The 57,671-nt window shown below is 32.3% G+C and carries 56 protein-coding genes, 2 tRNA genes and 2 rRNA genes (1 of these 60 running past the window's edge); 30 read left to right on the top strand and 30 right to left on the bottom strand.

Annotated elements, in window-relative coordinates; all coding sequences use genetic code 11:
- Nucleotides 1-74: the beginning of a cytochrome c biogenesis protein gene (gene ccsA / locus BM289_RS24415; RefSeq protein ID WP_091498948.1), read on the bottom strand. 3,142 nt of this gene lie to the left of the window's left edge; only the first 74 of its 3,216 coding nucleotides appear in the window; the start codon lies at nucleotides 72-74; its stop codon lies off the left edge, out of view.
- A 334-nt stretch (nucleotides 75-408) separates the two neighbouring features.
- On the opposite strand from ccsA, the gene BM289_RS24410 reads away from it, so the two are divergent.
- From BM289_RS24410 to BM289_RS24345, 14 genes are all read left to right on the top strand, one after another.
- Nucleotides 409-1,170 (top strand): Rossmann-like and DUF2520 domain-containing protein, encoded by a 762-nt coding sequence (locus BM289_RS24410; protein ID WP_091498945.1) that lies wholly within the window; start codon nucleotides 409-411, stop codon nucleotides 1,168-1,170.
- Nucleotides 1,154-1,681 (top strand): KdsC family phosphatase, encoded by a 528-nt coding sequence (locus BM289_RS24405; protein WP_091498944.1) that lies wholly within the window; start codon nucleotides 1,154-1,156, stop codon nucleotides 1,679-1,681. Before BM289_RS24410 ends, BM289_RS24405 begins: the two co-directional genes overlap by 17 nt.
- A 103-nt stretch (nucleotides 1,682-1,784) precedes the next feature.
- Nucleotides 1,785-2,711: a geranylgeranylglycerol-phosphate geranylgeranyltransferase gene (locus tag BM289_RS24400; protein WP_091498942.1), complete on the top strand. Its 927-nt coding sequence runs from the start codon at nucleotides 1,785-1,787 to the stop codon at nucleotides 2,709-2,711.
- Nucleotides 2,704-3,288: a Maf-like protein gene (locus BM289_RS24395; protein WP_091498934.1), complete on the top strand. Its 585-nt coding sequence runs from the start codon at nucleotides 2,704-2,706 to the stop codon at nucleotides 3,286-3,288. The genes BM289_RS24400 and BM289_RS24395 overlap by 8 nt, the downstream gene beginning before the upstream one ends.
- Before the next feature lie 11 nt (nucleotides 3,289-3,299).
- A complete protein-coding gene (locus BM289_RS24390; protein ID WP_091498933.1) occupies nucleotides 3,300-3,830 on the top strand; it encodes a mechanosensitive ion channel domain-containing protein in 531 nt (176 codons plus the stop codon).
- A gap of 104 nt (nucleotides 3,831-3,934) precedes the next feature.
- A complete protein-coding gene (locus BM289_RS24385; RefSeq protein ID WP_091498931.1) occupies nucleotides 3,935-5,035 on the top strand; it encodes an AI-2E family transporter in 1,101 nt (366 codons plus the stop codon).
- A gap of 79 nt (nucleotides 5,036-5,114) precedes the next feature.
- Nucleotides 5,115-6,947 (top strand): BamA/TamA family outer membrane protein, encoded by a 1,833-nt coding sequence (locus BM289_RS24380; protein WP_091498930.1) that lies wholly within the window; start codon nucleotides 5,115-5,117, stop codon nucleotides 6,945-6,947.
- A 187-nt stretch (nucleotides 6,948-7,134) separates the two neighbouring features.
- Nucleotides 7,135-7,647 carry a hypothetical protein gene (locus BM289_RS24375; RefSeq protein WP_091498914.1) on the top strand — a complete coding sequence of 171 codons (513 nt, stop codon included), beginning with the start codon at nucleotides 7,135-7,137 and terminating at the stop codon, nucleotides 7,645-7,647.
- A 217-nt stretch (nucleotides 7,648-7,864) separates the two neighbouring features.
- Entirely contained in the window at nucleotides 7,865-9,490 is a 1,626-nt protein-coding gene (locus BM289_RS24370; RefSeq protein WP_091498912.1) for an LVIVD repeat-containing protein, read from the top strand.
- A 178-nt stretch (nucleotides 9,491-9,668) separates the two neighbouring features.
- Complete coding sequence (locus BM289_RS24365) at nucleotides 9,669-12,200, top strand: PIG-L family deacetylase (protein ID WP_091498911.1); 2,532 nt, start codon at nucleotides 9,669-9,671, stop codon at nucleotides 12,198-12,200.
- A gap of 114 nt (nucleotides 12,201-12,314) precedes the next feature.
- Nucleotides 12,315-14,039, top strand: a complete 1,725-nt coding sequence (locus BM289_RS24360) for a sodium:solute symporter family protein (protein ID WP_091498907.1) — start codon at nucleotides 12,315-12,317, stop codon at nucleotides 14,037-14,039.
- A gap of 3 nt (nucleotides 14,040-14,042) precedes the next feature.
- Nucleotides 14,043-14,537 (top strand): hypothetical protein, encoded by a 495-nt coding sequence (locus tag BM289_RS24355; protein WP_091498903.1) that lies wholly within the window; start codon nucleotides 14,043-14,045, stop codon nucleotides 14,535-14,537.
- A 220-nt stretch (nucleotides 14,538-14,757) separates the two neighbouring features.
- Nucleotides 14,758-15,360: a hypothetical protein gene (locus BM289_RS24350; RefSeq protein WP_143102126.1), complete on the top strand. Its 603-nt coding sequence runs from the start codon at nucleotides 14,758-14,760 to the stop codon at nucleotides 15,358-15,360.
- Nucleotides 15,361-15,409: 49 nt separating this feature from the next.
- Nucleotides 15,410-16,039, top strand: coding sequence for an MCP four helix bundle domain-containing protein (locus tag BM289_RS24345; RefSeq protein WP_091498897.1), 630 nt, complete (start codon nucleotides 15,410-15,412; stop codon nucleotides 16,037-16,039).
- Nucleotides 16,040-16,043: 4 nt separating this feature from the next.
- On the opposite strand, the gene BM289_RS24340 is transcribed toward BM289_RS24345, so the two are convergent.
- From BM289_RS24340 to BM289_RS24310, 7 genes are all read right to left on the bottom strand, one after another.
- Complete coding sequence (locus BM289_RS24340; RefSeq protein ID WP_091498896.1) at nucleotides 16,044-16,454, bottom strand: nuclear transport factor 2 family protein; 411 nt, start codon at nucleotides 16,452-16,454, stop codon at nucleotides 16,044-16,046.
- A 2-nt stretch (nucleotides 16,455-16,456) separates the two neighbouring features.
- Entirely contained in the window at nucleotides 16,457-16,981 is a 525-nt protein-coding gene (locus BM289_RS24335; RefSeq protein WP_091498893.1) for a TetR/AcrR family transcriptional regulator, read from the bottom strand.
- Nucleotides 16,982-17,116: 135 nt separating this feature from the next.
- Nucleotides 17,117-17,959, bottom strand: a complete 843-nt coding sequence (locus BM289_RS24330; protein WP_091498890.1) for a DUF2911 domain-containing protein — start codon at nucleotides 17,957-17,959, stop codon at nucleotides 17,117-17,119.
- Nucleotides 17,960-18,029: 70 nt separating this feature from the next.
- Nucleotides 18,030-18,692, bottom strand: coding sequence for an HAD family hydrolase (locus tag BM289_RS24325; protein ID WP_091498888.1), 663 nt, complete (start codon nucleotides 18,690-18,692; stop codon nucleotides 18,030-18,032).
- Between the two features lie 126 nt (nucleotides 18,693-18,818).
- Nucleotides 18,819-19,532, bottom strand: a complete 714-nt coding sequence (locus tag BM289_RS24320; RefSeq protein ID WP_091498886.1) for a tRNA threonylcarbamoyladenosine dehydratase — start codon at nucleotides 19,530-19,532, stop codon at nucleotides 18,819-18,821.
- Between the two features lie 130 nt (nucleotides 19,533-19,662).
- The gene (locus BM289_RS24315; protein ID WP_091498884.1) at nucleotides 19,663-20,322 is read right to left on the bottom strand and encodes a TatD family hydrolase; all 660 of its coding nucleotides are present in this window, start codon (nucleotides 20,320-20,322) and stop codon (nucleotides 19,663-19,665) included.
- The gene (locus BM289_RS24310) at nucleotides 20,322-20,921 is read right to left on the bottom strand and encodes a DUF1684 domain-containing protein (RefSeq protein ID WP_091498882.1); all 600 of its coding nucleotides are present in this window, start codon (nucleotides 20,919-20,921) and stop codon (nucleotides 20,322-20,324) included. Before BM289_RS24310 ends, BM289_RS24315 begins: the two co-directional genes overlap by 1 nt.
- A 99-nt stretch (nucleotides 20,922-21,020) precedes the next feature.
- Between BM289_RS24310 and BM289_RS24305 the strand changes: the two genes are divergently transcribed.
- From BM289_RS24305 to BM289_RS24270, 8 genes are all read left to right on the top strand, one after another.
- Nucleotides 21,021-22,238, top strand: a complete 1,218-nt coding sequence (locus tag BM289_RS24305; protein WP_091498880.1) for an MDR family MFS transporter — start codon at nucleotides 21,021-21,023, stop codon at nucleotides 22,236-22,238.
- 165 nt (nucleotides 22,239-22,403) lie between these two features.
- Nucleotides 22,404-22,772: a BlaI/MecI/CopY family transcriptional regulator gene (locus BM289_RS24300; protein ID WP_091498878.1), complete on the top strand. Its 369-nt coding sequence runs from the start codon at nucleotides 22,404-22,406 to the stop codon at nucleotides 22,770-22,772.
- A gap of 6 nt (nucleotides 22,773-22,778) precedes the next feature.
- A complete protein-coding gene (locus tag BM289_RS24295) occupies nucleotides 22,779-24,431 on the top strand; it encodes a M56 family metallopeptidase (protein ID WP_091498876.1) in 1,653 nt (550 codons plus the stop codon).
- Nucleotides 24,432-24,459: 28 nt separating this feature from the next.
- A complete protein-coding gene (locus tag BM289_RS24290; protein WP_008468912.1) occupies nucleotides 24,460-24,828 on the top strand; it encodes a BlaI/MecI/CopY family transcriptional regulator in 369 nt (122 codons plus the stop codon).
- A 10-nt stretch (nucleotides 24,829-24,838) separates the two neighbouring features.
- Entirely contained in the window at nucleotides 24,839-26,704 is a 1,866-nt protein-coding gene (locus BM289_RS24285) for a M56 family metallopeptidase (RefSeq protein ID WP_091498873.1), read from the top strand.
- 88 nt (nucleotides 26,705-26,792) lie between these two features.
- Nucleotides 26,793-28,226 (top strand): serine hydrolase, encoded by a 1,434-nt coding sequence (locus BM289_RS24280; RefSeq protein ID WP_091498871.1) that lies wholly within the window; start codon nucleotides 26,793-26,795, stop codon nucleotides 28,224-28,226.
- Between the two features lie 82 nt (nucleotides 28,227-28,308).
- Nucleotides 28,309-28,452: an SsrA-binding protein gene (locus BM289_RS24275; RefSeq protein WP_091498870.1), complete on the top strand. Its 144-nt coding sequence runs from the start codon at nucleotides 28,309-28,311 to the stop codon at nucleotides 28,450-28,452.
- A gap of 54 nt (nucleotides 28,453-28,506) precedes the next feature.
- Nucleotides 28,507-29,352 carry an EamA family transporter gene (locus BM289_RS24270; RefSeq protein WP_091498868.1) on the top strand — a complete coding sequence of 282 codons (846 nt, stop codon included), beginning with the start codon at nucleotides 28,507-28,509 and terminating at the stop codon, nucleotides 29,350-29,352.
- 429 nt (nucleotides 29,353-29,781) lie between these two features.
- On the opposite strand, the gene BM289_RS24260 is transcribed toward BM289_RS24270, so the two are convergent.
- Entirely contained in the window at nucleotides 29,782-30,336 is a 555-nt protein-coding gene (locus tag BM289_RS24260; RefSeq protein ID WP_091498864.1) for a fasciclin domain-containing protein, read from the bottom strand.
- A 211-nt stretch (nucleotides 30,337-30,547) separates the two neighbouring features.
- Here BM289_RS24260 and BM289_RS24255 point away from each other — a divergent pair, with 211 nt between their 5' ends.
- Both BM289_RS24255 and BM289_RS24250 read left to right on the top strand, forming a co-directional pair.
- Nucleotides 30,548-31,081 carry an ExbD/TolR family protein gene (locus BM289_RS24255; protein WP_091498861.1) on the top strand — a complete coding sequence of 178 codons (534 nt, stop codon included), beginning with the start codon at nucleotides 30,548-30,550 and terminating at the stop codon, nucleotides 31,079-31,081.
- A gap of 30 nt (nucleotides 31,082-31,111) precedes the next feature.
- The gene (locus BM289_RS24250; protein WP_091498859.1) at nucleotides 31,112-31,633 is read left to right on the top strand and encodes an ExbD/TolR family protein; all 522 of its coding nucleotides are present in this window, start codon (nucleotides 31,112-31,114) and stop codon (nucleotides 31,631-31,633) included.
- Nucleotides 31,634-31,728: 95 nt separating this feature from the next.
- Here the strand turns inward: BM289_RS24250 and rpsA are convergent, their stop codons facing one another.
- From rpsA to lon, 8 genes are all read right to left on the bottom strand, one after another.
- Nucleotides 31,729-33,504 carry a 30S ribosomal protein S1 gene (gene rpsA / locus BM289_RS24245; RefSeq protein ID WP_012024823.1) on the bottom strand — a complete coding sequence of 592 codons (1,776 nt, stop codon included), beginning with the start codon at nucleotides 33,502-33,504 and terminating at the stop codon, nucleotides 31,729-31,731.
- A gap of 405 nt (nucleotides 33,505-33,909) precedes the next feature.
- On the bottom strand, nucleotides 33,910-34,236 hold the full coding sequence (locus BM289_RS24240) for a helix-turn-helix domain-containing protein (protein ID WP_091498856.1): 327 nt from the start codon (nucleotides 34,234-34,236) through the stop codon (nucleotides 33,910-33,912).
- A gap of 2 nt (nucleotides 34,237-34,238) precedes the next feature.
- Nucleotides 34,239-34,577, bottom strand: coding sequence for a type II toxin-antitoxin system RelE/ParE family toxin (locus BM289_RS24235; protein ID WP_091498853.1), 339 nt, complete (start codon nucleotides 34,575-34,577; stop codon nucleotides 34,239-34,241).
- Between the two features lie 122 nt (nucleotides 34,578-34,699).
- Nucleotides 34,700-36,076, bottom strand: a complete 1,377-nt coding sequence (locus tag BM289_RS24230) for a nucleoside permease (protein WP_091498850.1) — start codon at nucleotides 36,074-36,076, stop codon at nucleotides 34,700-34,702.
- A gap of 68 nt (nucleotides 36,077-36,144) precedes the next feature.
- Nucleotides 36,145-36,837, bottom strand: a complete 693-nt coding sequence (gene cmk / locus BM289_RS24225; protein WP_091498847.1) for a (d)CMP kinase — start codon at nucleotides 36,835-36,837, stop codon at nucleotides 36,145-36,147.
- Between the two features lie 42 nt (nucleotides 36,838-36,879).
- A complete protein-coding gene (locus BM289_RS24220; RefSeq protein ID WP_091498843.1) occupies nucleotides 36,880-37,488 on the bottom strand; it encodes a murein L,D-transpeptidase catalytic domain-containing protein in 609 nt (202 codons plus the stop codon).
- A gap of 63 nt (nucleotides 37,489-37,551) precedes the next feature.
- Entirely contained in the window at nucleotides 37,552-38,571 is a 1,020-nt protein-coding gene (gene porQ / locus BM289_RS24215; protein WP_091498840.1) for a type IX secretion system protein PorQ, read from the bottom strand.
- A 162-nt stretch (nucleotides 38,572-38,733) separates the two neighbouring features.
- Nucleotides 38,734-41,187, bottom strand: a complete 2,454-nt coding sequence (gene lon, locus BM289_RS24210) for an endopeptidase La (RefSeq protein ID WP_091498837.1) — start codon at nucleotides 41,185-41,187, stop codon at nucleotides 38,734-38,736.
- Nucleotides 41,188-41,463: 276 nt separating this feature from the next.
- Between lon and BM289_RS24205 the strand changes: the two genes are divergently transcribed.
- The 4 genes from BM289_RS24205 to BM289_RS24190 are packed head-to-tail and all read left to right on the top strand — an operon-like array spanning nucleotide 41,464 to nucleotide 44,362.
- On the top strand, nucleotides 41,464-42,018 hold the full coding sequence (locus tag BM289_RS24205) for an RNA polymerase sigma factor (protein ID WP_091498834.1): 555 nt from the start codon (nucleotides 41,464-41,466) through the stop codon (nucleotides 42,016-42,018).
- A 14-nt stretch (nucleotides 42,019-42,032) separates the two neighbouring features.
- Nucleotides 42,033-42,566 (top strand): anti-sigma factor, encoded by a 534-nt coding sequence (locus BM289_RS24200; RefSeq protein WP_091498831.1) that lies wholly within the window; start codon nucleotides 42,033-42,035, stop codon nucleotides 42,564-42,566.
- The gene (locus BM289_RS24195) at nucleotides 42,550-43,608 is read left to right on the top strand and encodes a DUF4097 family beta strand repeat-containing protein (protein ID WP_091498829.1); all 1,059 of its coding nucleotides are present in this window, start codon (nucleotides 42,550-42,552) and stop codon (nucleotides 43,606-43,608) included. Before BM289_RS24200 ends, BM289_RS24195 begins: the two co-directional genes overlap by 17 nt.
- A 19-nt stretch (nucleotides 43,609-43,627) precedes the next feature.
- Nucleotides 43,628-44,362, top strand: a complete 735-nt coding sequence (locus tag BM289_RS24190) for a head GIN domain-containing protein (protein WP_091498825.1) — start codon at nucleotides 43,628-43,630, stop codon at nucleotides 44,360-44,362.
- A gap of 91 nt (nucleotides 44,363-44,453) precedes the next feature.
- On the opposite strand, the gene BM289_RS24185 is transcribed toward BM289_RS24190, so the two are convergent.
- The 7 genes from BM289_RS24185 to BM289_RS25690 form a co-directional block, all read right to left on the bottom strand.
- The gene (locus BM289_RS24185) at nucleotides 44,454-45,779 is read right to left on the bottom strand and encodes an MFS transporter (RefSeq protein WP_091498822.1); all 1,326 of its coding nucleotides are present in this window, start codon (nucleotides 45,777-45,779) and stop codon (nucleotides 44,454-44,456) included.
- A gap of 162 nt (nucleotides 45,780-45,941) precedes the next feature.
- Complete coding sequence (locus BM289_RS24180) at nucleotides 45,942-46,751, bottom strand: M48 family metallopeptidase (protein WP_091498819.1); 810 nt, start codon at nucleotides 46,749-46,751, stop codon at nucleotides 45,942-45,944.
- 83 nt (nucleotides 46,752-46,834) lie between these two features.
- Nucleotides 46,835-49,234: a glycoside hydrolase family 31 protein gene (locus BM289_RS24175; RefSeq protein ID WP_091498816.1), complete on the bottom strand. Its 2,400-nt coding sequence runs from the start codon at nucleotides 49,232-49,234 to the stop codon at nucleotides 46,835-46,837.
- A gap of 202 nt (nucleotides 49,235-49,436) precedes the next feature.
- On the bottom strand, nucleotides 49,437-51,341 hold the full coding sequence (gene glgB, locus BM289_RS24170) for a 1,4-alpha-glucan branching protein GlgB (RefSeq protein WP_091498814.1): 1,905 nt from the start codon (nucleotides 51,339-51,341) through the stop codon (nucleotides 49,437-49,439).
- A gap of 43 nt (nucleotides 51,342-51,384) precedes the next feature.
- Nucleotides 51,385-52,665 (bottom strand): glucose-1-phosphate adenylyltransferase, encoded by a 1,281-nt coding sequence (locus BM289_RS24165; RefSeq protein WP_091499067.1) that lies wholly within the window; start codon nucleotides 52,663-52,665, stop codon nucleotides 51,385-51,387.
- Nucleotides 52,655-54,082 (bottom strand): glycogen synthase, encoded by a 1,428-nt coding sequence (locus BM289_RS24160; RefSeq protein ID WP_091498811.1) that lies wholly within the window; start codon nucleotides 54,080-54,082, stop codon nucleotides 52,655-52,657. The genes BM289_RS24165 and BM289_RS24160 overlap by 11 nt, the downstream gene beginning before the upstream one ends.
- A gap of 101 nt (nucleotides 54,083-54,183) precedes the next feature.
- Nucleotides 54,184-54,354 carry a hypothetical protein gene (locus BM289_RS25690; protein WP_244165450.1) on the bottom strand — a complete coding sequence of 57 codons (171 nt, stop codon included), beginning with the start codon at nucleotides 54,352-54,354 and terminating at the stop codon, nucleotides 54,184-54,186.
- 13 nt (nucleotides 54,355-54,367) lie between these two features.
- On the opposite strand from BM289_RS25690, the gene BM289_RS24155 reads away from it, so the two are divergent.
- Together BM289_RS24155 and BM289_RS24150 are read left to right on the top strand one after the other, a co-directional pair.
- The gene (locus BM289_RS24155; protein WP_244165449.1) at nucleotides 54,368-55,069 is read left to right on the top strand and encodes an alpha/beta fold hydrolase; all 702 of its coding nucleotides are present in this window, start codon (nucleotides 54,368-54,370) and stop codon (nucleotides 55,067-55,069) included.
- A 51-nt stretch (nucleotides 55,070-55,120) separates the two neighbouring features.
- On the top strand, nucleotides 55,121-55,771 hold the full coding sequence (locus tag BM289_RS24150) for an endonuclease III domain-containing protein (protein WP_091498805.1): 651 nt from the start codon (nucleotides 55,121-55,123) through the stop codon (nucleotides 55,769-55,771).
- Nucleotides 55,772-55,774: 3 nt separating this feature from the next.
- Here BM289_RS24150 and BM289_RS24145 read toward each other — a convergent pair whose 3' ends face one another.
- From BM289_RS24145 to BM289_RS24115, 6 genes are all read right to left on the bottom strand, one after another.
- Nucleotides 55,775-56,209, bottom strand: a complete 435-nt coding sequence (locus BM289_RS24145) for a nuclear transport factor 2 family protein (protein ID WP_091498803.1) — start codon at nucleotides 56,207-56,209, stop codon at nucleotides 55,775-55,777.
- Nucleotides 56,210-56,227: 18 nt separating this feature from the next.
- Nucleotides 56,228-56,680: a DUF1569 domain-containing protein gene (locus BM289_RS24140; protein ID WP_091498800.1), complete on the bottom strand. Its 453-nt coding sequence runs from the start codon at nucleotides 56,678-56,680 to the stop codon at nucleotides 56,228-56,230.
- 276 nt (nucleotides 56,681-56,956) lie between these two features.
- Nucleotides 56,957-57,042 (bottom strand) — tRNA-Leu (locus BM289_RS24130).
- 6 nt (nucleotides 57,043-57,048) lie between these two features.
- Nucleotides 57,049-57,121, bottom strand: a tRNA-Phe gene (locus tag BM289_RS24125).
- A gap of 67 nt (nucleotides 57,122-57,188) precedes the next feature.
- Nucleotides 57,189-57,298: ribosomal RNA gene (gene rrf, locus BM289_RS24120) — 5S ribosomal RNA — on the bottom strand.
- Nucleotides 57,299-57,479: 181 nt separating this feature from the next.
- A 23S ribosomal RNA gene (locus tag BM289_RS24115) occupies nucleotides 57,480-57,671 on the bottom strand; the annotation flags it as partial.

Genomic DNA, 57,671 nt, shown 5'->3' with positions numbered 1-57,671 from the left:
GCCGCTGCGAATGCTATAAAAAGAACGGCCATTAAACGTGTAGAAAACAAAAAAGAGAATATTTTTTTATCCATTTTTAAGGAATTACATTGTATATAAAGTGGCACAAAAGTACTTAAAAATGTTTATTTGAGGCGTGCGATATTTGTTAATAAAAACCAAATATATAGCGGTAAATTTCATCAAATCCCTAAAAATGTACGCTAATTTTTACAAAACAATATCTCAAAAAATTTAAGTTATTCTTTTCTCGCACTATAGTCAAAACAAAATAAATACGCTTTTCTGTTTTCATTTTGATAATTACAAAAAGAATTTCAGAAGCAAAAAAATTATAATCTCTACAATGTGAATCAAAACTTTTCGTTACAAATTATCTTTATAAAAAATAATACTAATTTTGCTTTTATGATTCAGATAACAATTATTGGTTCCGGAAATGTTGCACAGCATTTGATAAAAGCTTTTGATGGAAGTAAAACCGTTGAAATTAAACAGGTTTTCTCCCGAAAGAAGGAAACATTGCTAAATTTAGTTGACTATGAAAAAATTGTTACGGATTATAATGATATCCAGCCTGCAGATTTACACATAATTGCTGTTTCAGACAATGCCATTTCTGAAGTTTCAGAACAGCTTCCTTTTAATAATCAATTTGTGGTTCATACTTCAGGAACCTCTTCAATTGAGCTTTTAAATCCTAAGAATCGACGTGGTGTTTTTTATCCGCTTCAAACATTTTCAAAAAATAAAGCTATTGATTATTCGATTATTCCATTTTGTCTGGAAGCCGAAAACACAGCCGATTTTAAGTTATTGGAATCCATTGCTAAAAGCATTTCCACAACAGTACATTCTGTAAATTCCGAACAACGTAAAGCGCTTCATGTTGCGGCTGTTTTTGTCAGCAACTTTACGAATCATTTGTATTATTTGGGACAAGAAGTTTGTGAAGAAAATCAGTTGCCATTTGCAATTCTAAGGCCACTTATTCAAGAAACTGCTGACAAAATCAATACATTAAATCCGATTGATGCTCAGACTGGTCCTGCGATACGTCATGATTCGAACACCATAGAAGTTCATATGGCTTTTTTACAAGACGAAAACAAAAAAAATATCTATAAAATCCTAACACAATCTATACAGCATAATGGCAAAAAGTTATAAAGAAATAATGAATGACATCACAACATTTGTTTTTGATGTAGACGGCGTATTAACAGACAGTTCTGTTTTTGTAACCAACGAAGGCGAAATGTTACGAACAATGAATATTCGTGATGGCTTTGCTTTAAAAGCGGCAATCGAAAGTGGTTATAACGTATGTATTATTTCTGGCGGAAGCAACGAAGGTGTTCGTATTCGTCTTCAAAATTTGGGTGTAAAAGACATTCATTTAGGAACTCCTGACAAAGTAAAAACATTTAACGATTATACTGAAATCAATAATATAAAGCACGAAAATGTGCTATATATGGGAGATGATATTCCTGATTTTCATGTTATGAAATTAGTAGGTCTTCCAACGTGTCCACAGGATTCTACTCCGGAAATCAAAAATATCTGCCGTTACATTTCTCATGTAAAAGGAGGACGTGGCGCGGCAAGAGACGTTATCGAACAAGTGATGAAAGTACAAGGAAAATGGATGGAGTATTTTAATGGAAAACATGATTAAAGTTTTCAGTCACAGTGACAGTTTTCAGTTAATAAAAAACTCAGTATTTTAATCTCGATAGCTATTTGGATAGCCACTCAGAACCTTTGCAACTTAAAAGAAAATGAAATTCCTAAAACTTATTCGCTATAAAAATTTATTAATGCTGGCTTTTATGCAGCTTCTTTTCCGTTATGCTTTTCTAAAACAGCAAAATATTCCGCTTGCTTTATCAGATTGGCAATACGGATTATTAGTTTTAAGCACAGTTTTATTGGCTGCTGCAGGTTATGTTATTAATAATATTTATGATGTGGCAACAGACAGTATCAACAAACCAAATGATGTTGTTGTTGGAAAAGGAATAACCGAAACTGCTGCTTATAACATTTATATTGGCTTAAATATTTCGGGAGTTGCTATTGGTTTTATTTTATCTAATATTATTCTGAAACCCTCTTTTGCATCACTTTTTATTCTCATTGCAACTTTACTGTATTTTTATGCTACTACCTTAAAACAAATCATGATTTTAGGAAATTTTGTTGTGGCGTTGCTTCTTGCAATTAGTGTACTGATTATTGGAGTTTTCGACATTTTTCCTGCGACAACAGCTGAGAATCAGGCGCAAATGGCTAGCCTTTTTTCAATTTTAATTGATTATGCTTTGTTTGCTTTTATGATTAATTTTATTCGAGAAATAGTTAAAGATATTGAAGATGTAAATGGAGATTACAATCAAGGAATGAATACTTTACCAATTGCCATTGGTGTTAGCAGAGCTGCAAAAATTGCTTTGGGATTTGCTATAATTCCGTTTGTTTTATCGGCTCTTTATGTCAATACTTATTTCATGGAAAACAAACTTTACATAGCTGTTTTTTATGCTTTTGCCACAGTTTTGGCGCCTTTATTATATTTTATAGTAAAAATCTTTGATGCCAAATCCCAAAAGGATTTTCATCATCTGAGCACTATCTTGAAATTAATTTTATTCTTCGGAATTTTATCAATCTTGGTTATTGCCTTAAACATCAAATACAATGCTTAAAGAAAAATTAAAGAAATATAAAATCATTTTAGCTTCGGGATCACCTAGAAGACAGCAGTTTTTTAAAGATTTAGATCTTGATTTTGAAATTCGTTTAAAAGATGTTGAAGAGATTTATCCGCCAGAATTAGAAGCGGCTGAAATTACCGATTATCTTGCAGAACTGAAAGCCAAAGCGTTTGAAGGAGAATTAAAGGAAAATGAAATTCTAGTTACGAGTGATACAATCGTATGGCATCAGAACAAAGCTTTAGGAAAGCCTAAAAATGCTGAAGAAGCTTTCAAGATGATAAAATCAATGTCTAATACGACTCATGAAGTGATTACTTCGGTTTGTTTTAAAACGAACCACTCTTCTACTCTACTGCATGATATTACCAAAGTAACTTTTAATGATTTGTCTGACGAAGCTATTTCATATTATATAGAAAATTATAAACCTTATGATAAAGCGGGTGCTTATGGAATTCAGGAATGGTTTGGTTTTATGGCAGTTGCAAAAGTTGAAGGCTCTTATACCAATGTTATGGGACTTCCGACAGCAAAAGTCTACGAATTTTTGACTACATTAGTGTAAAAATTTTATTTATGTTTTCCTTTAAAGAATATAGCCGCGAAATATTTGCCACGATAATTCTCATTTTAGTATTTATAATTCTTAGAATGGTAATTGCAAAACTAGTCAAAAATTTTGCTGCTTCGAGTCAGTTATTTGAACATCGTACCAATCTAGTTATCAAATACATCAATATTTTGATGAATATATTGATGACCATTAGTTTAATTGTAATTTGGGGAGTGCAGACTGATGACATTTTTGTTACCATTTCTTCTATAGCAACCGTAATTGGTGTTGCTATGTTTGCACAATGGTCTATCTTGAGCAATATTACTTCTGGAATGGTCTTATTTTTTTCTTTTCCATTTAGGATTGGAGATACTATCAAGATACACGATAAAGATTTTCCAATCGAAGCAGAAATTGAAGATATCAATACTTTTCATGTAAGTTTAAAAACTAAAGAAGGAGAAAAAATTGTTTTCCCAAACAATTTATTGCTTCAAAAAGGAATTTCAATAATACCTGCCAAATATGAGGAAAGAGAATTTTTCGACTAAAATTTGAATGGGAATTTTATAACACCAAGTCAAAAAGCTGGAACGAAAACGGACAAATAAAGTATAATATTTGTTTTACAAATTCAGCTTAATTCTAAAACATAATGACTCGGCCAATAACTTTACCTTTTTACGCAAAACTCGCTTTTATACTAATTACTTTAATTTGTTTTGCCTTTATATTTTGCACTGGAAAAAATATTATTACACCCGTTTTACTTGCTTTTCTATTTGCTGTTTTATTACTTCCTATTTTCTCTTTCTTTAATAAAAAGCTAAAATTTCCAAGACATCTCGCGGCAATAGTTTGTCTTCTTATTTTTCTTTCTTTTATAGTCGGAATTTTGGTTTTCATTTCCTATCAGGTCACTTACATTGCCAATGATTTTGATACCATAAAGAAAAATGCCAATTCATTTATTCTTGAAATTCATAAGTTTATAAGAGAAAATTTCGAAGTAAGTATTGGTGATCAGAAAAAATATCTGGATTCGGTTACGCAGGATTCTGTAAAAAACGGACAGGCAAAACTGGGTTCCTTTATAATATCAATGAGTGATGTTCTCTTAGATAGTACTATTATAATTATTTATACGTTTCTATTCTTAATTTATAAAGAGCATTTTAAATTGTTTTTAGCCAAATTAATCCGTCAGGAGAATCATGCGGTTTTAAAAGATATACTTTCTCAAATCAAAGTTTCGATTAACAATTATATCGTCAGTTTAATAATAGAAATGATTGTTGTTTCGGTTTTAACTAGTATCGGATTGTGGATTATTGGTATTAAATATTTTATTTTATTGGGATTAATTACAGGAATCTTAAACCTGATTCCATATATCGGAATTTTGGTTGCCGGAATTATCACTGTTTTAGCTTCGTTAACCGGTTCGGCTGAATTTTCAATCATCTTAGGAATTCTCATCGTAAATATAATTGTCCAGTTTATAGACAATAATCTTTTAGTACCATTGATTATCAATTCTAAAGTAGAAATCAATGCTTTTGTATCTATTATGGGAATTATTGTCGGCGGTGCGGCAGCAGGAATTTCAGGAATGTTTTTGGCAATTCCGCTTTTGGCAATTTTAAAAATTATTTTCGATCGAATAGATCCTCTTGCTCCTTGGGGTTATCTTATGGGAAATCATGTGCCACGAAAATTTACATGGCGTAAACAAAAAATTGCAACAGAAAATTAAAAAGGACGTTATACTATAAAAACCTCCCATTTATTCCTTACATTCATAAATAATAAAACTATTAGAAGAAAACTACCGAATGTCTTTAGATAAAAAAATACTATTTTTTATTTTGCTTTGCTTTTGTTTACAAAGTGGATATGCTCAGGTAGATAAAACGAAAAAAGAACCTAGAACCCAGAAAGACACTACTGAAATCTATACCAAAATTCGAAATTATTCTAAGAAAAATAAATTTACGCAGATGATGCATAAATTGTTTTTTAAATCTAAAAAGCCAAAGAAAAAGCAAGAGTTACTTGTACCAATAGATTCTACTCATTACGATGGCAAAATTATTCGTAATATAAACATTATCACTTTAGATCCTTTTGGGCATTCTGTGGCAGATACTACACAAATGCCCAAAAATTGGGGTGAGCGAATGGGAAACAGACTTCACTTAAAAACAAAAAAAATAGCAATAAAGAACTTATTACTATTTAAGAAAAACACACCGTATAATACGTATAAAGTTCTGGAAAGTGAGCGTTTAATACGTGCGCAACGTTATGTAACGGCAGTTCGAATTTCCAATCAATCTGTTGGTCAAGCTTCAGATTCTGTTGATGTCACTATACGTGTTTTAGATTCCTGGAGTACTATTCCAAGATTTTCAATTTCTAGCAGTCAAATGTCGATTGGGTTTAAAGAAAAAGATTTCTTTGGTTCTGGACAGCAGTTAGAATATCGTTACACCAATCGCTTTGATGATGGTCGTAATGCCAATGAAGCGACTTATACTGTTCCAAACATCAAAAACACGTATATAGGAACCGTTCTTCATTATAAAATGGACTTAGACAATAACTATATTAAAAGTATAGATGTGGAGAGAGACTTTTACTCTCCTCTGACAAAATGGGCTGGTGGCGTGTATGTTGATGAATTTTACCGAAGAGATACACTTCAGGCACCAGATCTTTCTTATGCATATCAATCTGTAAAGTATAAATCACAGGATGTTTGGGCTGGACATGCTTTTAAAGTTTTTGAAGACGAAAAAAAAGCCATAACTAATCTTATTACTACTGCTAGATTTTTAAATAAAAATTTCACTGAAACACCAACTGAAGTGTATGACCCAGATCATTTTTATTCTGATGAAAAACTAATTCTCAGCGGGATCGGATTGAATACGCGAAAATTTATCAAAGACAGTTATATTTTTCGAAACGGCCAGACAGAAGACGTTCCGATTGGAAGAATATATGGTGTAACCTTTGGCTATCAATATAAAAATACTTTTTGGAGACCTTATGTTGGTGCACAGTTTTCGTTTGGAAATTATTATCGGTTAGGTTTTCTGAGTATGAATTTTGAGGCTGGAACTTATTTTCATCAATCCAAAACGTATCAAACTGCTTTCTTGTTCGAATCTAACTATTTTACAAAATTATATAGTATTGGAAAATGGAAATTAAGACAATTCGTAAATCCAAGAGTTGTAATTGGAGTTAATCGTGATAATATTATTGGGGATGAGTTAAATATTAATGAGATAAATGGCTTAGCCGGTTTTAATACAGCATTGTATGGGACCAGTAAAGCTTTATTATCACTTCAAACACAAACGTATTCGCCTCATGCATTATGGGGATTTCGTTTAAATCCTTTCTTTAATTATTCGGTTGCTGTTTTAGGTAGTCCAGAAGTTGCCATGACAAAAAGCAAACCATATTCTAAAATAACTTTAGGTTTACTGGTAAGTAATGACTACTTGGTTTTTAGTTCATTTCAGCTTTCTATTTCTTATTATCCAAGTATTCCTTTGCAAGGTGATAATGTATTTAAAACAAATACTTTTGAAACTACAGATTATGGTCTTCAAAGTTTTGAACTTGCTAAACCACGAGTTGTCGATTACAGATAATTTTTATCTTTTTTTTGAAAAAATACTAGCCAACAAAAACCAGCTTAAAATCAGCTTCTTACACGTTAAACAAATCCAAAAAAAATTCGACGAAATACATTTTTTACTCGACAAAATACATATTCATTTTTTTTGGCACAGTATATGAATATCCCTAAATAAGATTAACATTAAAAAAATAAAAAAGATGAAAACGATAAAATTAGCAATCGCCGGATTATTTCTAATGGTTGCAAATGCCACGCAAGCCCAAGTATCGATAAACGTTAATATAGGAACTCCTCCAGCTTGGGGGCCTGCAGGATATACCGAAATGGAATATTATTACCTTCCAGATATTCAAGCTTACTACGATGTACGTGCAGCACAATTTATATATTATGGAAGAGGAAAATGGGTAAGAACAACTTACTTGCCAAGACAATATAGAAATTATGATTTGTATGGAGGCTATAAAGTAGTTTTGACAGATTACCACGGTAGAACCCCTTATGTTTACTTTGATCGTCATAAAGTAAAATACTACAAAGGATACCACGGAGCGCCTCAAAGACCTTACAAACCAAGACCTGTATATGGCTATAATGACCGTAGAGATTACAAACGTTATGACAAACATGACAAACACGACAAACACCATGATAGACACGATGATCACCATCACCACGATGACCGAGATCACGGACGTGGTAGAAGATAATTGCTAAACCACGAATTTTCAACATAAGAGAGTATCACAAAAATGATACTCTCTTTTTTTGCTTTTTTTGTTTTGATATTTTTTCAAAAGATTGTAAATTTAATATAAATCACTATTAAACAAGCGTTTAAATTAGCTTGTTTTAAAAATTAACCTTTGTTTAATGTGATTATAATATATATTTGCACCAAATTTCTAAAACTCAAATCGCATCATTATGAAAAAGAATGTTTATTTGCTTTCATTTTTAGCAATGTCCCTATTAATAGGCTGTGACAGTAACGATGACAACAAAAACAACAATCAATCGTTGGACAACATTACGATTAATTCTGATCAAAATACCTTAAGCCAGAGACTTGACTACACCAATTCTGGAGTAATTTCAATCGAAAATAGTTCTCTAGTAGGAAAATCTGCAGAGAATACTGTGACCAATTTTCCACTTGTGCAGATTGCCGAGGTAAAACCTCCAGTTGACGCCAATGGAAGAACTTTACAAGCCAGTCATGTTACAGTAAATGGAAACTACGCTTATGTTTCTTATATCACCCGTGGTGATGTTTATTCTGGAGCAATTGACGTTATTGATGTTACAGATCCTTACAAACCTAAATTGGTTACCTCTGCTTTGATTCCAAATACTGATATTACTTCTCTTACTTATACAAATGGAAACTTAATTATTGGAGCGGCAAAAGATATTGATAAAGATCCTTTGCTTAAAAATAATCCAGCGGTTGTTTACAATATGCCTTTAAGTGCTGGACTTCTTACTGATAAAACTACTGCTAATTACTTAGAAAGCAGAGTTACTACAGATGTAGCTGCTAATACTAATGATTATTTTGCAGTTACTGGAGATAATGGTAGTTTATTCAAAATGAGCGCTTCAACAAAAGCCATAACAGGCAAAGTTGCTGTAGCTGATTTACGTTCTATCGCTTTAACTTCTGATAAAGTGGTTACTTTAAGCGGTACTAAAGGAGTGAATGTTTACAATCAATCTACGCTTGCTTTGCAAAAAAGCTTTACAACTTCTACAGATGTAAGCGGTGCAAAAAGAACAATTGATATTGACGGAACAAAACTTTTAGTTTCTGAAGGACCAAATGGTCTTGGTGTTTATGATATTAACAGTGGTTCAAAATTGCAGACTGTTGCAATACCAACTGCAGCTGAAGATAATGTCACTAATGCAGTTTCTGTAAACGACGGCTATGCATTCCTTGCCAATGGAGCATTAGGATTAAATGTTTATCAGTCTGGAACACAACTTAGTTTATTGGGTTCTTTAGGAATTGCTGGTTCATCAAACTATGTAAAATCTAGCGGTAATTATATTTATGTTGCCAGCGGAACAGGCGGTTTAAAAATCATTAAGATGGAAAAACCAAATACTACATTTGCAAGCTGTTCTTCATATCCGGTTTACAATCAAGGAAAAGATTTAATTTTAAATTCAAACGATATTAAATCGTACCAAGGTTCAACAGCTATTAATTCGGCTATAATAAATTCTAATGCAATATTAACACACTGTGGTTCTATCTCAATTCAAAATGGTTTAACCTTAAACAGCGGTGGAACATTTAACATGAAAGGAAGTTTAGCACAAGGTAAATATCAACAATCAAACCCAACGCAACTAATTATTAACAGTAATGCAACACTACAAGTAGAAGGTTCTGTTATAATCTGGGGAGATTTGCTATTAAACAGTGGCGCTAAAATCAACTTTATTGGTAACGATTCTTCAATTACAATATACGGTAAAGTAACCAAAAATAGTGGCGTTACGATTACTGGAACTTACAAGGACACTGAGAATAAATTAAAATAACATTTCGTTTATTTCAAAATCGAAATACAAAAGAGCCGTCAGAACACATCTGACGGTTTTTTTATTTATTTCATTCCATTTAAGGTACAATTATTGTTCGTTAACATTTCATTTAAATAATCTTCCATAAAATAATTAGTATTTTTGGGACAATTCTAAAAACACCTAACTTTTAATCATGCGAAAAATACAGGTTCAAATCTTTCTTTTATTTTTTCTAGGTTTTCAGATTTCGTTTGCACAGCAGCCACAAAAACCAAATTCAGTTGAAATTTATAATCAAATCAAAAAACTAAACTTTTTAGGTTCAGTATTATATCTTGCTGCACATCCTGATGATGAAAATACTAGAATGATTTCGTATTTGGCCAATGATATGAATGCTAGAACAGGTTATTTGTCTTTAACTCGTGGGGATGGTGGTCAGAATTTAATTGGATCGCAATTACGTGAATTGCTTGGAGTAATTAGAACTCAAGAATTAATTGAAGCTAGAAAAATAGATGGCGGAGAGCAGTTTTTCTCTCGTGCCAATGATTTTGGTTTTTCGAAAAACCCAAATGAAACCTTAGACATTTGGGACAAAGATAAAGTACTGGCCGATGTGGTTTGGACCATCAGAAAATTCCAGCCGGATATTATTATTAATAGATTTGATCATCGTTCACCGGGCACAACGCACGGACACCACACCTCTTCTGCAATGCTGAGTGTTGAAAGTTTTAAATTAACAAACGATCCAAAAGTTTATCCGGAACAATTGAAATACGTAACACCTTGGCAGGTAAAAAGACAATTTTTTAATCCGTCTTGGTGGTTTTATGGCAGCCAGGAAAAATTTGATGCTGCCAATAAATCAAAATTCACCAAATTAGAAACGGGTGTTTATTACACTGGAATTGGAAAATCGAATCAGGAAATCGCCGCTTTAAGCCGAAGTCGTCATCAATCACAAGGTTTTGGAAGTACAGGAGTTCGTGGCGATGAAACAGAATATTTAGAGTTGATTAATGGAGAAACACCAAAAGACCGTGATAATTTGTTTGACGGAATTGATACCAGCTGGAATCGTGTCAAAAACGGAAAACCAATTGGTGATTTAATTTCCTCTATCATTTCAAACTATAACTTCAGTAATCCATCTGCAAGTATTCCGGATTTAGTTAAAGCCTATTCGATGATAGAGGCTTTAGAAGATACCCATTGGAGAACAATCAAATCCGAAGCAATCAAAAGCATCATTGCGTCATGTTCTGGTTTATATCTTGAAGCGGTCTCAAACGAGCAAGAAGCAACTCCTGGAAGCATTCTTAAACTAACTCTTGAAGCTATTAATAGATGTTCTGTTGATATGCAATTAGTTAGTATTACAACGTTGCCAGACAATAAAACTACTGTTCAAAATAGCGTTTTAAAAAATAACAGTGATCAAAAGATCAACCTTCAATTGCAGCTTCCAAACAATATCGAATATACACAACCGTATTGGTTAAAAGAAAAAGCAACAGTTGGAATGTACACTGTTTCAAACCAAGAAATTATTGGAATTCCAGATATTATTAGAGATACTAAAGTTGTTTTTAATGTAAAAATCGGCGGTATTGAGATTCCATTTGAACGAACAGTCGTTTACAAATACAATGACGGCGTTAAAGGAGAAATGTATAATTTTCTTGATATAGTGCCAGAAGTTACCACTTCAATTTTAGAAAGAGTTTTGATTTTTAGAGACACTAAAAGCAAAATGATTCCAGTAAAAGTTCGTGCAGGAAAAGATAATGTAGTAGGAAATCTACAACTGGATTTACCTAAAAGCTGGAATGTATCTCCAAAAGAAATTCCGTTTACTTTGGACAAAAAAGGAAATGAGCAGGTTTTTTATTTTGAAGTAACACCGCCCGTTAATCCAGAAGAAGTTACGGCTAAAAGTATTGCAACGGTTGACGGCAAACGTTTTGATAAAGATCAGACGATTATTGATTTTCCTCACATTACCAAACAAATGGTTTTAAAACCAGCTGAATCAAAATGCATTAGAATTGACCTAAAAACTTCGGGTGATGCGATTGCCTACATTATGGGCGCCGGCGACGAAGTTCCTGAAAGTTTAAAACAAATGGGATACAAGGTTTCAATTTTAAAACCCGAAGAAATTACGCCTGAAAAATTAGATTCATTCAGCACTGTGATTACAGGAGTTCGTGCTTATAATACCGTAAATGCTCTTGCCAATAAACAAAGTATCCTTTTTAATTTTGTAAAAGGCGGTAAAAATATGATTGTACAATATAATACAAACGGAAAACTAGTTACAGATAAAATTGCGCCTTATTCATTAAAATTATCTAACGATCGTGTAACCGAAGAAAATGCAAAAATCACTTTCTTGGCGCCAAATCATCCTGTATTAAATACGCCAAACAAAATCAGTGCGAAAGATTTTGAAGGCTGGACACAAGAACAAGGTTTGTATTATCCAAATGAATATGATCCTGCCTTCACACCTATTATTTCGTCTCATGACAAAGGAGAATCGGCTAAAGATGGTGCTTTATTAGTGGCTCCTTACGGAAAAGGATATTATATTTACACCGGTTTGAGTTTCTTTAGAGAATTACCAGAAGGAGTTTCTGGAGCTTATAGATTATTATCTAATATTATTTCGCTAAAACAACCTCTTGAAACCCCAAAACAAGATATAAAGCAATAAAATATGGAAGCTAAAAAACAAAAAAAATGGAAAAAAAGCTATACTTATGTTTTGGTAGCTAATGCAATTTACATTGCTATTTTCTTTTTAATCATGCAATTATACTCATAACCTATGCAGCTATTTGACTGGATCGTACTTATTGTAACCTTACTATTTATTGTTGGATACGGCTCGTGGAAAACCAGAGGAAGTAAAAACGTTGAAGATTTTATCTTAGGAAACAACGAAACACCTTGGTATACTGTCGGTCTTTCTGTAATGGCTACTCAGGCCAGCGCAATTACCTTTCTATCAACGCCAGGACAAGCTTATCATGACGGAATGGGTTTTGTGCAATTCTATTTCGGATTGCCAATTGCTATGGTTGTGATTTGTTTGACTTTTATTCCGCTTTATCATAAGAGCAAAGTTTTTACCGCTTACGAATTTCTCGAAAGAAGGTTTGATGTTAAAACACGTTCTCTGGCCGCCATTTTGTTCTTGGTGCAAAGAGGTTTAGGAACGGGATTAACTATTTATGCACCAGCAATTATTTTATCTGCTTTATTAGGCTGGAACTTAACAATAATGAACATTATAATTGGTGTAATGGTAATTATTTATACCTTTTCGGGAGGAACGAAAGCCGTAAACGTTACACAGAAACAACAAATGTTTGTAATCATGTCTGGAATGTTTATTACCTTCTTTTTGATTCTTCATTATCTTCCAAATGACATGACTTTTAACAGCGCGCTTCATATTGCTGGAGCAAATGATAAAATGAATATAGTAGATTTCTCTTTTGATCCCGAAGAAAAATACACCATTTGGAGCGGTATTACAGGAGGTTTCTTTTTAGCCCTTGCTTATTTTGGAACCGATCAGTCACAGGTTGGACGTTATTTGTCTGGAAAATCAGTGCGCGAGAGTCAGATGGGATTAATCATGAACGGTCTGCTAAAAGTTCCAATGCAGTTTTTTATTCTTTTAACTGGAGTTATGGTATTTGTATTTTTTCAGTTCAATCCTGTACCGTTGAATTTCAATCCGAATAATAAAACAACTATTGAAAAATCAGCTTTCAAGGAAGAATATCATGTTTTAGAACAAAAATTAGTAAAACTTTCAGAAGACAAAAAAGTAATCAACTTATTGTATATCGATCAGCTGAACCAAGATTATGATAATCCGATTCTTCGTAAAGAATTGGTGACTTTGTCTAATAAAGAAAAAGATCTTAGAGAAAAAGCAAAAGAAATTATATTGAAAGCCGACAGCAACTCAGAGACCAATGACAAAGATTATGTCTTTTTTCATTTTATCTTAAATTATCTTCCAAAAGGGCTTATAGGATTATTATTGGCTGTAATTCTTTCTGCTGCCATGTCATCAACAGCTTCTGGATTGACTGCTTTGGCTTCTACAACGGCAATCGATATTTACAAAAGAAATGTAAAAACCGAAAAATCGGAGAAGCATTATTTGAATGCTACGAAATTTTTCACGTTGTTTTGGGGAGTTGTAGCCATTCTTTTTGCCTGCGTTGGAACTTTGTTTGAAAACCTAATTCAGCTTGTAAACATTATTGGTTCTATCTTTTACGGAACTGTTTTGGGAATCTTTTTAGTTGCTTTTTATTCTAAAAGAGTTCAGGCAAAACCAATGTTTATCAGTGCTATTATCAGCCAGCTTACCATTTTCGTGATTTATTATTTTATGGTTTACAATCAGGAAAAACTAGGTTATTTATGGCTGAATTTCATTGGAGCAATTTTAACTATTGTGTTGGCAGTGATTCTACAGTTTTTATTTTTCAGAGGAGAAAATAACGATAATGATCTTGCTTTAGAATAAAAAATGGCTCACAAACTAGCATTTATATTGTTTTTTTGTTTTTGCTTTCATGCAAAAAGTCAAAATAATGACAATAGTAATGTAGTTGGAAATCCTTCTGTTTCTGAACAGCTTTTTGTAAAATACTTTCCAAATCTAAACCAAGGTTCGGAGGTATTTGAAAAATACCCAGCACTAAAAAGTGAAACAATAAAGTTTTGTTCACTTCTTGAATGCATGCTTTTAAACGCTTACAAAGAAAATGATATAAAACTTGCTGCAGAACAAAGATTAATTGGTATTGCGACTCAACTTTATAATGAAGGAACTCCTGTATATTTAATTATGGGAATGGATAGTTATTTGACTGCTCAAGAAAAGAATCAAAATCTAGAAGATGATAATCATATCGTTTATATTAGTTATGGAGAATGCACAAATCCGCCATACTTAAGAGAAGCAGCAGAAATTGTAAACAAACAAACTCATTCTTTGATCAACAAAACTGTTTCAAAATAATCCTGATGTCCTAGCCCTGATGGAAGCGACATCCTTTTTCTGGCTCCTTTAGCCAGAAAAAGATATAGCTGACAGCAGGAATAAGCTCCTTCAAATCATGATACTAAATCCAAAAACAATTCTCCTTCAATTGTAAGTAAAAAATGCTATTTTAGTCACACGAAAAATAATCTTAAAAAGATTATCCAAAAACAACCTTCAACCAAACCAAAAGTTGTTAATGAAAATTTCAGACGATTTAGAAAAAATGTTGCCATTTGGCTATCTCTTTCTCATCATAATGGGTATTTTGAAAGATAGCATTCAATATTACCAGCTAGGAATAAATATTTTGAGATTCTCTACTTTCATGGATATTTTAATAAGTCCATTAGCTTATTTAACCTCAAATGTAATTATTTTAATTACGATAATTTTTTTATTCATTGGACACTATAATCTTCCTAAGCTTCTTGTAAAATATGATCATAATCCAACTGTTCAAAAGATGTTTGAACTAAAATCTGTCAAAAGTTTTTCGTTGGAAGAGAAAAAAAGATATTATAATAGTATTGCTTTAAAAACATTAGCGCTTGTACTTATGTCATTCTTTATCGGGACAGGAATGGCTGGTGGTTATTTTATTTCTCAACGTCTCGAAAAAGGGACTTTAGATTACAATTATAAAATCAGTTTTAATGATGAAAAACCACAGCAAGTAAATCTTATTGGAACAAACAGCCTATATTATTTTTATGTTACAAAAGGAGAAAAACATATTAAAATTGCTCCAATTGGTTCTATTAAAAGTGTTGAGTTAATTTATAAAACTTCGAGCCAGTAAAGCTTTAAGCTGGCTTCTATTAGTTTTTATTTACTAAAAATCGAGCATTATGAAAGATTTAAAAAAATACAGCAATAAGACAAAAGCTGCTTTTGTTCTCTTAATTGTAATGCTTCTAATTTTATTAGGAAACTTTAATACGCTTCAAAATTCCAAAAATGTAAATGATAATATTAATGCCATTTATAAGGATCGTTTGGTTGTGGCGCATTATATTTTTCAATACTCTAAACAACTTCATTTTATAAAAGCGGAAGCTGAAAAACTAAATCTTAGCAACAATATTAAAAAAAGTGAAATTAGTCACACTCTAGATATCGTTCATAATATCGATGATTTGTATGCTAAAACTGTTTTAACAAATAAAGAAAAACAGTACTTTGACGAATTTTTAATTTCATGCAAAGAAATCAATAATCAAGTCGAAAATGAAGACTGGAGAAAAATTGTAATTTCCAGCGAACAAGCATTAAAAATTTTAGAATCTTTATCGCATATTCAGATCGAAGAAGGAAAATCAAAACTGGCCGCTGCCAATGCAATGTATAATAAGAATAACAGCATAGGTCAATTTCAGATTGCTTTACTTATTATTTTGGGCGGTATTACTTTTTATTTGTTAATTATAAAGAAAATAAAAAGGACGGTAAAAATTCCTGAACCGCCCTCCCCAAATTAATTTATTATAATTTTCTATCTTCTTCTTTTATTGAAAGATCATTTATACTGGCAAATCGTTTTTGCATTAGTCCATTTGCATCAAATTCCCAGTTTTCATTTCCGTATGCTCGAAACCAGTTTCCGTCTAGATCCTGATATTCATATTCAAAACGAACTGCAATTCTATTTTCTGTATGCGCCCAATATTCTTTTTTTAGTTTGTAATTTTTCTCTCTTTTCCATTTTTGCGATAAGAATTGTATAATTTCTTCTCTACCATTTACAAATTGATTTCTATTCCTCCACTCACTGTCAATTGTATAGGCTTTTGAAACTCTTTCTGGATCCTGACTGTTCCAAGCATCTTCTGCTAATTGAATTTTCTCTAATGCAGTTTCATAAGAGAAAGGCGGTAATGGCAATTTCTGTTCCATGATTATAAAATTAAAGTTTGAATAATTTTCTTTGTTTGATAAATAAGCTGATTTGATTTAAAAAGTTGACTTTCTATAATACAACTCTCAAAAAGTAGATACACATGATCTGCTAAAAGATTATTGTTTATAATTTCACTAAAGTACGTTCGTAAATCACTTTTATGATTTTGAATTACTTCCAAAATCTTTGTATTATCCGATTGAATTTCTGATAAAATATTCAGAAAACTGCAACCTCTAAAATTTTCATTTTTATTCATATACATTAAGAAATCAAAAGAGGCTAAAACTTTTAGCTTTACCTCTTCTTCTTTGTTGGTAAATTTTTTCAATTCTTCAAACCAAAAAAAATGACGCTGATTTAAAAAGGCTACGCACAAATCTTCTTTAGATTTAAAATGCTGATAAAAACTTGCTTTTGCAACTTTTGCCTCTTCAATAATTTGATTGATGCCTGTAGCATTATATCCTTGTACATGGAACAAACTGAATGTTTTTTCTAATATTCTTTCTTTGGGTAACATAACTGGAGAATTTATATCTGCAAATGTAAAACATTTTCAAGACATACAGACAGGTCTGTCTATTTATTTTTGAAAAAAAATTCCAAAACTCGAAAGCCTTGGAATTTGGTATTTTATAATTAAAAACTTAAGAACTTATCTACTCCACTCAGCGATACTGTCTTTGTTCAATTTTACGTAATCTGCATTGTTTGCAGCTTCGGCTGCTGCTAGAGAGGCTTTTGCCGTTTCGATTGCACCTTTTTTATCTCCTTGTTTTGCTTGAATCAAAGATTTTAATCTAGAAACATAATATGGTTTTTCTGAACTCATATCTAAAGCTTTGTCTACATAAGTTCTCGCAGTTTCAATATTTCCGTTTGCTTGAAATAAATATTGAGATGCTGCAAAATAATCGTTCCAAGTTGGACCAGCTAAAGCTTTATCGATACTTGCCGTTGCAATTTTTGCAGTTGGAACTTCAAATTTTAAAGCTACATGCGAATTTTCCCAAGCCATTTCTAAATAACCGAAATTTGGATCTAAACTATTAATCCCAATTGTAAACGTCTCTACAGGAGTTGGAAGAGCATCTTCTTTTACAGTAGTTTTTAAAATAACATAATTTTCATTCCAGTTTTCCGGTAATCCCCAGTTATCTGTAGAAAGATAGAAAATAATGTCCCAGCTTTCAATTCTAGGTACTGTATAAATAGCGTATTTTCCTTTTTTTAATGTTTTTCCGTCGATTACTACATCGTCACCAAAATTGATGATTGTATTTTCGTTCGCTCCTGTTCTCCATAATTTTCCAAAAGGAACTAAATTTCCAAAAACAGCTCTTCCTCTTGCTCCTGGTCTTGAATAAGTAACTTCAACATCAGTTAAACCAACAGTTTGTTTAATATATCCTTTTGGACTCGCTTGCGGAGTTTTTACTTGTGCTTCTGATGCTAATGGCGCTAAAATCAGTGCGAAAGCAATAAGTAGTTTTTTCATTATTTTACGTTTTTTATTTTATTCAAATTTACAAATTCAATTACCGAACAAATGTTAAATTTTATATAATTCAGGCTTTAAGCTGTGATATTTTTTGCGCATTTAATTCATTAAAATGATCTATAACTAAGTCTGCTTCACTGTAATCTTGTAGATTCGAATGTTGACTTCTGTAACCTACACAGTAAATTCCTGCTGCTTTTGCTGCTTTTATTCCATTTGTACTATCTTCAATTATAATACAGTTTTTTTTTGGCGCAATAGACAACGATGCAGCGTGATTAAATATCGCCGGATTTGGTTTTGACTGAGGAAAATCTTCACCGCTTACTATATCCGTAAAATACTTATGCAGATTAAATCTGGTAAAAACACGATCGATAGTTACTTTTGAAGCAGAAGAGGCTAAAATCAATTGTATTCCGTTGTGGTATAAATCTTTAATAAGATCTTCTACTCCATCCAAAAGATATAAATCTTCTTTGGTGTCAAAAGCATCATTGAAAATATTTCGCTTTCGCTGAATCAAATCTTCTACTTCCTGCTCTACAGAAGGAAAATAACCTTTTAATGCCTGAAATGTATTTCTGGTAGAAAAACCAGTAAAAGAAGTGTACATTTCCTCAGGCACTTCTATATTTAATTCTGAAAATTGTAAATAATAAGCATAACGATGAACGGGTTCTGTGTCAACAATAACACCATCCATATCAAAAATTACTGTTTTAATCATTTTTTTTTAAGTTTCTGAGATTCTGAGATACTAAGATTATAAGTTTTTTTTCTTTGACTTTTTAAAAGTTATTCTAAATACTAAGTAAAAACCTTAGAAACTTAGCGTCTTAGTGTCTTAGCACCTTTATTTAGTAAGCAAATGTCTAATCACTGTTTCTGCAGCATGTAAGCCAAATAAACCTGGCATATAGCTGTTTGTCCCGTAGAAAGATTTTTTAAAGTTTTTACCGTCGGTTAATTTTAAGCTTTTTTCATCTTGTATTTCAGAAGAAAAAACCACTTTTAATTTATTGATTTTGGCTTCTTTTAAGCGCTTGCGAATTGTTTTAGAAAAGTAACAGTTGATTGTTTTCGAAATGTCCGTTACTTTTACTTTTGAAGCCAGCATTTTTCCACCAGCTCCCATACTGCTCATGATTTTTACTCTTTTGCGTTTAGCAGCAATAATTAAATTTAATTTTGGAGTGATACTGTCAATACAGTCTAAAACATAGTCAAATTCTGGAGAAACAATTTCGAAAGCACGTTCTGGCGAAAGAAATTCTTGAACTCTTGTTAGATTCAATTCTGGATTAATATCCATTAGACGATCTCCGACAATTTTAATTTTTGGCTGTCCAACTGTTGAATGCAAAGCGGGTAATTGTCTGTTGATATTTGTAATATCTACAACGTCTCCATCTACAATTGTCATATTTCCTACTCCTGCTCTTGCTAAAAATTCTGCTGCAAAAGATCCTACTCCGCCTAATCCTACCACCAAAACATTAGATTTTTGCAACTTTTCTAATCCTTCTTTTGTAAATAAAAGCTCAGCTCTTTCTGTCCATTCTGCCATATAGTATTGTTTTGTTTTTTATTTGTTTGTTTTAAAATAGTTTCAAGTTTTGTCAGCGTGAGTGAAATCAAACTCCTCACCAATTGGAATGCCCTTCGACTTCGCTCAGGGTGACAAACTTAAAAAAGTGCTATATCACTTCTTGCGACACAAACACTCTTCTATAATTACTTGAAATAATCTTCTCTAATTCTTTATTATCTAAATCTTTGTATTCTGAAGCAATCTGGTAAACCTGCTGAATTGTCTCTTCCATTGTATCCGTTTCTAAGAAGAAACGATCATTTGGAATACTTTGAAAAACCGTTTTTAAATCTGGATTCTTCAATAAATACTTTCCGAAAGAAATATAAAATCCCGCGGTAATTAATTGGGACGCAACTTGTATATTCTTTGAAAAACCATGAATAATCATGGGAACTGAGATTTTCAATCTTTTCTTAATTTCAATTACTTCTTGAAAAGCGGCTACACAATGTATAACTACAGGTTTATTAAATTTTTCAGCTAAAGCTAATTGCTTTTCGAAAACAGAAATCTGCAAATCTAGAGATACTTCAATTCTTTTATCTAAACCGCATTCTCCTATCGCGAGACAATTTTGAGTTTGGAGTTTTTCTTCAATACTATTTAAATCTTCATCAATTCGGTTCTCATCAATATACCACGGATGAATTCCGATGGAATAATATGGAATTGACGCATCAAAATCCTTTGGATATTGATTCACCAATTCTAAAACATTAGGCTGATTGGTAAACTGGTGTGTATGAAGATTGAAATATTCCATTAATGAAAAGTCTTTACTCCTGCTTTAATTTCGATTTTTAAATCATTTTCTAAAGGCACAAGCGGACAAGAATATTTATAATTGTAAGCACAATACGGATTATAAGCCTGATTAAAATCAATAGCAATAGTATTTCCTTTAGGAATTTCTAAATCAATATAACGACCGCCAATATAACTTTGTTTTCCCGTCGTTAAATCAGAAAAAGGTAAAAAAAGATGATTCTTATATTTTTCCTGTACAATAAGATCCAAACTTTGGTAAACGGCAAGCTGAAAAGGTTTTCCGTTTATTTTAAAGTTTAGAGTTCCATATTTTATATATTTTGGAGTACGAGTTCCTGAAGTTTTCATTACAAAAACTTTTCCGCCTTTCGCTTTTACTAAAGTTGCATTTACAAAATAAGTGGCCGAAATAGGAAAAAAATCCAAACTCTTAAAAGTTTTCAAATCTTCATCCATTAACGGACTAGTCTTAGGATCAGCATATTCCGCATTTAGTTTCTTTTGGAATTTTTCGGCTTCGCTTTTATTGAACTTTTGTTGAGTAAACCCAATATTAAAAACCAACAATAAAAGCAGGGCGTTTACAGTTTTCATCTTAGAAATTTTATGCAAAAATAGTTCAAAAGTAACAAAACAACAACCACTTAACGAGACAAAGTTTACTAACTTTGTGACGATAACCTATCACACACAATGCTTAAAAACGTTTTTACCAATTACATCAACAACTTTAGAGGATTTACAAGAGAAGTTTGGATTCTAGCCACTATTACATTTATCAACCGTGCAGGAACAATGGTGCTGCCATTTTTATCCAAATATCTAAAAGAAGATCTTCATTTTACATACAATCAGGTTGGATGGATTATGGTTGCGTTTGGTTTTGGATCGATGTTGGGATCCTGGCTTGGCGGTAAACTTTCAGATAAAATTGGATTTTATAAAATCATGATTTTTAGTCTTTTTACCAGCGGAGTTTCACTTTTCTTTGTTCAATATATTACCACTTTCTGGGCATTATGTGTTGCCATGTTTATATTAATGACAATTGCAGATATGTTTAGGCCGGCCATGTTCGTCTCTTTAGGCGCTTATGCAAAACCAGAAAACAGAACTCGCGCGTTGACTCTTGTGCGTCTTGCGGTAAATTTAGGTTTTGCCGCGGGACCTGCTTTAGGAGGCTTGATTATTATGGGAATGGGATATTCTGGTCTTTTTTGGGTTGATGGAGCTTCTTGTATCATTTCTATCTCAATTTTTGCATTATTGGTTAAAGAAAAGAAAAAGGTAGATCACGGCGATAAAACCGAAAGTGCAGTTGAAGTAAAATCAGTTTTTCATGATAAGATTTTCTGGGTTTTCTTGTTTGTAAGTTTTATAACAGCTATGATTTTCTTTCAACTGTTTACCACTTTACCTTTATATCATAACGAGAAATTTGGCTTAAGCGAATTCCAAACAGGATTACTGATGACGCTTAATGGACTTTTAATTTTTAGTCTAGAAATGCCTACAGTTGGATTTTTAGAAAGAAAAGCTTATCCAAAAATCAGAATCATTATTGTAGGTTCTTTTATCATGGCGTTGAGTTTCTTTTTATTATTAATTAATTTCTGGGCAGGAATATTAGTGGTGAGTATGGTTTGTATTTCTATTGGCGAAGTTCTAACCTTTCCCTTTTCGAATGCTTTTGCTCTCAGCCGTGCACCACGCGGACAAGAAGGCCGATATATGGCGCTTTATACTATGAGTTTCAGTTTAGCTCATATTATTAGTTCTAAATTAGGCTTTGAAATTATCACTCGTTTTGGTTATCAAATCAACTGGTTGTTTATGGCTTGTATCGGTGTCATAGCAACTGGGTGTTGTATTTGGATCAAAAACACTTTAATTACCGAAAAAGCTTCTTAGCAACTTTTAACTTTTTAAATTACTAGAATTCAATTTATTACAATTAAATTTGAATTGTTTTTTAGCATCTAAAATTCAAACCAAACTTAATTTTTAGTTAAATAACTATTTTTATAGTTGCGTAACTAAAAAAATAGTTGTAGGTTTGAATTAAAATTAGAGAAGATGCAGAAGTTAACCAACAAAGAAGAAGAAATTATGATGATTTTATGGAAGCTTAAAAAAGCTTTTGTAAAAGAAATTCAAGCGGAGATAACGGAAGACCAGCCACATTACAATACATTGTCTACTATTGTGCGTAATTTGGAGGAAAAAGGATACGTATCGCACAATGCCTTTGGAAATACACATCAATACTTTCCTGTTGTAAAAATAGAAGACTACAGAAAAGGATTTATGAAAACAGCAATTGACAATTACTTTAACAGTTCGTATAAAAGTATGGTTTCATTTTTTGCTAAAGAAGAAAAAATTTCTGCCGACGAATTGCGTGAAATTTTATCAATGATCGAAAATAAGGACAAAGAAAAATAATTTTCTATGGAAGCAGTTTTCATTTATATCGCCAAATCAGTTGTTTTAATGCTTTTGTTTTATTGCGTTTACTTTTTTTTACTGCGCAGGGAAACATTTTTTAACAGCAACAGATGGTTCTTGCTGTCTGGTTTGATTATCTCATCAATTTTACCATTATTGAGTTATACAAAGGTTATATGGATTGATGCTGTTCCCAATTTAAACACCAATATCCAATCGGCATTACTATCAGCTCCGGAAAAGCAGACTTCAGACATTAATTGGAGTTTGATAATTTTAGGACTGTACCTTATTGGGTTTATTATTTTTCTTCTAAAATTGGCAGTTGATTTTTACAGCCTAAATTCCATCATAAAAGGGAAAAAAGTAAAACAGCAAGCAGATTTTAAATTTATAGATACTCCAGAAAATATTGCGCCTTTCTCCTACTTCGAATATATTGTTTACAACTCATCATTGTACACCGCTTCTGAATTAGAGAATATCATTGAGCATGAAAAAGTTCACAGCGATCAAAATCATACTATAGATGTGCTGATTTCAAGGTTTTTCAGTATCATCTTTTGGTTTAATCCTATTGTTTGGCTTTATAAAAAAGCAATTAGTCAAAATTTAGAATTTATTGCAGATAGTGAAGCTTCTAAAAAAATATCAGACAAAAAGGCGTATCAATACACGCTTTTAAAAATAACAACACATGAAAACTGTGTTGCAATCACCAATCATTTTTATCAATCATTAATCAAAAAACGAATCGTCATGTTAAACAAAAATCAATCAAAAAAAAGGAATTCATGGAAGTATTACGTTGTAATTCCAGCACTTGCGGCTTTTGTCATTTTATTTCAAGTTGAAGTAATTGCAAAAGAAAGACAGCAAACGGTAAAAGTTTCAGGAGAAACTAAATCTGTAGACGTTTACAAAATCAAGAAAAACTCAACAGATGCAGAGTTAAAGGAAATTAAAGAAAAATTGAAATCAATTCATAATATTGATTTTGAAGCTTCAGAAATTAAGAGAGATTCTCATAACAATTTGACTTCAATTAAAATTGATATTAAAAACGGTAATCAAAAAACACAATCGATTCAAACATCAAGCGAAACCATTGAAGAATTTGGAATTTTGGTTATTACTGACAAGGAAGGAAAGAAAAAAGTAGGGATTCAAACTTCTGAAGAGGGAAAAACTTCTAAAACTTCTAAAGTTGCTGTGAGCAAAAAAATTAAGAACACCAAATCAGACACCGACTCTGATCAGGCTTCTGATTCACACATCATCATTACTAACAATCCAAACTCTAAAACCGATACTCATGTCAACATTAATTCTTTTACTAGTACAAAAACTAACAGTGATACTAATACAGATATTAGCACTGTTGTAACAACAGATTCAGACAGCAAAACTCTTACTAAAGTTATTACTGTTGGAGGAAAAACAAAGGTAGCGATTTCAAATTCGGGTAAAAACAATAATTTATCTGGAAACCCTCTTATAATTTTTGATGGAGAAGAAATGCCTTCTACTTTTAACTTAAAAAATATTGACTCACAAAATATTGAATCTATAAGTGTTTTTAAAGGAGTCGAAGCTGTGGCTAAATATGGCGAAAAAGGCTCAAATGGAGTAATTGAAATCGAAAGTAAAAGATAAAACTTTTTTAATTTTTAAGACATTCACAATGCAAAAACTAACCAATAAAGAAGAAGAAATCATGCATATTTTATGGAAGCTGAAAAAAGCTTTTGTAAAAGAAATTCAAGCAGAGATTCTAGAAGACCAGCCGCATTACAATACTTTGTCTACCATAGTTCGTAATCTGGAAGAGAAAGGTTATGTTGCGCACAATGCTTTTGGAAATACACATCAATATTATCCAGCAGTAAGTATCGAAGATTATCGCAAAGGTTTTATGAGTACAGCAATTGACAACTATTTTAATAGTTCTTACAAAAGTATGGTATCGTTTTTTGCTAAAGAAGAGAAAATTTCAGCAGACGAATTACGAGAAATCTTAGACATGATCGAAAATCCAAAAGAAGGCAAATAATCAATATACTATGGAAGCACTTTTCATTTTTATCCTAAAATCAAGCGGATTGTTGGCAATGTTTTATTTTGCTTACATCATTTTATTACGCAAAGAAACTTTCTTTAACAGCAGTCGTTGGTTTCTAATTGCGGGTTTAATCACTTCAGTCGTACTACCTTTTGTAGTGTATACAAAGGTAATCTGGATTCAGCCAGCACCAGTTGTCGAACCAATTGTAGTAAAAACAGCCGTTGCCTCTGCTCCTGTTACTATTCCTGTTAGTACTACAGAAACAGCTCAATATGAGCCTCAACCTATTTCAAATGTAATAGAAGAAGAAGAAAAAGGTTTCGAAATCAATTGGAATTTGGTTTTAATCGCTGTTTATGGCATTGGTTTTAGTGCTTTTATGCTAAAATTTCTACTTGATTTTTACAGTTTAAACTCTGTTTTAAAAGGAAAAAAAATCAAACAGCAGGAAGATTTTAAATTTATAGATGTAAATGAAAATATAGCGCCGTTTTCTTATTTCGATTATATAGTGTACAACTCATCACTTTACACTTCTGCGGAATTAGAAAATATTTTGGAACACGAAAAAGTACACAGCGACCAAAAACATACCATAGATGTTTTGATTTCGAGAGTCTTCTGTATCCTATTTTGGTTCAATCCTATTGTTTGGCTTTATAAAAAAGCAATTCTTCAAAATCTCGAATTTATTGCTGACAATGAAGCTTCCAAAAAAATATCGGACAAAAAAGCCTATCAATACACCCTTTTAAAAATCACAACGCATGAAACATGTGTTGCAATCACCAATCATTTTTATCAATCATTAATCAAAAAACGAATTGTCATGTTAAACAAAAATCAATCAAAGAAAAGAAATTACTGGAAGTATTATGCTGTAGTTCCCGCTCTTGGTGCCTTTATTCTTTTATTTCAGATAAAAACAATTGCACAGGAGAAAAAACAAGATTTAGCTGTTGTTCAAAAAGATACAGTTAAAGATGCACAAGAAGTAATTAAAATTACCAAAAACACCACTGATCAAGAATTACAAGCGCTAAAAACAAAATTAAAAGCAGATCATAATCTTGACCTTGAAGTATCTGATGTAAAGAGAAACTCTGAAAAAGAATTAACTGCTATTCAAATCCAGACAAAATCTGATTCTGGAAAAAAACAAACCATTAAAATTGATGGCAATAAAGCAATTAAAGACTGTGAGCTTGCCATTGGAACGGATGAAAACGGAACAAAAGCTATTGTAATCAATACTGATAAAAATTTCAAGACACCAATGATGGTAAGAAATGAAAGAGTTATTGTTCGTAATATGGGGGATTCAGAGGTTACGCCTCCTACTCCGCCAACGCCACCTACTTTCCCTTCTGGACCAATGCCTCCTGCTCCAGCAGTTGACATGTCTAAAATGCCGAAACCACCTGTCGCTCCTAAGAATCCAATGGACAAAGTAGCTATGAAGAAGTTTGAAAAAGAGATGGAGGAATTTGAAAAGAAAATGGAAAATTTTCAGCCAAACCTAGACGCAATGTCTGCTTATGGCGATGCTGTCAGCGAAATCATGTCTAAACGCGAGGCAATCTTCGAAAAAGAAATGGAGAAGTACGAACTTGCAATGGAAAAGTACAACGAAAAAATGGAGAAATTCAATTATAATTTCAAGTTTAACTTTGGGGACGATGCCGGCATTTACGAAAGAGATATGAAACAATATGAGCAAGACATGAAACAGTATGAGCTTGACATGAAGCAACATGAAAAAAACATGAAACAGCATGCTAAAGATATGAAGCAACATGCAAAGGATATGAAACAGCATGAGAAAAATATGAAAGTAATGGAAAAAGAGAATAAAAAAGCTTAACATCCATATTCACAATTAATAAAACCAGTGTCATAAAACACTGGTTTTTCTATATAAGAAACTTTTTTTAATGTTTAAATCGTGAAAAATGAAGAAAAAACTATCAATCTTTTTTCTACTATTTAGCTTTTCAATTGTAGCACAACAAAAAAAAGTCGAAAAAGATATTTTCGTCTCAATGGACAAAACGGCTTCGCTTTTAATGAATAAATCAAAAGCAAATTCAGTTTCTATTGGAGTTGTAAAAAACGGAAAAACTTATACGCGTCATTATGGCGAAATAGATAAAGAAAAAGAAAATCCAGCCACAAACAATACTGTCTTTGAAGTAGCTTCAATCACTAAATTATTTACAGGACTGCTTACTGCTCAAGCCGTATTAGAAGGAAAACTAAATCCTGACGATGATATCAGAAAATATATTACTGGTACTTATCCTAATCTGCAATATAATGGAACGCCAATAACAATTAAAGATTTAGTCTCTTTCAAAACAGGTTTTGACAAAGATCTTCCGGACACTGCCGAATTAAGAAAAAACAGAAACGACAGCAGTTATTTGGCTTTTAAGAAAATGGATGAATCTTATACTCGTGAAAATTTCTTTGAGGATCTTAAAACCATAAAATTAGATACACTACCCGGAACAAAATTTAAATACAGTAACGGAAGTCTCAATTTGACGGCTCACATATTAGAAAATGTCTATCAAAAAAGTTATGAAACACTTTTAAAAGAAAACATAATCTCTAAATTAGATATGAAATCAACTGGAATAAATCTAAATCCAGGAGTTGCTGTTGCAAATGGCTATAATCTAAAAGGTGTTTTAATGCCTAGAATTTCAGACAATCTTTGGGGTGCAGCGGGAAGATTAAAATCTACTTTAAATGATTTGACTAAATTCATTGCTTATGAATTGAATACAAAGAATAAAATTGTTCAAGAATCACAGCGAAATCTGCTAAACAGCTCAACTACATGGAACGGATATTTTTGGGATTATATTCAAGTTGATGAAAATGGAAAAAACTGTTGGAAGCACGGCGGTGCATTTGGAACTCAGAATATGTTAATCATTTATCCTGAACGACAATTAGGATTGTCTATTATCGTAAATATAAGCGATGAAAATACTGCAAATGCTTTAGGAGAAGCCGTTATGAGATTATCAAGTGATCTATTAAGTGAAAATAAAAAACAATCTGGTGTTTATGGTTACAAACTAATTGGTGATAATGTTGTTTTTACTTATGAACACGACAAAGCATTAAATTCTGACCTAGTAAAAAGTGTTTCAATTGCAGGTTCATTCGACAATTGGAATCCGAATGACGAAAATTTCCAAATGACAAGGAAAAACAAAAATACTTTCGAATTGACAATTCCTAAATCTAAATTAGAAAAGGATAAGACACATTTATTCAAGTTTGTAATTAACAAAACGGGATGGATGGAAGCTCCAAAAAATGCTATCAATAGAGAAACCGAAGGTCACCAAAACTTGATTCTTAAAATTTAAATTTTCTCTAATGCATACCTCAAATGACTTTGTTTCAAACACAAAGTCTTTTTTTTTATATCTTTGCCGAAACAAATCTACTATGTATAAATTCCTAGCCAAGCTCAATAAAATACTATTGCCTAGTTTTACCAAACAAGGATTAGACATTGCTAAAGCAAAAAAATGGCAGATGGCAATTATTGGATACCGCGCTTTCGTGACCAAACGTGCGTTAGGCAATTAATACAGATACTTTTAGTTTATTAAGCAGAAATCGTTTCTTTTCTGCCAATGATTTATGAGAAATAGAGAAATAAACCTCCCTCCCGTTCCTGCTGTATTACTTGCAATTATTAGTGTTCAATGTGGCGCAGCAATTGCTAAAACATTATTTCCTGCAATTGGAGCAGCAGGTACAGCATCGCTTCGTATAGGAATTTCAGCTTTAATTTTATTGTTGGCGTATAGACCAAATTTAAAGACAATTACTCCTCCACAATGGAAAATCGTAATTCCGTACGGTCTATCTTTAGGTGCCATGAATTTGATATTTTATTTTGCCATCGAAAGAATTCCAATTGGACTGGCTGTTACACTCGAATTTGTTGGTCCATTATTATTAGCAATTGCAGGCTCCAAACGCTTAATTGATTATTGCTGGGTTCTTCTCGCCGCAATTGGGATATTATTGATTGCTCCATGGACAAATGACAGATTAGACTCTTTGGGAATTCTGTTTGCTCTTTTGGCTGGAGCATTCTGGACAGCGTATATAGTTTTAGGAGGTAAAATATCCAAAATAATGAATGGAGGTCAGGCCGTTTCAACCGGAATGCTGTTTGCTGCAATTTTAATTTTACCATTCGGATTTCTAGAAAACGGATTAGCAAATTTAACGCCTAAGTTTTTCGGAATGGGAGTTGCTTTGGCACTTTTATCCAGTGCGATTCCTTTTACTTTAGAAATGAAAGCTTTGGGACAACTTCCCCCACGAACTTTCAGCATTTTGATGAGTTTGGAACCCGCTGCCGCTTCTATTTGTGCTTTTATATTTCTACAAGAAAAACTAAATATTTACGAGATTTTAGCTGTTCTTTGCGTAGTAATTGCATCTACAGGAAGCACTTTGACAGCTAAAAGATAAAGATATAATGAATAAGGATTTTCTTAAATATATTAAAATTGTCAACGGTATATTCCTGACTGCAACTCTAATTTGGATGATCTTTTGGTTTGTATCTATTGAATACTTAAACATTCGAGAAGTCACAATTATTAGTATTTTCGTGCTTTCAGTTCAGATTATTATTTTTCTCTTTAGTAGTGTTTTTTATCTTTTTACTAAAAAATATATTGCGGTACACGATCAAATCAAATATGGTCTGGTAACTCTAATAGGCACAATTGACTTACTTTTTTTAATAAATGCGACTACAACTGACGGTACTGCTTATATCTTTTTGTTTTTAATCAACAGTCTTTCAATCCTATATATCTTAAAAATAAATTTTAATAAAAAAGCTCAGAAAGAATCCTGAGCTTTTACAAGTGTTAGTTTTGTTTTTGGTAATACTTATTTCTTAGGCAATAACACCGCATTAACTACATGAATAACACCATTTGACTGATTTACATCGGCAATTGTTACTTTTGACTTTCCACCTTTTTCATCAGTGATATACAAATCCTTGCCTTCCATCCAAGCTGTTAAAGTACCGCCATTTACAGCTTTTATAGTCGCCTTGCCTTTTCCTGCTTTTATAGCTTTTGCAATATCTGCGGCACTCCATTTGCCAGCAACTACGTGATACGTTAAAATGTTTTGAAGCATTTTTTTATTTTCAGGTTTTAACAGTGTTTCAACTGTTCCTTTTGGCAATTTGTCAAAGGCTTCGTTTGTTGGAGCAAAGACTGTAAAAGGACCTTTTCCTTTTAACGTTTCTACTAAGTCTGCTGCTTTTACTGCGGCAACAAGAGTCGTATGATCTTTTGAATTGACTGCGTTTTCAATAATATTTTTATTTGGATACATGGCCGCTCCACCAACCATTACTGTTTTTTGAGCAAATGATGCAAATCCAAATGTTAAAGCTAAAATAGCTGTGGCTAAAAATTTTCTAGTTTTCATAAATATCGTTTTAAGTTATATCCTCATTTACGCTGTTATATCTCTTTTGGTTTTCAGTAAAACGAAATTTAATACTATAAATCATTACAAAAACTTTAAATCATCAGCAATTACAAGTCCTGGAACATTCTAATATTTTTTATTAAAACTATAAAAACACTTAAAAAAATCATTATTTTTATTATCAACTTCTAATCTAAAACCATACATCATGAAAAACCTACCTCAAAAAGTAAGAAGCAAAAAACTACATTCGAGAGTTGATTTAACCGCTATGGTCAGTGTTTCTTTTCTGCTGATTATATTTTTTATGTTAGTTGGAGAATTATCAAAACCAAAAGGTATGGATTTGAGTTTACCTGATAAATATCCAACATGCTTAGGTGATTATTCGTTTGGTTGCTACAATGGAAATAGGCTTTATACTGTTCTACTAGGGGAAAATAATAAAATAGTAACATATGCTGGTTCATTATATTATCCTATTCAAGAGCCAAAAGAGACCAATTACAGTAAAAATGGATTTCGAACAGATTTAAATTTTGTCAATAAAAAAATTCTTGAATATTCTGCGGCTATAGGTAGGCCGAATCGTGGAGCAATTGTTTTTATAAAACCATCCAATAAGAGTAATTACGGAAATTTAATAGATGTATTAGAAGAATTAAGATTAGCCAAAATTGATACTTATGCAGTTATAGATGAATTTTCTCCTGAAGAGACAAAGCTATTAGCATCCAATTAGTATTTATCAAGTAACCAAAACGTAAAAATCATGAAAAATCTACCTCAAAAAGTCAGAAGCAAAAAACTGCATTCTAGAGTTGATTTAACTGCTATGGTCAGTGTTTCTTTTCTGCTGATTATATTTTTTATGTTAGTTGGTGAATTATCGAAGCCTAAGATTTTAGATTTAAGTGCAGGTAGTGATTGTTGCGACTGTCCTGTTCAACATTATGGAGAAAATAGAACATTAACAATTATACTTGGACCGAATAACAAATTGATTTATTACGTAGGACTTTTGGCAGTTCCCAAAGTAAAACCTCAGACAACTGAATATGGAAAAGAAGGTATCCGTAAAAAAATAGCAGCTTATAACAATACATCATTAAAATATGCCGAACGACTAGGAAAACCCGGAAGAAGCATTTCGGTTATTATAAAACCAACAAAAAAATCCAATTACGGAAATCTTGTAGATATACTTGACGAATTAGAAATAGCAAATATTGATTCTTATGCTATCGTTCCTGAATTTACTCCAGAAGAAACAAAGTTACTTGCTTTAAAATAAAACTATACTTTGTTGAAATAACAGTTTAAATAAAAGTGTAAAACAAAAAAGTCCTGCATTTCTGCAGGACTTTCTATGTATAAAAAAGATAAGAATTATTTTTTCTCAGTTTTTTCCATTTTAGCTTTTAAAGCAGCTAATACATCATTGTTATCACCTAAAGTCGCAGCTGGTGCGTTTGTAGATGCAGATGCAGTAGTTTCAGCAGCAGCTTTCACGTTTTTCTCTTCTTCTTCTCTGAAGATAGCAGTGTGAGAAGCAACTACTCTTTTGAATTCTTTGTTGAACTCGATTACTTTGAAATCAGCTGTATCACCTTTTTTCAATTTCTTTCCGTCTTCTTTTTCAAGGTGACGAGTAGGAATGAAAGCAACGATATCATCTCCGAATTCTACAGTAGCTCCTTTGTCAACGATTTCAGAAATCTCACCGTTGTGGATAGTTCCTACAGCGAAAGAATCTTCGTATTGATCCCAAGGATTAGCAGTAGTTTGTTTGTGACCTAAAGATAATTTACGTCCTTCAACATCTAATTCTAATACTACAACATCAAGTTTTTCACCAACGTTTACAAACTCAGATGGGTGTTTGATTTTCTTAGTCCAAGATAAGTCAGAGATGTAGATTAATCCATCAATTCCTTCTTCTAATTCTACGAAAATACCAAAGTTTGTAAAGTTTCTAACGATACCTGTATGTTTAGAACCTACTGGGTATTTAGAAGTAATGTCAGTCCATGGATCTTGAGTCAATTGTTTGATACCTAATGACATCTTACGATCTTCTCTGTCAAGAGTTAAGATAACTGCTTCAACAACATCTCCAACTTTCACGAAGTCCTGAGCAGAACGTAAGTGAGTTGACCATGACATTTCAGAAACGTGGATTAAACCTTCAACACCTTCAGCAACTTCGATAAATGCACCGTAATCAGCGATTACAACTACTTTACCTTTAACTTTATCACCAACAGTTAAGTTAGCATCTAAAGCATCCCATGGGTGAGCGTTTAATTGTTTCAATCCTAATTGAATTCTTGTTTTCTCATCATCGAAATCAAGAATTACAACGTTTAATTTTTGGTCTAATTCAAGAACTTCACTTGGGTGGTTGATTCTGCTCCAAGAAAGGTCAGTAATGTGAATTAATCCGTCAACACCACCTAAGTCAATGAACACACCATAAGAAGTAATGTTTTTAACAACACCTTCTAATACTTGTCCTTTTTGTAATTGACCGATGATCTCTTTTTTCTGTACTTCAATATCAGCCTCGATAAGAGCTTTATGAGATACAACTACGTTTTTGAATTCGTGGTTGATTTTTACCACTTTGAATTCCATCATTTTGTTTACATATACATCGTAGTCTCTAATTGGCTTAACGTCAATTTGAGATCCAGGTAAGAACGCTTCGATACCGAATACGTCAACAATCATACCTCCTTTAGTTCTACATTTAACAAAACCGTTAACGATTTCTCCAGTTTCATTAGCTGCAATAACTCTATCCCAAGATTTGATAGTACGTGCTTTTCTGTGAGATAATACTAATTGACCTGTTTTATCCTCACGGATGTCGATTAATACTTCTACTTTGTCACCTACTTTTAAGTTTGGGTTGTAACGAAATTCGTTTAAAGAAATAACACCTTCAGATTTAGCATTGATATCAACGATAACGTCTCTATCTGTAATTCTAACTACAACTCCTTCAACTACTTCTTCTTGATCTGTAGCGATGAAAGTTTTTGATACTAGTTCCTCAAACTCTTGTAAGTTTTTTTCATCTACTGCATCGATTCCTTCTTGGAAGTTGTGCCAGTTAAAATTTGCTAAAAACTCTTCTTGTGATTTTGTTTGTTCAGACATGCTGATAAAAAAATTTGTATTCTGTTTTTCTCGAGTTTCTCCATGCGATAGAAAATACAGAAGTTGTTTTACATAAATGGTTGATACCTAAAGGAAACTCTTCTCTGCCAAAAGGTTTGCAAAATTACTACAAATATTTGGACTTACAAAATATTTCAACATTGATTATCAGTCATTTTGTTAAGAAGCAGAAGATTTATGGTTTTTAAGACGTTTAGTCCCGCTATCCGCTGCAATCTTTTGTACCGAACCTCGGTACAAAAGGATTTCCACTTCTATCGGGGCTAGATGAGAAGTTTTTGTTTTCATGAGAACATTAATAACGAAACCCGACAGGTTTTGAAAACCTGTCGGGTTTACTATGTGTAACTATCTTTTTCAAAGCTTTAAATTTTAGCAAATATTTTATGACACCTGCAAACTTTGATTTTCAATTTTTACATTAAAACTTATTTCTGCTTTTAATGCTTTAAAAACTTTTATAACCGTATCTATCGTTGCGCTATTGGCACTACTTTCCAGTTTTGAGATTTGTGATTTTTTTACACCAACTAATTCACCTAATTGGTTTTGCGTCAGATTTCTTTCTTTTCTAGCAGTTTTAATCATTCTTCCTAATAACTCCATATTAAGTTCATATTCATATTGATCTCTTTCAGGAGTTCCAATTTCCCCAATAACTTCATCTTTCATTTCAGAAAGCGAATACATCTTTATTTCTTTCTTTGCCATAACTAATCTATTTTATTTTCAAAATATTTCATTGTAATTTTATTAGCTTTTTCAATTTCACTTCCAGCCACTTTATCGACCTTTTTTATAAGACCATGAGTTGCAATAACCAAAGTTTTCTTGTTATTAGTTTTGTCCCAAAATGCTAAAAGTCGAATTTGAGCTCTCGCATATCTAATTCTAAATTCCCAAATGTCATCACTAAGCTTCTTAAATAATCTAGGATCTTGTTTCTTTTCTGCTAAATCAATATTATATAAAATTTTCGCGCTAATCTTTGCATCCAATTTTAATATAAATTCCCGCGCTTCTTCTAAAAATTTAGTTTCAAAATATTTCATTAAATTTATACATAACAAAAATACCACAAAGTTTCTATAAATAGAAACTTTGTGGTATTTTTTTAATTTTAACTTATTTTACTTCTTCAACTTCTTAACGTCGAAAAAGATCAAATATTATTTTAATGATTCAAATTCTCAATCTCTTTAGGATCATGTTTGTGTTTAAACAAAACAGCAAAAGCAATTGCAATCACCAAAGCATAAAGTGCAAACGAAAGCCAGATTGTATGCCAGTCTTTCATTAAAACTGGATTTGTAAAAGCTCCTTCAGCAGAAACTGAATTTCCTTGGCTTTTTACAAATTCAAGCATTTTAGAATTAGCCGCATCTGTTTGCAAGAACCCTGCTAATTCAGCGCTTGTATTGAATGACTTTGTAAAGAAACGATCAATTGCCCAGCCAGAAGTCAAGCTTCCTAAGACCGCTCCTACTCCATTGGTCATCATCATAAACAAACCTTGCGCAGAAGAACGAATTTTAGAATCTGTATTACTTTCTACAAATAAAGAACCCGAAATATTAAAGAAATCAAATGCCATTCCGTAAACGACACAAGAAAGAACAATCATCCATAAACCATTTACAGGATCTCCAAAAGCAAATAATCCGAAACGTAAAACCCAAGCCAGCATACTGATCAGCATAACTTGTTTGATTCCGAAACGTCTTAAGAAAAATGGAATTGCAAGAATAAACAATGTTTCAGAAACCTGAGAAATCGACATAATAATAGTCGAATATTGAATTACAAAAGAATCTGCATATTTAGGAAAATGTTTAAATTCATCCAAAAACACATCTCCATAAGCATTTGTTAATTGAAGCGCTCCTCCTAAAAACATAGAAAAAACAAAAAACAAAGCCATTTTGTAGTTAGCAAAAAGCTTAAACGATTCTAAACCAAAAGTTTCAATCCAAGTTGCATTTTCCTTAATTAAACGTTGTGGTTCACATTTTGGCAATGTAAAAGCGTATAAACCTAAAATTAAAGCGCCTGCTCCTGCAATATAAAACTGATATTCGGTTGCTTTACTGCCACTTAGATTAGTAATCCACATAGCCACAATAAAACCAATTGTTCCCCAAACACGGATTGGCGGAAAGTCTTTTACAATATTTTTATTGTTTAATTTAAGCGAAGTATAAGAAATAGAATTACTTAAAGCGATTGTCGGCATATAACAGCACATCGCCAAAAGCATTACTATAATAAAAGTATCAGGAGTTGAAACTTGAGCTATTCCAAACAAAACAACTGCATAAAGGATATGAAGGACTCCATACAATTTTTCAGCGTTAATCCATCTGTCAGCAATAATACCTGTTAGTGTAGGCATAAAAAGAGAAGCGATTCCCATGGTTCCAAAAACCAGTCCGAATTGAGTTCCTTCCCAGTTTTTTGTACCAAACCAATAATTTCCAATTGTTATAAGCCAAGCTCCCCAAACAAAAAATTGTAGAAAGCTCATTAAAATCAATCTGTTTTTAATACCCATATAGTATAATTTGTCTTTAGTAAAAATGAAGCGGTAAAACTACCATTAAAAATAATATCTGCAAAAAATTATGCTGTTTTAACAACATCATTCACTAATTCTAAAACAGCATCAAACTGCTCTTCTTTATTTAAGTAAGAATTATCTATCTCAATAGCATCATCTGCAATCACCAAAGGCGAATCTTCTCTGCTGGTATCTAAATTATCTCTCTCAACAACATTTTTAAGAACTTCTTCATAGGTTACGTTATCTCCTTTTGCCTGTAATTCATCAAAACGTCTCTGCGCACGGGTTTCAGCACTGGCTGTCATAAATATTTTAAGTTCGGCATCAGGAAAAACAACAGTACCAATATCTCTTCCATCCATAACGATGCCTTTATTTTTACCCATTTCCTGTTGCTGTTCAACTAATTTTGAACGAACTTCCGAAACAGCTGCAACTCTGCTTACAAAATTAGAAACTTCAATTGTTCTAATTTGTTTTTCTACATTTTCACCATTCAAATACATTTCAGCAAAACCTAACTCTGCATTAAACTTAAACTCTAATTGAATTATAGGTAATGCATCAACCAATGATTCTTTATCAAAAAAATCAGTCCCAATTAAATTATGCTGCATAGCAAAAAAAGCTACCGCTCTATACATAGCTCCAGTGTCTACATATACATACTCCAATTTTTTTGCCAATTGTTTTGCTAAGGTACTTTTACCTGTTGATGAAAATCCGTCGATAGCAATAGTGATCTTTTTCAATTCTTTATTTTTAAATGTTTATTCTTTTAAAGTTCCAAAATTCTAATAATAAATACTCATTACAATTTCTGATTCAGAACTATCAATAATTTTTGCCAGTCTGTCAAAATATTTTTTATTTACCATGGGACAGCCTTGGCTATTGCAAATGTAGCCATCTTTCTCTTTATACGGAACATCATAATAGTAATGAAAAACAATATCTCTTTTAAAAGCATTATTGTTTGTTTCATCTAATCCATAAAGTTTGTACGCTTTTCCAAACTTTCCCATATAATGATTTCCTATTGAATATCGGCCTAATGAAGTACTAAATGAATTCGGTATGTTGCTGAATTTTAATTTTCCTTTGATTCCTGTTTCCGAACCAGAACCATGAGCAACCAAACCTTGATCTAGTATTTTTTTTGTTTTCAAATCATAAACAAAAAATCGATTTTTGCCTGATGGAATTTTCATGTCAATCAAAAAAGCAATCTCTTTATTGTATTTTGAATCACTTTCCGTAATTCTTTTGATTTCTGAAACTTGAGATTCAACTCTTTCTGATTCTTCAGAGGAAAGAAAGGCAATGTTTTGTTCATTATCAATAAAAAAGTATACAGCAAAAGCTGCAACAATAAAAAAGCAAATAAGTAATATTTTTTTCATTTGAAATTTGAAAAAACTGCTGAATAATTTAATGACGTATTATTACTCTTTATTAAATGTTAGTTATTGAAAATTTAAAATTAAGCCGAAAAGACTTGTATTGGCTGCCAATGTATATCTAGAGTAGGAATAATTAAATCGTAATTTATTTATCTTTAATCCAAATCCTAACGAAACTCCCGAGAAATTACGTTGTTCGTCAACTCTTAATTCTTCTCCTCTTCTAAAATTATAACCAACACGTAAATTAAAGGCTCTTTTTGGGAAAAGCTCTACTCCAAAAGCAACGTGTCTTAATGCGTTATTAAAAAACGAAACTTTCTCTGGGCTTGTTGAACCATCAATATTGGTTTCTCCTCGATTCGGGTTCGAGAATGAGATATTCCATTGCTGTAAATTTTCTAACGTAAGATGCCAGCGAATAGGCACATGCTCTAATTCCTGCGAAATACCTGCAACAATTTCAAAAGGCAGATTTTCTTTTATTCCTGAGTAGGTAGTAAATTGCGTCCCAATGTTTCGAAACACCAAAGCGAAATTGATATCATTTCTTTCGTCTACATACAAAGCCCCTAAATCGACAGCGCCACCAATAGAATTATAACTTTCTAATGAAGATGTTATGAGCTTAGCATTTGCACCAATATACAAACTTGTATAAGGAACGTTGTACGCATATCCTACAGTAAGTGCACCTTCACTTCCTGTAAAATTAGAGGTTGCTTGTCCGTTTTCATCATACCCTTCAAAAGAGCCGTAATTGATGTAACTTACACCAGCATAAAGTGTTTGAACATGTCTGTCATAAGTATAGGCGTATGAAGCGGTTCCATACGAAGCTTCTCCATAATAACTCCCGTAATTCATAGCTAAATGATTGTCCATATCCGCATTTATAAGAGCTGGATTAGACATGGCTTGATTAACATCTTCGTCGTAGATAGTGATAACATCTCCACCGAGTGAAGCCTGTCTTGGCGAAGTCGTCAAATTCAAAAATTGATAGGTGTAACGTCCTCCAACTTGTCCGAACGAAGTCGAACAAATCAGTAACATAAAAAATAAAACGATTTGTTTAAACATGTCTTTGGGAACGCTCCTATTTGTGAATAACGCAGCTACAAATATAAAATTATATAACAGCAAAAATGAAAATAAACGCTAAATAAATTTCAATAAAAAAATCCAAATTCCAATAGTAAAATTGGAATTTGGATTTTAAGAATTAAATGATTTTATTGAAGCTTATTTTAATGTCTTAGCATTTTTTACACTTTGATCTGTTAAAGCTATTGCTAAGACTTCGCTCATTTCTTTTACATAATGAAATGAAAGTCCTTCTAAGTATTCTGCTTTAATTTCATCAATGTCGCTTTTGTTTTCATGGCAAAGAATAATCTCTTTAATTCCAGCTCTTTTTGCTGCCAAGATTTTCTCTTTAATTCCGCCAACAGGTAAAACTTTCCCTCTTAAAGTAATCTCTCCTGTCATAGCTAGGCTTTTCTTTACCTTTTTCTGAGTTAAAAGCGAAACTAAAGAGGTCAGCATTGCAATACCAGCACTTGGACCATCTTTTGGAGTAGCTCCTTCTGGGACATGCAGGTGAATATTGTATTTTTGAAAAATCTCCGTACTCAAACCTAATTTCTTAGCATTGGCTTTAATATATTCTAAAGCAATAGTTGCAGATTCTTTCATTACAGTTCCTAGATTTCCTGTAATCGTTAAAGCTCCTTTTCCCTCAGAAATTAAAGATTCGATAAACAAAATATCACCTCCGACACTTGTCCAAGCCAAACCAGTTACAACACCAGCAACATCATTATTTTCATATTTGTCACGCTCTAGTCTCGGAACACCTAAAATAGCAACAATATCTTCGTCTGTCACTTTTTTATTGTACTCCTCTTCCATTGCTACCGATTTTGCAGCATTTCTTATGACCTGAGCAATTTTAGTTTCTAAATTACGAACACCAGATTCTCTCGTATAACCTTCAACAATTTTTTCTAATTGTTTCTTGCCAATTGTTAAATCTTTTGAAGTTAAACCGTGCGCTTCTAATTGTTTTGGAAAAAGATGTCTTTTTGCAATCTCAACTTTTTCTTCAATAGTATAACCTGACATTTTGATTACTTCCATTCTGTCACGTAACGCCGGCTGAATTGCAGCCATATTGTTTGAGGTCGCAATAAACATTACTTTAGACAAATCATATCCCATTTCAAGGAAATTATCATAGAAAGCACTGTTTTGCTCTGGATCTAAAACTTCTAGTAAAGCCGAAGATGGATCACCGCTATTGCCACTTGATAATTTATCAATCTCATCTAAAATAAACACCGGATTTGAAGTTCCTGCTTTTTTCAGGCTTTGAATAATTCTTCCTGGCATTGCTCCAATGTAGGTTTTTCTATGTCCGCGAATTTCTGCTTCATCACGCAATCCACCCAATGAAATACGAACATATTCACGACCTAAAGCTTCAGCAACCGAACGTCCGATAGAAGTTTTTCCAACTCCTGGAGGCCCTGTTAAACAAATAATTGGTGACTTCATATCATTTCGCAGTTTTAAAACTGCTAAATGTTCAATCATTCTCTTTTTCACATCTTCCAATCCGAAGTGGTCTTTATCTAAAACTTTCTGTGCAAATTTCAAGTCGAATTTATCTTTAGAATATTCGCCCCAAGGCAATTCTAAAAACAACTCCAAATAGTTTCTTTGAATTCCAAAATCTGGAGACTGCGGATTCATACGACGCATTTTTGACAATTCTTTCTCGAAATGTTTCTGCGTCTTTTCGTCCCATTTTTTGGTTTTCGCTTTTAAGCCCATTTCATCCATTTCTTCTTCCTGCGAAACGCCTCCCAATTCTTCCTGAATGGTTTTCATTTGCTGATGAAGGAAATATTCACGCTGCTGTTGATCTAAATCAAAACGAACTTTTGACTGAATATCATTCTTCAATTCTAATTTTTGAAGTTCAACATTCATATAACGTAACGTCTCTAAAGCACGTTCTTTTAAACCATTTATCGATAAAAGACCTTGTTTCTCTTTTACTGATAAATTCATATTAGAAGAAACAAAATTGATTAAAAACGACTGGCTTTCAATATTTTTAATTGCAAAAGTAGCTTCAGAGGGAATATTTGGACTTTCTTTAATAATTTGAATAGCCAATTCTTTAACCGAATCTAAAATAGCTGTGAATTCCGAATCATTTTCATCTGGACGTTCTTCTGCAACTTCTTTAATAGTAGCTGTCATGTAGGGTTCTTCTGAAACGACTTCGTCGATTTCGAAACGTTTTTTTCCTTGAAGAATAACGGTAACATTTCCATCAGGCATTTTTAAAACACGTAAAATACGAGCGACAGTACCTATTTTATGAATATCATCTTTTGACGGGTCTTCATCTTCTTCATTAATTTGCGAAACAACACCTATTATCTTTCCGCCAGCATTGGCATCATTAATAAGTTTTATCGATTTATCCCTTCCTGCAGAAATTGGAATAACTACTCCTGGAAATAAAACAGTATTACGTAACGGTAAAATTAGAAGAGAAACAGGAAGCTCTTCGTTATTCATTTCCTCTTCGTCTTCCGGAGTTAACAAAGGGATTAATTCTGCTTCTGAATCAAATTCCTGAAGTGACAGATTGTCAATAGTGAGTATTTTATGATTTGACATGATAATATATAAGTCGTTTTGTCATTAAAAAAATTAAGCTATCTGTAAAATAGGTATTACTTTATTACGCTTTACCTGAAAACATGATCTGTTTTTCAATTACCAGACAGGCCATAAAAATAGACAATCATTGTGCCAAATGCAAAATAAGTCAGTTCTAATATTAGATTTAGTTTTTCATCAGATAAAAAATTTTAAAAAAAATAAAATTAATTTTATCAAAAGTGTAACAAACAAAAAAAAGCAAAGTCATTTATAAAAACCAAAAGCCATTACTTGAGTCAAAACAACCAAAATATCGAAGAATTAATTGCGCTATGTAAAAACAATAATCAGAAAGCGCAGTTTGAAATTTACAATCGCTATTGCAAAGCGATGTATAACGTTGCGTATCGTATTGTAAAAGATGAACATTTTGCACAAGACGTCATGCAAGAAGGATTCTTAAGGGCTTTTACAAAAATCAATGACTATAAACAAGAAGTGGCTTTTGGTGCATGGTTAAAGAAAATAATCATCAATTACAGTATCGATTTTTACAAAAAAAACAACTCTTTTCAAGTAGAAGACTTAAGTAAACAGCTTTACAAAATCGAAGAAAATGATGGAATTGTTTCTGATAATATCGACTTAAACAATCTAAAAGTAAAACAGGTTCTGGATACTATCCTACAATTAAAAGACAACTACAGAATGGTTTTGACACTGTTTTATATTGAAGGTTATGACCAAGAAGAGATCTGCGAAATTTTAAATATTACTTATGCCAATTGCAGAACAACTTTAAGCAGAGCAAAAGATAGTTTGAGAAAGAAATTGGAAGAAATATAAAATGAATTGGAATTATGAAAAATGAAAAAGACAATTTAGACGAATTATTCAGCAAGTTTGAAAATCAATGGGATATTGAGGAATTAGACCCCAATCATCAAATGGATTTTATGCAAAAATTAAATAAAAAAGAACCAAAGAAAAAATACTGGTTCGTAACAGCTATTGCAGCTTCTATTGTATTGATGCTTGGTGTATCTATTTTTTATAAAAATGAAAAACCAAAAGAATTCAAATTTGCTTCAAAAGAAACTAAACGCACTGATTCTATTTTCAACATTCTAATTGACAACGAACTGGTTAAATTAAAAGAAAAAAGTTCTCCAGAAAACGAACAGATTATTAATGATGCATTAAAACAAATGAAAACCTTTGATGCCGATTACCAAAAAATCATTAATGAACTCCAGAAAAATGGCGAAAACAAACAGATTATTTATGCTATGATCAGCAATTTGCAAACCCGAATTTCTTTTTTGCAAACCGTTCTAAAACAAATTGAGGATAACGAAAAATTTAAAAACACATCAAATGAAAAAACACTATAACTTACTCATTTTATTCCTTTTGATTCCTTTCTTGGGATTTTCAAATGATGACACTTTTATTACCAAACAAAAAAACATAAAAAAAACGTATATCGTAAACTCAAATGCAGGAATTGATATTGATAACAAATATGGCAATATTTCGGTATCTACGTGGGACGAAGACAAAATTGATTTGGATATCACAATCAAAGTTAACGGACCTAATGAAAACTGGGTTAACGAACGTTTAAACAGCATCGATGTAGATATTACCGCTCTTAAAAGTATGGTTTCTGCAGTTACTAATCTTGGAAATTCTTCTTTAAAAAGTAAAGGAAGCAACAACAGCTTTGAAATTAATTATGTAATTAAAATTCCTAAAAACGGTTCTGCAAAATTATTCAATAAATATGGTAATATCTCTACTCTAAACTTAGAAGGAAATTCTAACATAAGCTGTAAATACGGCAAAGTTACTTTGGGAAAACTAAACGGATCAAGTAATAACATTGAAATTGCATACTGCCAAAATTCAAGTATTGAGTATATTAAAACAGGAAATATTAATGCCAGATATTCTGGACTTAAAATTAATGACTCAGGAAATCTAAACTTAAATGCTAATTATACAGATGTAAATCTTGGTGATGGTGAAAACATAAAGTATGAATGTAATTACGGAAATTTTAAGTTTCAAAAAATCAATTCTTTAAGTGGTTCTGGAAATTATTTAACTATTAATATTGGAGAAATTTCCAGCAACTTTAGTTTTGATACCAATTACAGTAAAATCAATATTGGAAACATGACTGAAAAAGCTGGAAATGTAAATATCAATTCTGGATATACAGACATTTCTCTTGGTTATGCAACAAATTATGCTTTTGATTTTGATATTTCTACTAGGTATTCAAATATTAAACACGACAATACTTTAGACATTTCTATTTCTGAGACTAAAAGCAATACTAAAAGAATAAGCGGTTTCTACAAGAAAAAAGGTCAAAACAAAGTTAATATCAGTTCTAATTACGGAAACGTTTCTTTAATAAAAAATTAATCATCTAAAAATCAAAACAATGAAAAAGTCAATTCTATTTCTAACATTAGCTTTACTTCTAAGTAATTTAAATGCTAATGCACAATGGGGATCTAACAACAAAATAAGTGGAAACGGCAAAATTACAACCGAAACCAGAACTACAGGAGATTATGACAGCATTAAAATCGCAGGTTTTTTTGATGTGGATTTAGTTGCTGGTAAAGAAGGGAAAATTACAATTAAAGGCGAAGAAAATTTACTGCAAGCAATTAAAGTTGAAGTTGAAGGAAACGAGCTAAAAGTTTATGTAGAAAGAGGAACTCAAATTCGTTCTAGTTCTGGAAAGAAAATTGAAGTTACTATTCCTTTTGAAAAAATTGACGCAGTGACTTTATCAGGATCAGGAAATGTTAGAGCTAAAGATAAAATTAAAAGTGACAACCTAACGGCTAAATTATCTGGTTCAGGAAATTTTGATTTAAATATTGAAGCAAATGCTTTTGATTTAGCCCTTAGCGGTTCTGGTGATGTAACTCTAAAAGGTACTGCCAACTCCTTCACCAGCAAAATATCTGGTTCAGGAAATATAAATGCTGCTGAACTAAAATCTAAAATAGTTGATGCGAATATTTCTGGCTCAGGAAACAGCAAAATAACTTGTAATGAAAGTATAAGGGCTAGAGTTTCCGGTTCTGGAAAAATCAAATATCTAGGAAATCCTGAAAAACGTGATGTAAAAGTTTCAGGCTCAGGAAGTATTTCGAAAGGTTAATTATTTATAAAAAAATATCACGAATTACTAAACTATCATCAATCAAATAATAAGCTGCAATTCGTGATATTGATATCAAAGAGACGTTTCGTTAATTCGAAACGTCTTTTTTATGTACTCTTCTTAAAAGAAATATTGAGGTGATAAAGAAAATTGCTAAAATTACAATTGCCGCACGTGGACTTCCCGTAATTTGATCAATAATGCCGTAAACACACATTCCAATTACAATTCCGATTTTCTCTGCTACATCATAAAAACTAAAAAACGAAGCCGTATCTTCCGTATCAGGCAATAATTTTGAATAAGTAGAACGTGATAAAGCTTGAATTCCTCCCATTACAAATCCAGCAACAGTCGCCATTACATAAAAATGTGTTGGTAAAGTAATAAAAAAGGCAAGTGCACAAAATACTGCCCAAATACCATTGATAAAAATCAGCGTTGGAACATTTCCAAATTTCTCAGAAGCTCTTGATGTTAAAACAGCTCCAATAACCGCTACTAATTGAATAATCAAAATACAAACTATCAATCCAATTGTACTCTGTTCTTTGGTTTCCCATTGAATTTCCTGAGCGCCAAAATAAGTGGCTACAAGCATTACGGTCTGAACAGCCATACTAGAAACGAAGAATCCTCCTAAATAACGTTTTAATGGAATATTTTGGTTAAGTAATGCCCAAACCTTTTTTAGCTCTTTAAAGCCATTAAACACAACTGATTTTGTTAGTTTTTGTCCTGTTTCTTTACTTCCTTTCGGTAAATAGTAATATGTATATTGACTGAATAAAATCCACCAAACTCCCACCATCACAAAAGAATATCGCATAGCTTTCATTGCTGCTTCTCCGTCTGTTCCAGAGATTCCAAATAATTTTGGTTTCATGATCATCGCTAAATTGATAATCAACAAAATAACACTTCCTATATATCCCAGCGAATATCCTTTAGCACTAATTCTGTCTTGTTGCTCTTCGAAAGCAATATCTGGCAGGTATGAATTATAGAAAACTAAACTTCCCCAATATCCAAGTAATCCTAAAAAGTAAAATAATAATCCGACGTAAATATTATCCAAGTCAAACCAATACAATCCCATACAAGACAGTGCTCCCACGTAACAAAAGAACTTCATAAATGATTTCTTATTTCCAACATAATCGGCAATACCAGATAATAATGGAGAAATAAAAGAAACCACCATAAAGGCAAAAGCAGTAATAAAACTAATTAATGCAGAATTTTTAAGATGCATTCCAAAAACATCAATATAGTGATCACGGTCTGAAAATAAGGCTTCGTAAAAAATTGGAAATACTGCCGAAGCAATTGTTAAAGTATAAACTGAATTGGCCCAATCATAAAATGCCCAGGCATTTAAAAGCTTCTTGTCTCCCTTTTGTAGGTTTTTCATAGAAATGGTTTTGTTAATAGGCTACGAATTTATCTAATTTTTATCATAATCAAATAGAAAATTTTCAATTCATATATTATTAAATCATGAACTTCAATAAAAAGAAAAAGCTATTCGAATATTGAATAGCTTTTAGAAAATCATATCTTTTATACTAATTTTTTATTTGATAGTACCAACTTTAAGTGCAATTGCTTTAGCTTCTGGAATTAAGGCTTTTATATTAGCAATTCTTGTAGCGTCGGAAGGATGTGTACTCATAAATTCTGGTGTTCCAGAACCACCCGATTTTGCCGCCATTCTTCCCCAAAAAGATACAGCATCTTCTGGATTGTATCCTGCAATAGCCATTAAAGTTAAACCAATTTTGTCAGCCTCGCTTTCATTGCTTCTGCTAAAAGGCAACATTACTCCTACTTCAGTTCCCATCCCATAAGCTTGAGAAAAGATTTCTCTTGTCTGAGCTGTTTTGTTGCTTGTTGCCGCATCTAAAACTGCTCCTCCAATTTGCTGTAACTGCGCCGCACTCATTCTTTGAGCACCATGATTAGCTAAAGCGTGTGAAACCTCGTGCCCCATTACAGTTGCTAAACCTGATTCATTTTGAGTTATCGGTAAAATTCCGGAATAAACTACAATTTTTCCTCCTGGAAGACACCAAGCATTTACTTCTTTATTATCAACTAATTTATACTCCCAACGATAATCTTTTAAATACTGTGATTGTCCTAAATAAGCTAAATATTTTTCGGCTGCTAACTTAATTTTATAGCCAACAGTTTCAACAAGTTTTGCGTCTGAAGTTCCTGTTATCACTTTATTTTCGGACAAAAATGTACTGTATTGTTGAAATGAAGTTGGAAATAATTCACTGTTTGAAACAAAATTCAAGTTTTGTTTTCCTGTTATTGGGTTTGTTGCACAAGATAAAACAAGACTACTGAAGATCCCTAAAAACAAATATTTTTTCATAATTCGAGCTATTTTCTAACAAAAATACAATTATTACAAATTATTATTTTATACAATAAGTCAAAAAATTATCAGAATTTTAACTACTCTCCCACAATATGAAGTTCATTAAACTCTTTATCAACGATTAAGAAGTTATTTGACTCAAAACTAATTTTGTCAAACTCAACTTTTTCATTGTCAATTTCGATCTCAGTCACTTTAAAAGGAAGGCCAATTAAATTAATTTTATACTTGCTGTAAGGTGTATCATACTTGCCTTCTTTGTGAAGCTGAATAATTAATTCTTTATCTTTTCCAATAGTTCTCAAAGACAGGAAACTATAACGTCCTTTTTTATAATCATAACCGTCCTGTGCATCTTCATAAACTTGTGATTTTTCTTTTCCGTGTTTGTAATAAACATCAAGTGTTAATTCGTCAAACTCTAATTCTCCGACATATTGCTGCACTGGATATTTTGGAATGATTGCCCCCGCTTTTATAAAAACAGGAATTTCATCAAATTTGGTGTCAATCCAAATTTCTCTTCCTCCAACAAATAATTCATTTGTCCAGTAGTTATACCATTCTCCTCTTGGAATATACATACGTCTACCTACAGCATTAGGTTCAAGTATTGGACAAACTAAAATTTGGTTTCCAAAAACAAATTCGTCGTTACGATAATGTGTCTGCGTATCATCTTGATCATAATAAACCAAAGGTTTTAGCATTGGAACTCCTTCTTCAATATACTGCCAAAACATGGTATATAAATAAGGTAATAATTGATAACGAAGACTCACAAATTTTCTAGTGATATTAATCACTTCTTCGTCAAATGACCAAGGTTCTTGATTTCCATGATCTCCAGATGAATGTGTTCTACAGAATGGATGGAAAACCCCCAATTGAATCCAACGAGCATATAATTCTCCCGAAGGTTGTTCTGCAAATCCACCAATATCTGAACCTGTGAATCCCATTCCAGAAATTGACATTCTCTGCACCTGAATATTGGCAATCCATAAATGTTCCCAAGTCGCCACATTATCACCTGTCCAAGATGATGTATAACGCTGTGCACCAGAATAAGCAGATCTTGTAATAACAAAAGGACGTTTTGGGTAAACAAATCGTTTTACACCATGATAAGTTGCCCTTGCCATTTGAGTTCCATAAATATTATGGGCTTTTCTATGACTGCAAGGATTTCCATCATAAAGATGGCGAACGTCCATTGGAAATGTTTTATTTGGCACCTCCATAACAGCTGGTTCGTTCATATCGTTCCAAACTCCTTTTACACCAATATCTGCAATTAATTCTTTAAATAAACCAGCCCACCATTCTCTTACTGCGGGATTTGTGTAATCAGGAAAGTTACATTCTCCCGGCCATACTTTTCCTTTCATATAAGGCCCATCGGCTCTTTTACAGAAATAATCTTTTTCCAAAGCTTCTTGATAAACCCAATAATCTTTATCAATTTTAATTCCAGGATCGATAATGACAACAGTTTTAAATCCGTCTTCAGCTAATTCTGCCACCATTTTCTTGGGGTCAGGAAAATAGTTTTTATTCCAAGTAAAACACCTAAAACCGTCCATATAATCAATATCCAGATATATGGCATCACATGGAATTTTAAGTTCTCTAAATTTAGATGTAATTTCTTTTACTTTACTTTCTGGATAATAACTCCATTTACATTGATGGTAACCTAAAACCCAAAGCGGCGGTAATTCTGGTTTCCCCGTTAAATCGGTATAAGTTGTAACCACATCCTGCATTTGAGGGCCGTAAATGAAGTAATAATTCATTTCGCCACCTTCTGCCCAGAAACTGGTTATATTTCTTCTTTCCTGACAAAAATCAAAGAAAGTTCTAAATGTGTTATCGAAAAATATTCCGTAAGACTGCTTATTATGCAACCCAATATAAAATGGAACCACTTTATATAAAGGTTCTTGATCTTTTTGATAAGCATATTGATCGGTGGCAAAATTTTCTACTCTTTTCCCTTTAAGGTTCATCTGAGTAGCCTTATCTCCAAGTCCATAATAACATTCTCCATCTTTAGAGAATTTACTCATTTTTACAATGTTTCCACCATATTCGTAGCTTTCTTCCCAATGAAAACCAAGCTCGTCTTCAAGAATAAGAAAGTCATTTAAATCATAAATAGCCAGACGAAGATCTGCTTTCTGGATTTTACATTTTACCTTACTTGTTCTGATTTCAAAATAAGTTTCTTCTTCGGTAAGTTCTAAAAAGTTGTAACCATGAAGCTGGGTTTTATCAATGGCATACGAAAAATCATTGCTAAAATATCCTTTTGTAGTAAAGCGAAATCGTATTAAACTGTCTCTAAGAATTGTAACTTTTAAAATTACTTTGTTATCCGTATTAAAAGAAATAGAATCTCCTTCATGCTCGTAAGAAACAATTTTTGATGGATATAAATCGCCTTTGTATTCTAATGATGTGTTTGTAATCATATCGCCAATGAATTAATTATAACAATAATCTCTATTTCAAACATACAAAAAAAGTTGATAAAGCCCTATGAATAAAAGGTTTAATCACGAAAACGTTTTTTCTGACTGACTTGCAAATATGAGATCAAAAAAGCAACAAATCGATAATTTTAAAAGGATAAAATGATAAAACGCTGCTTATATAAATAAATGTAGGATTTTTCTAAACGAAGGAATAGACAGTTACGCTTAATGGCGGAAGAATTAATTCAACCGAAAAATCTCTTCCATCATATTCGACAGCTTTTGTTTCAATTGAATGCTGATTTCCAACACCACTGCCTCCATAAATTGAATTATCAGTATTAAAAATTTCTTTTAATGTTCCTTTTTTAGAAACACCTATCCTATAATTTTCTCTCACAACTTGAGTGAAATTACAAACTACAATAACGTCTTCATCTGGATTATTTCCTTTTCGGATATAAGACATTACTGCATTCTGATGATCCGAATAGTTAATCCATTCAAAACCTTCTCCAGAAAATTGTTTTTCATAAAGCGCAGGGTAAGATTTATATAAATTATTTAAATCTGTAATTAGTGTTTTAATGCCTGAATGAAAATCGTATTGTAACAAATGCCAGTCTAAACTTTGCTCAAAATTCCATTCTCCAGTTTGTCCAAACTCAGCTCCCATAAACAATAATTTTGTTCCTGGATGCGTGAACATATAACCATACAATAATCTTAAATTGGCAAATCGCTGCCATTCATCTCCCGGCATTTTATAGATAAGAGATTGTTTTCCGTAAACCACTTCATCATGAGAAAACGGAAGCATAAAATTTTCCGTAAACGCATAAGTCATAGAAAATGTCAAATCGTTCTGATGGTATTTTCTGTAAACGGTTTCTTTTTGAAAATACTTGAGAGTATCGTGCATCCAACCCATCATCCATTTCATTCCAAAACCCAAACCTCCAAAAGATGTTGGTCTTGATACCATTGGAAAAGAAGTACTTTCTTCAGCAATGGTTTGAACCCCATTAAAATTAGAATAGATTACTTCATTAAATTCTTTAAGAAAGCTGATGCTGTCTAAATTTTCTCTTCCTCCATAAATATTAGCTTCCCATTCACCATCTTTTCTCGAATAATCCAGATATAGCATAGAGGCAACAGCATCAACACGTAATCCATCCACATGGTAATTCTGAAGCCAGAAGACGGCATTACTAATTAAAAATGCTCGAACTTCATTTCTTCCATAATTAAAAACTAAACTTTTCCAATCGGGATGATAGCCTTTTCTGCGATCAGGATGTTCATATAAATGCGAACCATCAAAGAATCCTAATCCATGTGCATCATCAGGAAAATGTGACGGAACCCAGTCTAAAATTACTCCTATTCCTTCCTGATGCAGTTTATCAACCAAAACCATAAAATCCTGAGGTTTGCCAAAACGTGAAGTCGGCGCAAAATATCCCGTTAGTTGATATCCCCATGAAGGATCGTACGGATATTCCATAACAGGCATAAACTCAACATGAGTAAAACCTGTTTCTTTTACATATTTGACTAAGTCATCAGCAAATTCTAGATAAGTAAGGAAACGATTATGATCTGCTCTTCTCCAAGATCCCAAATGCACTTCGTAAACAGAATAAGGTTTATCTAAAGCATTTTTTTCTTGGCGTGTCTGCATCCATTTTTCGTCCTTCCATGTATAATCTAAATCCCAGACTACAGAGGCAGTATGCGGTGGTCTTTCACAATACAAAGCAAATGGATCTGCTTTTTCTGTTATAACACCATTAACATTCGATTGAATTTTATATTTATAAAGCGTTCCTTTTGAAATATCTGGAATAAATCCTTCCCAAATTCCAGAAGAATCCCAGCGCACATTCAAATTATGCTCATCTTGAGTCCAGTAATTAAAATCACCCACAACTGAAACAGAATGTGCCGTTGGAGCCCAAACTGCGAAATAAACGCCTTTTACTCCATTAACTTCAACCAAATGAGCACCTAACTTTTCATATAATTTGAAATGCTTCCCGGCTTTAAATAAATCAATATCAAAATCAGTAAATAGAGAATGTGGAATTACTTTAGACATATTAGTTTCTTGGATAAATTGGATTTTGGAATTTATTTTTGTTTTATTCTATTCTGAAGTTGTCTGAAAGTGTAACTCCCTTTTTAATCACAACAATTCCGTCTTTTATACTGTATAGTTCGTTAGTAAAATTATCTAAATGCTTTCCACCACTGATGTGAACATTGTTTCCAATGCGTACGTTTTTATCTATCAAAGCATTTTTAATAAAACAATTTTCTCCAATACCAACATGGATTTTACTGATACTGCTTTCATGATTCAACTCGTCAAGATCCTGGTAGAAGTCATTCCCCATAACGTAACAGTTTTCCAAAACAGTTCCTTCTCCAATTCTGGAACGAATACCAATTACAGAGCTTTTAATTTCTTTAGCATTGATGATACATCCCTCTGAAATTAAAGATTGGTTAATAATTGAGTTTCTAAATTTCGAAGGCGGTAATAATCTTGGCCTTGTGAAAATTTTATTTTCGTTATCAAATAAATTAAATTCTGGAATATCTGCCGTTAAACCAATATTAGCTTCAAAGAATGATTCGATGTTTCCAATATCTGTCCAATATCCTTCGTACTGATAGCTTAATATTTTATGTTTTCCAACAGCTTGCGGAATAATTTCTTTTCCAAAATCTTTTGTTTCCTGATTAGCCATTAATTCTTCCAACAACGATTTATTAAAAATATAAATCCCCATTGAAGCAAGATACTTTTTGCCTTTTTCTTGCATTTGTTCACTTACTTCTGACTCCCATTCAGGCAGTAAGGAAGCATGTGGTTTTTCAATAAAAGCATGAATATTATTTTCATGATCTGTTTTAAGAATCCCAAATTCTGGCGCGTCTTTAGCATTTACAGGCAAAGTTGCAATCGAAATTTCAGCATCGGCAGCAATATGAGCTTCCAGCATTTCATTAAAATCCATTTGATACAACTGATCTCCTGAAAGAATTAAAGCATGATCAAAATCGTGTTTTAAAAAATGTGACATGCACTGTCTTACGGCATCGGCAGTTCCTTGAAACCACGTTGGATTATCTGGAGTTTGTTCAGCAGCCAATATATCTACAAAGGACTGACTGAAAATACTAAAATTGAAAGTGTTTTTGATATGAGCATTTAAAGATGCAGAGTTAAACTGTGTCAAAACAAATATTTTAAAAATATCCGAATTGATACAATTAGAAATTGGAATATCGACTAGACGATATTTTCCACCAATTGGAACAGCTGGTTTTGATCTCGTTTCTGTCAATGGGAATAAACGCGATCCCTGTCCTCCTCCTAAAATAATAGCAACTACATTTTTCTTTTTAAATTTCATTTTTCTCAATTATTAAGGTGTATATTTCGATATATTCTTGGCAAACTCTCTCCCAGGAATGATCTGTCGCCATTCCTCTCTGAACTACTTTATTGAAATTTATTTTATCGTCGTACAATGAAACAGCACGATTTATAGAATAACAGATATCGCCAACTGAAGACTGATCATGACAGATTCCATTTCCGTCATCTCCATAATCTACAACAGTATCTCGCAAACCTCCAGTTCTTCTAACAATTGGAATTGTTCCGTATCGCATGGCGTACATTTGATTTAACCCACAAGGTTCTACTCTGGATGGCATTAAAATATAATCTGAACCTGCATAAATCAAGTGCGCTAATTCTTCATTATAGCCTATAAAAACGTTATAATTTCCTGTATAATCGTTCCGTAATTGTGTCAATTGTGATTCTATTGTGGCATTTCCTGAACCTAAAATCAAGATATTAATCTCCTCAAAATGTTCTGATAAAGCCAAAGCAGATGCTTGTGGCAATAAGTCTCCGCCTTTTTCTTCAAACAAACGTCCAATAAAGCTAAAAAGTGGTTTTGAAGAATCCAGTTCAAACCGCTCACATAACTTTTCTTTATTTTTCTGTTTTCCAATTTCAAAATTTTCAATAGAATAATTTTCAGCTATCATAACATCTTTCAGTGGATTCCAAACTTCAAAATCGATTCCGTTTAAAATTCCTCTTGATTTATTGCGAACAGCCTGAAACAAACTTTCCAATCCATTTGCAGCATAGTTTATTTCATTCAAATAACTTGGTGAAACTGTTGTTACTGCATTCGCGCATTTAATTCCCACAGCTAATGAATTAATAGAATTATTCCATTCTAACAATCCAATATGTTTTAAATCGAACTCTGGTAGATAATACAATTTATCAAATCCAAACCAACCTTGATATAAACCATTATGAATAGTTATAACTGTTTTTACATCCTTGAGAATTTCATATTTATAAGCCAGCTGTAACATAAATGGAATTAATCCCGTATGATGATCATGGCAATTGATTATATCAGGAATTTTATTTCTGGCTATAATCCAATCTAAAGTTGCTATCTGAAAAGATAAAAATCGTTCAATATCATCTTCATATCCGTAAATATTGGGACGATTAAACAAATCATTAATTTCTATTAGATATAATTCATAACCTAGTTTATCTGTAGTCTCCTTAAGAACGCTAAAAGGAAAATCAAAATTTCCAAGTTTCACTGTTCCCCAATGAACACATTCAAAATCATTTTCGCTTCTAAACTTTGTATCATAACAGGGAACAACAACTCTAACTTGATGTCCAGCATTTGTTTGATATTTGGGTAATGCTCCAACAACATCCGCCAAACCACCGACTTTTGCCATTGGATAACATTCTGCACTTATATGAAAAATCTCCATTTCAGAAATTAATTTGCGATTATTTTTTTAAGAAACAATCATTAATATGCTACTTTTATCTTTTTTTTAAATTTAGCAAAAAAACAGGCAGAGTACTGCACTTAAACAAGTTTTATTGAAATGGCAAAAAAGGCAATTAATCCTATTAAATCATTAAAAATTCCACAGATAATTATACTATCTGCCAAGGTTTGTGCATTTGTATCGAAAAATCTCGCTACTAAATTTGCTGCCAAAATATTTACAACCCCAATAAAACATAAAGTTCCCAAACGTGAATTTGAGATGGATTCTAAAAGCTCAAAGCAACTTTTATACGTGCCAGTAATCAATAAAAATATTTATGTATATCATTATGGGCAAAGTGAACGTAAAGTATTATTAGTTCACGGCTGGTCTGGCAGAGGAACACAGTTGTTTAAAATTGCTGATGAATTATTAAAACAAGGATATTCTACCATCAGTTTTGATGCACCTGCTCATGGAAAATCAGAAGGAAGCAACACCATAATGTCTGAGTTTATTGCTTCTATTCTCGAAATTGAGAAACAATTCGGTTTTTTTGAAATTGCAATCGGACATTCTTTAGGTGGTATGTCAGTTTTAAACGCCATTAAGGATGGCTTAAAAGTTAAGAAAGCTGTCATCATTGGAAGTGGAGATATTGTACAAGATATTTTAGATGAGTTTATTTCAAAACTAAAACTAGACATGGAATACAGTGAGCGTTTAAGAATATTTTTTGAAGATAAATATCAGGTAAAAATGGATGACTTTTCAGCTTATCGAGCAGCTCAAAAAATAAAGATTCCTGTTTTAGTTATTCATGATAATGATGATCCCGAAGTTCTAGTAAAAGCAGGAACTCACATTTATCAAAACCTTGAAAACGGATTTTTATATCTAACTGACGGATTAGGTCATAGAAAAATACTTGGAAATCAAAATGTTATCAAAAAGATACTAGAGTTCGTGAAAATCAGTTAATTTTATAGATAACTAACTTAATATCAAGAACAGCTAAAAAAAATTATTATAATGGATTTATTTGGAGAAACTTCTAACTGGGAAACAAAATTAAAACCCATCTTAAAAAAGTATAAAGGAAAAAGCCATCCATTAGAGTATAAAAATACATACCAGCTTTTAGTAATGGTTATATTATCAGCTCAGGATTCCGACGCTAATATAAATAAAATTGCTCCTAATATATTTGAGAAATTTCCAACATTAAAAAGTTTGTCCAAAACTAATTTGGAAACTTTTATTCCTTACATAAACAAAGTACGCAATTATCCAACTAAAGCGCAATGGCTTTTGGATATTGCTCAAACTATTAAAGATGATAAAGATATTCCTTTATCGATGTCTGGATTAACGGCACTTAAAGGTGTAGGCAGAAAATCTGCCAATGTAATTTTAAGAGAAACCCAACAAGCTGCAGAAGGTATAATAGCAGATTTACATGTGATAAGAGTTGCTCCAAGAATTGGAATTATCAAAGAATCAAAAGACGGAAATAAAGTAGAAAAAGATTTGATGCAGGCTTTACCTAAAAATATCTGGTCAGAAATTGGAATGGCAATTTCTTTTTTGGGGCGTGAAACCTGCAGACCAAAACCAAAATGTGAAGAGTGCCTTCTAAATGATATTTGCTTATATTATTCTATTGAATATCAGAAAAAATAATTACTATTTCCTTCTTGTATCAATTAAGTAAATTATTTTCCAATTGTCTTTTTCTTTAAACAAAGTAAAAGTATTTACACCTGAATGACTGAGCTTGTCGTTTATATAAAACTCATACGGAGCCCAAACATGCGCCATCACTCCATCAACCTGAATATTATAACTTAAAATCTTTTCCTGAAATTTCATATTTAACGGAATAGATGTTATTGCTTTATAAAATGCTACAGCACTTTCATTAGATAATTTATTTCCTTTAACAGAGTTTTCACTAATGGACTGCAGAATCATTTTATCCGCACAGACGGTTTTAATTTTTACAGAATCTCTTTGATGAAATCCTTCAAAAAAAGTTTCTATGCACTTTTGAACATCTTGTTTTTGCGCATTACAAATAAATCCAAAAAACAGAAAAAATAAAACAAAATAATGTTTCATAAGTAAATAAGGATATAATTATACACCAAATTGAGCAAAGTGATGATCTAAATGTTTTGCAAACATATTATTCCATTCTTCAGAACTTAGCTTTCCGAAAGAAAGAGATTCTTTTCCTTCAAAACTATTTTTACCTAATTCCTGCGTTCTCTTAATATAAGATATAAGCCTTTCTTTTTCAATATTAAAATTACGGTTTCCAGATATAATAAATTGAGGTGCTGTTTTTATATTTCTCGGATAAGGAGTTTCGTCAACAACTTTCTTTTTTACAAAATATTTTAAAATTAATCTTAGAAACGCATTAGGTTTGGGATGAATATCATCATAAACCATTTCATAAGTTACATTACAATGAGCTAGCATTTGGTCAACACTCATCTTACCCCAAAGTGGCTGAGAATCTGATTTTAGCTTATTAATACGACTAATTAACTCTTCACAATCTTCTAAAAGAAAGATATTTTGCATAATTATGGCTATATTGATTTATAGAGAAGGTAAAATTATAAAATTTACATTCCAATACAACATAAGAAGTTATAGAATTTTTTAATGCTAAAATAAAAGCCTTCAGGGCGCAGTTCAGAGGGGTCAGAAATATAGATTTTTTCTTATTCAGATTATCCAATCTTTTTGCTTAATCCCCAACTTTTGAACCTGATCCCTGATCCATTTAAACCTTAAAAAAGGAAAGTTTACTGTAAAAAAAAAAACTTCAACTAGCAAAACTAGTTGAAGTTTTAGTACTCAGAGCGGGACTTGAACCCGCACGAACATTGCTGTTCACTGGATTTTAAGTCCAGCGTGTCTACCAATTTCACCATCCGAGCATTATGTGGTACCTCCAGGGATCGAACCAGGGACACATGGATTTTCAGTCCATTGCTCTACCATCTGAGCTAAGGTACCTTTTCTACTTATAAATAAGTAAAAGTTAGAATAAAAAACCCTGTTCATTTGGACAGGGTTTTCAAAAGAAAGGCGACGACATACTCTCCCACAAAACTGCAGTACCATCTGCGCAGGCGGGCTTAACTTCTCTGTTCGGGATGGGAAGAGGTGAGCCCCGCCGCAATAACCACCTTAAGGTTTTCAGTTAATGGTTTGTAGTTTATGGTTTGTAGTTTTTCAACTCATAACTTATAACAAACAACCTTTGACTTTCCGCGTGCGGACAATATCTTAACATACTGGGATAAAGAAATGCAATAGTTTTATTTAGAAAGTTTCCTCCCTCTCTGGTCTGGGACCGGGGAGGGAAAAGTTCGTACATAAGCTTACGGATTATTAGTACTACTCGACTGTGACATTACTGCCTTTACATCTGTAGCCTATCAACGTGGTCATCTTCCACGATCCTTAAAAGAAATCTCATCTTGTGGTGGGTTTCGCGCTTATATGCTTTCAGCGCTTATCCCTTCCAAACGTAGCTACTCTGCGGTGCCCCTGGCGGGACAAC

The organism is Flavobacterium phragmitis, assembly GCF_900112575.1.
Taxonomy (GTDB): domain Bacteria; phylum Bacteroidota; class Bacteroidia; order Flavobacteriales; family Flavobacteriaceae; genus Flavobacterium; species Flavobacterium phragmitis.
Note: the sequence above shows the minus strand (reverse complement) of the source record. Positions and strands in the feature narration are given on the sequence as shown.

Excerpts from the sequence above, each read along its gene's own strand:
- BM289_RS24185 (WP_091498822.1), bottom strand. The coding sequence starts at position 45,779 with ATGAAAAACCTACAAAAGGGAGACAAGAAGCTTTTAAATGCCTGGGCA.
- porQ (WP_091498840.1), bottom strand. The coding sequence starts at position 38,571 with ATGTTTAAACAAATCGTTTTATTTTTTATGTTACTGATTTGTTCGACT.
- BM289_RS24235 (WP_091498853.1), bottom strand. The coding sequence starts at position 34,577 with ATGAAATATTTTGAAACTAAATTTTTAGAAGAAGCGCGGGAATTTATA.
- BM289_RS24405 (WP_091498944.1), top strand. The coding sequence starts at position 1,154 with ATGGCAAAAAGTTATAAAGAAATAATGAATGACATCACAACATTTGTT.
- glgB (WP_091498814.1), bottom strand. The coding sequence starts at position 51,341 with ATGTCTAAAGTAATTCCACATTCTCTATTTACTGATTTTGATATTGAT.
- BM289_RS24395 (WP_091498934.1), top strand. The coding sequence starts at position 2,704 with ATGCTTAAAGAAAAATTAAAGAAATATAAAATCATTTTAGCTTCGGGA.
- BM289_RS24340 (WP_091498896.1), bottom strand. The coding sequence starts at position 16,454 with ATGGAACAGAAATTGCCATTACCGCCTTTCTCTTATGAAACTGCATTA.
- BM289_RS24285 (WP_091498873.1), top strand. The coding sequence starts at position 24,839 with ATGGAAGCACTTTTCATTTTTATCCTAAAATCAAGCGGATTGTTGGCA.
- BM289_RS24300 (WP_091498878.1), top strand. The coding sequence starts at position 22,404 with ATGCAGAAGTTAACCAACAAAGAAGAAGAAATTATGATGATTTTATGG.
- BM289_RS24195 (WP_091498829.1), top strand. The coding sequence starts at position 42,550 with ATGAAAAAACACTATAACTTACTCATTTTATTCCTTTTGATTCCTTTC.
- BM289_RS24180 (WP_091498819.1), bottom strand. The coding sequence starts at position 46,751 with ATGAAAAAATATTTGTTTTTAGGGATCTTCAGTAGTCTTGTTTTATCT.
- BM289_RS24330 (WP_091498890.1), bottom strand. The coding sequence starts at position 17,959 with ATGAAAAAACTACTTATTGCTTTCGCACTGATTTTAGCGCCATTAGCA.
- BM289_RS24295 (WP_091498876.1), top strand. The coding sequence starts at position 22,779 with ATGGAAGCAGTTTTCATTTATATCGCCAAATCAGTTGTTTTAATGCTT.
- BM289_RS24320 (WP_091498886.1), bottom strand. The coding sequence starts at position 19,532 with ATGGCAGAATGGACAGAAAGAGCTGAGCTTTTATTTACAAAAGAAGGA.
- BM289_RS24150 (WP_091498805.1), top strand. The coding sequence starts at position 55,121 with ATGGATTTATTTGGAGAAACTTCTAACTGGGAAACAAAATTAAAACCC.
- BM289_RS24345 (WP_091498897.1), top strand. The coding sequence starts at position 15,410 with ATGAAAGATTTAAAAAAATACAGCAATAAGACAAAAGCTGCTTTTGTT.
- BM289_RS24240 (WP_091498856.1), bottom strand. The coding sequence starts at position 34,236 with ATGGCAAAGAAAGAAATAAAGATGTATTCGCTTTCTGAAATGAAAGAT.
- BM289_RS24370 (WP_091498912.1), top strand. The coding sequence starts at position 7,865 with ATGAAAAAGAATGTTTATTTGCTTTCATTTTTAGCAATGTCCCTATTA.
- lon (WP_091498837.1), bottom strand. The coding sequence starts at position 41,187 with ATGTCAAATCATAAAATACTCACTATTGACAATCTGTCACTTCAGGAA.
- BM289_RS24230 (WP_091498850.1), bottom strand. The coding sequence starts at position 36,076 with ATGGGTATTAAAAACAGATTGATTTTAATGAGCTTTCTACAATTTTTT.
- rpsA (WP_012024823.1), bottom strand. The coding sequence starts at position 33,504 with ATGTCTGAACAAACAAAATCACAAGAAGAGTTTTTAGCAAATTTTAAC.
- BM289_RS24140 (WP_091498800.1), bottom strand. The coding sequence starts at position 56,680 with ATGCAAAATATCTTTCTTTTAGAAGATTGTGAAGAGTTAATTAGTCGT.
- BM289_RS24255 (WP_091498861.1), top strand. The coding sequence starts at position 30,548 with ATGAAAAACCTACCTCAAAAAGTAAGAAGCAAAAAACTACATTCGAGA.
- BM289_RS24315 (WP_091498884.1), bottom strand. The coding sequence starts at position 20,322 with ATGGAATATTTCAATCTTCATACACACCAGTTTACCAATCAGCCTAAT.
- BM289_RS24310 (WP_091498882.1), bottom strand. The coding sequence starts at position 20,921 with ATGAAAACTGTAAACGCCCTGCTTTTATTGTTGGTTTTTAATATTGGG.
- BM289_RS24385 (WP_091498931.1), top strand. The coding sequence starts at position 3,935 with ATGACTCGGCCAATAACTTTACCTTTTTACGCAAAACTCGCTTTTATA.
- BM289_RS24160 (WP_091498811.1), bottom strand. The coding sequence starts at position 54,082 with ATGGAGATTTTTCATATAAGTGCAGAATGTTATCCAATGGCAAAAGTC.
- BM289_RS24335 (WP_091498893.1), bottom strand. The coding sequence starts at position 16,981 with ATGTTACCCAAAGAAAGAATATTAGAAAAAACATTCAGTTTGTTCCAT.
- BM289_RS24400 (WP_091498942.1), top strand. The coding sequence starts at position 1,785 with ATGAAATTCCTAAAACTTATTCGCTATAAAAATTTATTAATGCTGGCT.
- BM289_RS24360 (WP_091498907.1), top strand. The coding sequence starts at position 12,315 with ATGCAGCTATTTGACTGGATCGTACTTATTGTAACCTTACTATTTATT.
- BM289_RS24145 (WP_091498803.1), bottom strand. The coding sequence starts at position 56,209 with ATGAAACATTATTTTGTTTTATTTTTTCTGTTTTTTGGATTTATTTGT.
- BM289_RS24365 (WP_091498911.1), top strand. The coding sequence starts at position 9,669 with ATGCGAAAAATACAGGTTCAAATCTTTCTTTTATTTTTTCTAGGTTTT.
- BM289_RS24165 (WP_091499067.1), bottom strand. The coding sequence starts at position 52,665 with ATGAAATTTAAAAAGAAAAATGTAGTTGCTATTATTTTAGGAGGAGGA.
- BM289_RS24220 (WP_091498843.1), bottom strand. The coding sequence starts at position 37,488 with ATGAAAAAAATATTACTTATTTGCTTTTTTATTGTTGCAGCTTTTGCT.
- BM289_RS24200 (WP_091498831.1), top strand. The coding sequence starts at position 42,033 with ATGAAAAATGAAAAAGACAATTTAGACGAATTATTCAGCAAGTTTGAA.
- BM289_RS24270 (WP_091498868.1), top strand. The coding sequence starts at position 28,507 with ATGAGAAATAGAGAAATAAACCTCCCTCCCGTTCCTGCTGTATTACTT.
- BM289_RS24175 (WP_091498816.1), bottom strand. The coding sequence starts at position 49,234 with ATGATTACAAACACATCATTAGAATACAAAGGCGATTTATATCCATCA.
- BM289_RS24275 (WP_091498870.1), top strand. The coding sequence starts at position 28,309 with ATGTATAAATTCCTAGCCAAGCTCAATAAAATACTATTGCCTAGTTTT.
- BM289_RS24260 (WP_091498864.1), bottom strand. The coding sequence starts at position 30,336 with ATGAAAACTAGAAAATTTTTAGCCACAGCTATTTTAGCTTTAACATTT.
- BM289_RS24355 (WP_091498903.1), top strand. The coding sequence starts at position 14,043 with ATGGCTCACAAACTAGCATTTATATTGTTTTTTTGTTTTTGCTTTCAT.
- BM289_RS24290 (WP_008468912.1), top strand. The coding sequence starts at position 24,460 with ATGCAAAAACTAACCAATAAAGAAGAAGAAATCATGCATATTTTATGG.
- BM289_RS24390 (WP_091498933.1), top strand. The coding sequence starts at position 3,300 with ATGTTTTCCTTTAAAGAATATAGCCGCGAAATATTTGCCACGATAATT.
- BM289_RS24380 (WP_091498930.1), top strand. The coding sequence starts at position 5,115 with ATGTCTTTAGATAAAAAAATACTATTTTTTATTTTGCTTTGCTTTTGT.
- BM289_RS24325 (WP_091498888.1), bottom strand. The coding sequence starts at position 18,692 with ATGATTAAAACAGTAATTTTTGATATGGATGGTGTTATTGTTGACACA.
- BM289_RS24190 (WP_091498825.1), top strand. The coding sequence starts at position 43,628 with ATGAAAAAGTCAATTCTATTTCTAACATTAGCTTTACTTCTAAGTAAT.
- BM289_RS24280 (WP_091498871.1), top strand. The coding sequence starts at position 26,793 with ATGAAGAAAAAACTATCAATCTTTTTTCTACTATTTAGCTTTTCAATT.
- BM289_RS24250 (WP_091498859.1), top strand. The coding sequence starts at position 31,112 with ATGAAAAATCTACCTCAAAAAGTCAGAAGCAAAAAACTGCATTCTAGA.
- BM289_RS24375 (WP_091498914.1), top strand. The coding sequence starts at position 7,135 with ATGAAAACGATAAAATTAGCAATCGCCGGATTATTTCTAATGGTTGCA.
- BM289_RS24155 (WP_244165449.1), top strand. The coding sequence starts at position 54,368 with ATGGATTCTAAAAGCTCAAAGCAACTTTTATACGTGCCAGTAATCAAT.
- BM289_RS24410 (WP_091498945.1), top strand. The coding sequence starts at position 409 with ATGATTCAGATAACAATTATTGGTTCCGGAAATGTTGCACAGCATTTG.
- BM289_RS24350 (WP_143102126.1), top strand. The coding sequence starts at position 14,758 with ATGAAAATTTCAGACGATTTAGAAAAAATGTTGCCATTTGGCTATCTC.
- BM289_RS24305 (WP_091498880.1), top strand. The coding sequence starts at position 21,021 with ATGCTTAAAAACGTTTTTACCAATTACATCAACAACTTTAGAGGATTT.